Source organism: Streptomyces sp. NPDC050759, assembly GCF_044456945.1.
In the GTDB taxonomy this organism is placed as follows: Bacteria; Actinomycetota; Actinomycetes; order Streptomycetales; family Streptomycetaceae; genus Streptomyces.
Map to the genome: position 1 here is coordinate 791,075 of NZ_JBITGI010000002.1, position 56,394 is coordinate 847,468.

A 56,394-nucleotide genomic window follows, 5' to 3' on the forward strand; every position below is an offset into this window, starting at 1 on the left:
GCGCTCTCGACGCCCAGTCCCGGTGGAAGAACTCCTCCACGTAGTGGGGGTCGGTGAGGACGATCACCTCGTCCGCGCCGATCTCGTCGACCAGGGACTTCAGCGCGTCCAGGGGGTGGTCCTCGATGAGCCGCCCCTCCGCCTCGCTCCCGGATGCCCTGAGTGCCTGCAGGGAGACCTCCAGGGCCCGCTCCCCCACGCCCTTGGCGGCCTCGCCCTCGGGTGTCTCCCGCTCCCGTACGGCCTCGTCCAGCTCGCCCAGCGCCACGTCGTCGATGGCCCGCAGCAGGCGGTCGGCCTGGTCCCCCCGCGGCTGGAGCAGCACGTGGAACGCGACCGACTCGTCGCCGTGCAAGGTGGTGACGAACTCCACGTCGGCGGACGTCAGGGCCTTCTCGATCATCAAAACGCTTGTGAACACCGGGCGTCCCCTTCTCTTCGCTCTGCGGAAACCATCCTGCCCCGTGGTCGCACGGGTACTGCCGGATTCAGTGTGCCCGCCGGAAGCCAAGCGGAACGACAGATTCCACCGATGTCGACGCCAGCGGTACCGATCGAACCCGCATCCGGGCGGTCATGCCCTGCGGTACCTGCTGTAGAGGAATCCGTCCTCCTCCAGCAGGGAGTCCAGTGCGAACCGTGCCGGCACCGCCACCGACGGCCCCCCGGCGATCCGCTGCGCGTCCCCCGCGGTGAGCATCGGGGACAGGGTCAGACAGAGCTCGTCGAGCACTCCGGCGGCCACCAGCTGACCGAGCAGCCGGGGGCCGCCCTCGGTCAGCAGCCGGGTGTGTCCCAGCTCGGCGAGCGCCCGTACCGCCCGCGCGGGGTCCACGCCGACGCCGTCCCCGGCGATCACCACGCGCGCGCCCGCCTTCTCGGCCGCGGCGATCCGGTCCGGGGCGGCCGCGGCGCCCGTGAGGATCAGCGTGGGCACCAGGGGCGAGGTGTACAGCGGCAGGGAGAAGTCCAGGTCCAGGCTCGCGGTGATCACCGCGATCGCCGGGACCGGGCCCTGCCCGGCCGCCTCGCGCAGCTCCGCGAACTCGTCACGCACGCGTGCCGGCCGGTACCCCTCCTGGCGGACCGTTTCCGCACCGGCGATCACCACGTCCGCCAGTGCCCGCAGCGTCCCGAAGATCCGCATGTCGGTCGCGGTGGAGATGGGCTGCGAACGGCCGTCGTGCTGGGCGGCCCCGTCGATCGTGGAGACCATGTTGGCGCGCAGCCACACCTCCGGGGTCGCGGGGCCGGGCCCGAGTTCGGGATACGCGTAGGCGGCGGCCAGCTCGGCGAGGCCCCACTCGTGGTCGGCCCCCTGAGGGCTCCGGGTCGCTGTCTCGTCGGTCACAGGGAACAGGCGTCGCATGTCGTGCAGTGTGGCACGGCCCTTAGCATGGTGAACCGTGTCTACTTCCCCCGCCGCGTCCGGGTTCGGCTCCATGGCCGACACCGCCCCGCTCTCCCTGTGCGACCGTGAGCCGCACGTCCCCGCGGACCGGCTGGTCGCCGAGATGGTGCCGCCGCCGCGGTTCGACTCGGTGCGTTTCGACACGTACATCCCGGACCCGAACCAGCCCAGCCAGACCGAGGCCGTCCGGGTCCTCGCGGGCTTCGCGGCAGGCCTCTCCGGCGCCCACGCCGTCGGCGGCGGCAAGCGCGGCTTCCTCGGTCTCGGAAAGGCGTTCGGGAAGGCCAAGGAGGCCAGGACCCCGGCGGGCCCGCGCGGCGTCTATCTCGACGGCGGCTACGGCGTCGGCAAGACCCACCTGCTGGCCTCGCTCTGGCACGCCACCCCCGCCGAACCCTCCCTCAAGGCCTTCGGCACCTTCGTCGAGCTGACCAACCTGGTCGGCGCCCTCGGCTTCCAGAAGACGGTCCAGACGCTCTCCGGCCACCGCCTCCTGTGCATCGACGAGTTCGAGCTGGACGACCCCGGCGACACCGTCCTGGTCTCCACCCTGCTCGGCAAACTGGTCGACGCGGGCGTGGCGCTCGCCGCCACCTCCAACACCCTGCCGGGCAAGCTCGGCGAGGGCCGGTTCGCCGCCGCCGACTTCCTGCGCGAGATCCAGGGCCTCGCCGCCCGCTTCCACCCCCTGCGCATCGACGGCGAGGACTACCGCCACCGCGGGCTGCCCGAGGCGCCGGCGCCGTTCGCCGACGAGGAGGTCCGCAAGGCGGCGTACGCCACCGAGGGCGCCTCGCTCGACGACTTCCCGAGCCTGCTGGCGCATCTCGCCAAGGTCCACCCGAGCCGGTACGGCGCCCTGACCGACGGTCTGAAGGCGGTGTGCCTCACGGACGTCCAGCCGGTGCCGGACCAGTCGACGGCGCTTCGGCTCGTGGTGCTCGCGGACCGTCTCTACGACCGCGAGGTGCCGGTGCTGGCCTCCGGGCTGCCGTTCGACCGGCTGTTCAGCGAGGAGATGCTGAACGGCGGCTACCGCAAGAAGTACTTCCGCGCGATATCCCGGCTCACCGCGCTGGCGCGCGACGCGAAGGGCCTGGTCGAGGGCGCCTGAGGCGCTTCTAACGCATCACTTTCACAAGATCAAGAGTCGGTTCGCGCCACGACCCGCCACGCTTCAGCCTCTCTTCAGCCGGAAACGTTAAGTTAACCCTGCAAACAACTTTGCCGGGCTAAGGTGTTTCTTGACCAGTCATTGACCAATGGTTGGTCTGGACTAGAAGCGTGAACTACCGAGAGGGGGGCGCATGTTCCGAGGTGCGACGGTGCGGGCCGTGCTTGCGGTGCTCACCGCTGCCCTTCTCGCGCTCCCCTTCTTCGCATCCCACGAGGAATTCGCAACAGCGCACACGGCCCGTCAGGCCAAGGCCAAAGCTCAGACCGGAACCAAGCTCTCCGGCAAGGCCGCGCGCGCCGAAGCCTCCGGCAAACGCCACTGCAACCACGTCGGGGACCCGACCGGTCCCCTGCGCACCCGCGACCGGCACCGTGCCGTCGACTTCGCCCCCGAGGGGCCCGAGCGCCCGCTGTCGGTTCAGGAACCGGCGGCCGCGCCCGAGCGGGTCGCAGCCGGCGATTTCCCCCTGTCGAGACCCTCGACAGCCCACGCTCCAGCGGCACTTCAAGTGTTCCGCTGCTGACGGCAGAGCAGTTCCCCCCACTTTCCCCCACCTGTCATGTAAGCCGACGCGCCCTTCGGCGCGCCGGCTGAGCCCGACGCGCCCCCATTGCGCGCCAGGAGGAGTCACCACATGCAGCCCCTCATCGACAACGCCCGCACGTTCGGACAGCGCCCTGAGGAGTTCGCCAAGCTGGCCGAAGGCCAGTCCCCCCAGGTCCTGTTCATCACCTGCTCGGATTCCAGGGTCGTCCCGGCCCTGATCACGGGCGCCCGCCCGGGCGAGCTCTTCGAGCTGCGCACCGCGGGCAACATCGTCCCCCCGTACACCTCCGAGCACCCCACCAGCGAGGCGGCCACCATCGAGTACGCCGTGGAGGTGCTGGGCGTCCGCGACATCGTGGTCTGCGGCCACTCGCACTGCGGCGCCGTCGGCGCTCTCGTCCGCGGCGACGACCTGGACGCCGTACCTGCCGTACGCGACTGGCTCACACACGCCACCCCCCGGCCCGCCGGAGCCGCCGAGGACCCGTGCGTGGCCGAGGGCGTGCAGAGCCACGTCCTCGCCCAGATCCTGCGCCTGAGGTCGTACCCCTTCATCGACAAGAAGCTCGCGGAGGACCAACTGACCTTGCACGCCTGGTACTACGAGGTGCACACGGGCGCGGTGCGCGTCCACCGCGCCGAGTCCGACGCGTTCGAGGGCCTGTGATCGCCATGATGACCAAATACCCTCACCTGCGGCAGGACTTCGCCGCCTCCCTGGTCGTCTTCCTGGTCGCGCTCCCGCTCTGCGTGGGCGTGGCCGTCGCCTCCGGTGTGCCGGCCGAACTCGGCCTGATCACCGGCATAGTCGGCGGCATCGTCACCGGTCTGATGCGGGGCAGCAGCCTCCAGGTCTCCGGGCCCGCGGCCGGTCTCACCGTGCTCGTCTTCGAGGCGGTCGACGAGTTCGGACTGCCCGCGCTCGGGGTCATCGTGCTGGCCGCCGGACTGATCCAGCTCGCCATGGGCGCCCTGAAGCTGGGGCGCTGGTTCCGCGCGATATCCGTCTCGGTCGTCGAGGGCATGCTGGCCGGTATCGGCCTCGTGATCATCGCGGGCCAGCTGTACTCGGCGGCCGGTCTGAAGGCCCCCGCCTCCGGACTCGACAAGATCCTGGGACTGCCCGGCGCCGCCGTCGACGCGCTCGGCAGCACCGCGGCGCTCGCCTCGCTCGCCGTCGGCGCGGGCACCATCGCGGTGCTCGTGCTGTGGAAGAAGCTCCCCAGGAAGGCGCAGACCGTGCCGGGCGCGCTCGCCGCGGTCCTGCTGGCCACACTGGCCACGCTCGTCTTCGACGCGCCGGTCGCGACCGTCGAGGTGAACGGTCTGCTGGACTCCGTCCAGCCGCCCGGCATGGACGCCTTCGGCGAACTGGCAAGCCCCGCCATCTTCGGCACGATCATCGCCTTCACCCTGATCGCCTCCGCCGAGAGCCTGTTCAGCGCCGCCGCGGTGGACCGGCTGCACGACGGTCCGCGCACCGAGTACGACAAGGAGCTCATGGCCCAGGGCGCGGGCAACGCGGTCTGCGGCGCGCTCGGTGCCCTGCCCATGACCGCGGTCATCGTGCGCAGTTCGGCCAACGTCCAGGCGGGCGCGAAGACCAAGGCCTCCCGGGTCATGCACGGCGTGTGGCTGCTGCTGTTCGCGGCCCTGCTGCCCTCGACGCTGGCGCTGATCCCGCTGCCCGCGCTCGCCGGCATCCTGGTCCACGCGGGCTTCAAGCTGATCCCCTTCCGGGAGATCGTGTCGCTGTGGCGGGGCCACCGCGGTGAGGCGCTGATCCTGGTGGCCACGGCCGTCTCGATCGTCGCGGTGAACATGTTCGAGGGCGTGCTGATCGGTCTGGCCCTGTCGGTCGTCAAGACCGCCTGGGAGGCCTCGCACCTCAAGCTGGAGATCGTCGACAAGGGCGCGGGCCCCATCCAGGCGCATCTGTCGGGCAACGCGACCTTCCTGCGGCTGCCGAAGATCCTCGACAGCCTGGAGTCGCTGCCCCAGGACCGGCCCGTGGAACTGGACCTCTCCGGTCTGCACCACCTGGACCACGCCTGCCGTACGGCGCTGGAGAACTGGGCCGAGCGGCACAGCGCGGTCGGCACCGAACCGGTCCGGGTCACCGAGCCGGAGCTGGCGAAGGCCACCACTCCGTAGCGCTCCCCCGCCTGGTCCGGGGCCGATCGTGGCCCCGGACCAGGCACCGGGCATATCGTTGCAGGAGCAGACATACGGACCTCTGGACGAGGAGGCCGGAATGCTCCAGGAACTGTTGACGGCGGCCGTGGCGGCCGGTTCCGCCGGGGTCGTCTATCTCGCGGCGGCGGCCCGGGTCGTCAAACAGTACGAGCGCGGGGTGGTCTTCCGCCTCGGGCGGCTCGCGGGTGAGGTGCGCGACCCCGGGTTCACGGTGGTCGTGCCGTTCGTGGACCGGCTGCACAAGGTGAACATGCAGATCGTCACGATGCCGGTGCCGGCCCAGGAGGGCATCACCCGGGACAACGTGACGGTGCGCGTGGACGCGGTCGTCTACTTCCGTGTCGTCGACGCGGCGAGCGCCCTGGTCAAGGTCGAGGACTACAAGTTCGCCGTCTCCCAGATGGCCCAGACCTCGCTGCGTTCGATCATCGGCAAGAGCGAGCTGGACGATCTGCTGTCCAACCGCGAGAAACTCAACGAGGGCCTGGAGCTGATGATCGACAGCCCGGCCGTCGGCTGGGGCGTGCAGGTGGACCGTGTCGAGATCAAGGACGTGTCGCTGCCGGACACGATGAAGCGGTCGATGGCCCGCCAGGCCGAGGCCGACCGTGAGCGGCGGGCCCGGGTCATCAACGCCGACGCCGAACTCCAGGCCTCCAAGAAGCTCGCGGAGGCGGCCAAGGAGATGTCCGAGCAGCCCGCCGCGCTCCAGCTCAGGCTGCTGCAGACGGTCGTGGCGGTGGCCGCCGAGAAGAACTCGACGCTCGTCCTGCCCTTCCCGGTGGAGCTGTTGCGCTTCCTGGAGCGGGCGCAGGAGCACCCGACCGGGAAGTGAGGGGGACGGGACACGCTACGCGCGTGGTTCCCGCGGGGCGACCCAGGTGATAGACACAGCGACGTCACAGTCCTGTCCGCCAGCAGGAAGGTTGCTCCGCCATGTCCGCAACACGACGTCAGGTCCTGGCCCGCTCCGGCGCCTTGGGCGTGGGCATCGCCTTCACGGGCGCCCTCTCCGAACTCTTCGCCGGCACCGCCGCCGCCCAGTCCCTCGGCCACACGGGCTACGGCCCCCTCGTCCCGGACCCGAAGGGGCTGCTGGACCTGCCGAAGGGGTTCCGCTACAAGGTCCTGTCCCGCGAGGGCGACCCGCTCCGCTCCGGCGAGGGCAAGGTCCCCTCCAACCACGACGGCATGACGGCCCTGCCGGGCAGACACGGTCGCGTCCACCTGGTCCGCAACCACGAGAACCGCCCCACCGCGGCCATCGCCGTCCCCACCGTCGAGGGCCTCACCTACGACCCGGCGGGCAAGGGCGGCTGTACGGCCCTCACGCTGGACTCCCGCGACAACGTGCTGTCGGAGCGGGTCGCCATCGCCGGCACCGCCGTCAACTGCGCGGGCGGGCCCACCCCTTGGGGCACCTGGCTGACCTGCGAGGAGACCGAGGACAAGGCCGGCACCAACGGCTACACCAAGGACCACGGCTTCATCTTCGAGGTCGACCCGGTCGACCCGCACCGCTCCGGGGCCGTACCGCTGACCGCGATGGGGCGCTTCCAGCACGAGGCCATCGCGATCGACCCGAAACGCGGCATCGTCTACGAGACCGAGGACGCCTTCCTCAAGCCCTTCGGCCTCTTCTACCGCTTCCTGCCCAACAGGCCCGAGGGCGGCCTCGGTTCACTGCGCGCGGGCGGCCGGCTCCAGGCGATGCGGGTGCCCGGAGTGCCGGACCTGTCCGTGGTGCAGGAGACGGGCGCCTGCTTCGAGGGCGTCGAGTGGGTCGACGTACCGGACCCGCTGGCCACCGAAACCCCCGTCCGGCTCCAGGACTTCGGCCCGAAGGGCATCACCCATGCCCAGAAGCTGGAGGGCTGCTACTGGGGCGGGAAGAGCGTCTACTTCGTCTCGTCGTTCGCGCACAGCGCGGAGGGTTCGGCCGCCGACCACTTCGGGCAGATCTGGCGCTACGACCCCTCTGCGCGCCGGCTGACCCTGGTGATCGTCTTCGGTCCGGACACCGACGTGCAGCTGCCCGGCGAGTCCCCGGACAACATCTGCCTCGCGCCCAGCGGCGGTCTGATGGTGTGCGAGGACGGCAGCGGCGCCCAGCACGTCTTCGGCGTGACCCGGCACGGCGAGGTGTACGCGATGGCCCGCGGCCGGCAGAACATCGGTACGCCCGAGGCGCCGGAGTGGGGCGAGTTCGCGGGCGTCACCTTCTCCCCCGACGGGCAGACGATGTACGTCAACTGCTACACGCCCGGGACGACCTTCGCGGTGACGGGCCCCTGGCGCCGGTAGCCGCCCCGCACGACGGCTGGCGCGCCCCGGTCCCTCGGCGCAGGATCGAGGGGCCGGACCCGGACCGGAAGGGGTGCCGCATGCCGAAGAAGGACTCCAAGGGCCGCGGGACGAAGAAGGGCTTCATGGCCAGCGACGACCTCGCCCTGCGAGAGCTGCTGCGGGTACCCGGCGGCAAGCCGATGGACCTTGCCGCCTACGACACCCGGGTGACCCCGGCCGGCCCCCGTGACAAACAGGCGGGCCGGGCCGCGATGACCGATATGGCCAACCCGCTCGCCGACTTGCAGGACCGCCTGTGGGCGGCGAGCACGGCGGGCGACCGGCGCCGGGGCCTGCTGGTGCTGCAGGGCATGGACACCAGCGGAAAGGGCGGCACGGTCAAGCACGTCATCGGCCTGTTCAACCCGTCCGGCTGCCGCATCCACGCCTTCAAGGCACCCACGCCCAAGGAACTGGCGCACCCCTTCCTCTGGCGCGTCAAAAAGGCCCTCCCGCAAGCCGGTGAGCTGGGCATCTTCGACCGCTCGCACTACGAGGACGTCCTCATCGCCCGCGTCCGCGCCCTCGCCCCGGCCGCCGAGATCGAGCGCCGCTACGACGAGATCAACCGCTTCGAGAAGTCCCTCGCCGGCAACGGCGTCACCGTGATCAAGTGCTTCCTGCACATCTCGTACGACGAACAGCGCGACCGCCTGCTCAAGCGCCTCGACCGCCCGGACAAGCACTGGAAGTTCAACGTCTCGGACATCGACGAGCGCGCCCTGTGGCCCGCCTATCAGCAGGCGTACGAGTTGGCCCTGGAGCGCTGCTCGACAGCGCACGCCCCGTGGTACCTGGTCCCCGCCGACCGCAAGTGGTACCGCAACTGGGCGGTCAGCCGACTCCTCCTCGAACACCTGTCGGAGCTGAACCCGCGCTACCCGAAGGCGGACTTCGACGTGAAGGAAGCCCGCAGGCGGCTGCTCGAACAGTGAATCCCGGGGTACTCGGGGCGCATGACCGAGAACCGGCACGTCAAGGGCTCGTACTGGCTGGAGACGGCACCCGGCGGACCCCGGCCGCCACTGACCGAGGACCTCGACGTCGACGTGGCCGTGATCGGCGCCGGCATCGCCGGGCTGAGCACGGCGTGGGAACTGACGCGGGCCGGGCACCGGGTGGCGGTCCTGGAGGCCGGGCAGGTGGCCGCGGGGGTCACCGGGCACACCACCGCCAAGCTGACCGCCCTGCACACACTGATCTACGACAAGCTGCGCCGCACCCGCGGCCCCGAGGGCGCCCGGCTGTACGCCCGCTCGCAGAGCGAGGCGATCGAGCGGGCCGCCGGGATCGCGGAGGAGCTGGGCATCGACTGCGACTGGGAGCAGCGCAGCGCCTACACCTACGTCCGTGACGCGGGCCGCGTCGACGAGCTGCGGGCCGAGGCGGCGGCCGCCCGGGAGGCGGGGCTGCCGGCCGCGTTCGTGACGGAGACCGGGCTGCCGTTCCCCGTGGCGGGCGCGGTGCGGGTGACCGGGCAGGCGCAGTTCCATCCGCGCAAGTACCTGCTGGCCCTGGCCGAGGACCTCGTCGCCTCCGGCGCGGCCGTCCACGAGCACACGGCCGTCCTGGGCCTCGAAGAGGGCGAGCCGTGCCGTCTGACGACCGACACGCGGGCGACGGTGACGGCCCGGGACGTGGTGGTCGCCACCCACTACCCGATCTTCGACCGCGCCCTCCTCTTCACCCGGCTCTCCCCGCGCCGCGAGCTGGTCGTCGCCGGGACGATCGACCGGGAACGGGATCCGGACGGTATGTACATCACGCCGGACGAGGGCACCCGCTCGGTCCGTACGGCTCCCTGGGACGCCGACCGGCGGCTGCTCATCGTCACCGGGGAGCACTTCACGCCCGGCACGGGAGACACCCGGAGCCGTTTCGACCACCTGGGCGCCTGGGCTTCCCGGCACTTCCCCGACGTGGACCTCAGCCACGCCTGGGCCACCCAGGACAACGACCCCACCGACACGGTGCCGCTCGTCGGCCCCCTGCACCCGGGCGCCAGGCACGCCTACGTCGCCACCGGCTTCGGCGGCTGGGGCATCAGCGGCGGAATCATGGCGGGCCGTCTGCTCACGGCCCAGATCACCGGCGAGAAGTGCGCGTGGAGCGACCTGTACGACCCGCGCCGCCTGCGCTCGACGGTCCGCGAGGCCCCGTCCTTCCTCAAGACCCAGGCACAGGTGGCCCGCCACTTCGTCGGCGACCGGCTGCGCCCCGCACCTCCGCTGGAGTCCCTCCCGCCCGGCGAGGGCGCCGTCGTCCGGGTGAACGGCGACCGTCTCGCCGTGTACCGGGACGACGAGGGCGCCCTGCACGCCGTCTACCCGCGCTGCACCCACCTCGGCTGCCTGGTCTCCTTCAACGGCGCCGAGGACGCCTGGGAATGCCCCTGCCACGGCTCCCGCTTCGACACCAACGGCAAGGTGATCCAGGGGCCGGCGACGAAGCCGCTGGAGAGGCGGGACATCTGAGCGGGTGACGTTGCGGCCGAGGTGAGAGGCAAATAGGAGGATTCGCCCTACTTTCGTACGGTGATCACTTTTGTACGACGAGTCACCGCCGCCTGTGTCCTCGGCGCCGCCCTCACCGCCTGTGCCGCCACGCCGCAGCCCGTCCGCCCCGAACCCTCCGCGACCCCTACGGCTCCTACCGCACCCCCGACTCTCGCCCCCGGCCCCGGCGGCCTGACCCCCGTCTTCAGGAACGGGTCCCGTACCCACGGCAGGACCGTCGCGCTCACCTTCGACGCCGACATGACGGCGGACCAGGGGGCGCGGGCGGCGGCCGGCGAGCACTTCGACAATCCTGGGCTGATCGCGGCCCTGCGGGAACTGAGGGTGCCGGCCACCGTGTTCATGACCGGGCGGTGGGCCGAGCAGTATCCGGAGCAGGCCCGTTCCCTCGGGCGGGACCCGCTCTTCGAGGTCGCCAACCACTCCTACAGCCACTACGCCTTCACCGACGACTGTTACGGGCTGCCGACGGTCTCCGGTGACCGGATGCGGGCGGATGTGGAGCGGGCGTACGCGGCGTTCCGGAGGGCGGGGGTGCCGGACGCGAGGCCGTACTTCCGTTTTCCCGGCGGGTGCTACGACCGGCGGGCACTGAAGGCGCTGACCCCGGTCGGCGTGACCGCCGTCCAGTGGGACGTGGTGAGCGGGGACGCGTTCGCGACGGACGCGGAGGCGGTGACCCGCCAGGTGCTCGAGGGGGTGCGGCCGGGGTCGGTCGTGGTCATGCACTGCACGCGCAGTGCCGCGCCGACGACGGAGCGGGTGGTGCGGGCGGTGGTGCCTCAGCTGCGTGAGCGGGGGTTCCGGTTCGTGAGGGTGTCCGAGCTGATCGGGTCCTAGGCTGGAGGTATGAGCGAGGACTACTGCACGATCGGCGACGTGCCGAAGCCTCCGGTCGCCGACGGGCCGCCGTACGCGGAGTGCGTGCTGTGCCGGAAGCCGACGGAGTATCCGGAGTCGTACAAGGGGATCACCCTGTGCCCGGTCTGCGAGTGGCAGGAGGCTCAGCGCACGGCCTGCTCCGGGTGACCTTAGGGTTGTCCGGGTGAGCCACGACGTGACGCCCTCGACCGACAGCCCCTTCCGCTCCGAACCGACCGCACGCGACCAGGCACCCCAGTTCGTGCTGCCCCTGGTCGTCCGTATCGAGAAGACGGCTCCGCCTGCTCGCACCGACGCTCTCGAGACCGCCGCCCGCGCCGTTCTCGTCCTGCTCGGCGACGAGCGTTCCGTCGGTGACGGGGAGTGGGCCGAGGTGGTGCGGGACTGGCAGGACGCCCGGATCCGGAAGGTCGTACGGCGGGCGCGGGGCGCCGAGTGGCGGCGGGCCGAGGGGTTGCCCGGGATCACCGTGACGGGTAAGTCGGCGGAGGTACGGGTGTTCCCGCCGGTGCCGCTCGACGGCTGGCCGAAGGATCTGGCCAGGCTCCAGGTCTCCGGAACCGACCTCGACGACCCCGAACCGCCGGTGGAGGCGGACCCGGCGGCTCCCGTCCTGTGGCTCAATCCGGACCTCGACATGTCGGCCGGCAAGGCGATGGCCCAGGCCGGTCACGGCGCCCAACTGGCCTGGTGGGAGCTGTCCGACGAGGAGCGGGCCGCCTGGCGGGACGCCGGGTTCCCGCTCGCCGTACGGGCCGCGGATCCCGCGCGGTGGGCTGAACTCACCGCCAGCGGGCTGCCGTTGGTCCGTGACGCCGGTTTCACCGAGATCGCGCCGGGCTCCTGCACGGTCGTCGCGGACCATCCGGCGCTGCGATGACCCGGGTCGATGGACGCGTCGAGCGGGGCAACCGCACCCGGCGGGCAGTGCTGCGGCGGGCCGTCGACATCGCCTCGGTCGAGGGGCTGGAAGCCTTGTCCGTGGGGCGGCTGGCCGGGGAGCTGGAGCTGAGCAAGAGCGGGGTGTTCGCTCTGTTCGGATCCAAGCAGGAGCTGCAGCTGGCGACCGTGCGGGAGGCCTCGCGGATCTTCGTCGTCGAGGTGCTGGAGCCGGTCTCCGAGGCGGCCGAGGGGGTCGAACGGCTGCGGGGGCTGTGCGAGGGCTGGCTCCGGTATTCGGAGCAGCGGGTCTTCCCGGGGGGTTGTTTCTTCTACGGCGTGATGGCCGAGTTCGACGCCCGCGAGGGGCCGGTCCACGACGCGCTCGTCGAGTCCCAGCGGGCCTGGCTCGGCGAGTTGGAGCGGTGCGCCGAGCGGGCGCGGGCCGCGGGTGAGCTGAGCGCGGACACCGATCCGGCGCAACTCGCCTTCGAGGTCGTCGCGTTGATGGAGACGGCGAACGCGATGTCGCTGCTGCACGGCGAGGCCACGCCCTATGTCAGGGCCCGGCGGGGCATCGCGTCACGGCTGGGACTCTGACGTCTGAAGCACTCTGGGATCTCCGGGATTCAAGCACGGAAACTAGTAGCACGATCGTTCGTTTAGTTTTAGGGTCGGGGCATGGGTACTCCTCGACGACGCGTCCTTCGCTCCCGCTGGAAGTCCGGTCCCGCCATCCCGCTCGACGACTACGTGCTCGTCGGTGTCACCGACTTCACCGCCCACGGGTACGGGCAGTCCGTCGCCGTCGCGCTGGCCGGGATGCGGTTGCGCCGCACCTGGCCTTCGACACCCGGCGCGGTCGGGATGTGGCTGTTCGCGGATCCTCTCCGACGGCGCTCCGGGTCTGTGTCCGTGTGGGCCGACGAGCGGGGACTGAAGGAGTTCACCGGGCGCCCCGACCACGTGCGGATCGTGCGTGCGCATCGTGGGCGCGGTGAACTGCGGTCCTTCCGGCGGGAGTTCGAGGAGTTCGACCCCGATGCCGTGTGGGCGTACGCCCTGGACCTGATCACCGAGGAGCGCTGATGGATGTCGTCGAGCTGGACCGGATCGCCGTACAGGAGGCTTCGCGGCTCGTGGAGTCGGCCCGGGACGGCGACGACGGGGACTGGGAGCGGGGCACCCCCTGCGCGGGGTGGGACCTGCGGCGGCTGGTGGCGCACATGACCGCCCAGCACCACGGGTTCGCGGCCGCCGCTCGAGGCGTGGGCGGCGATCCGGGGTACTGGCGGGAGCAGGAGGGGACGGGCGAGCCGGCCCGTGCGCATCGGGCGGCTGCGGACGCGGTGCTCGCGGCGTTCGCCCAACCGGGCGTTCTGGAGCGGGAATTCGAGCTGCCGGAGCTGGGCGGAGGGTTTCCCGGCCGCACGGCGATCGCCTTTCACTTCGTCGACTACGTGGTGCACGCGTGGGACGTGGCGGCCACGCTCGGCGTACGACTCCACCTGACGGACGAGGTGCTCACCGCGGCCCTGGCCGTGGCCCGACGCGTCCCGACGGACCCCGCCGGCCGCGGGCCGGGCTTCGCGTTCGCGCCCGCCCTGAAGGTCGCGGAGGGGACGGGGCCGCTGGAGGAGACGCTGCGACTGCTGGGCCGGGACCCGCAGGCTTGGCCCGGACCGGGCGGGTGACGTCGCCGGCCGTGGGCCGGGGTTCGCGCCCGCGCTGAAGCAGCTGGAGGAGGCACTGCGGTTCTGGGCCAGGAGCCGCAGTGGTGGCCGCGAACCAGACGGCTCCCGGCGGGCGTGGGCCGTGACCGGGTCGAAGGTCGGGGAAGAGACGCTGCGAGTGCTGGGGCCGAAGCGGCAGGTGATGTCGTCGGCCGTGTCGGGGTCGAACCTCAAATGTTGCTCTGAAGGTCCCCCGGGCACGGTTCGGGTCCGGGGCCCGGGGCCATACCTCCGTCACGCCGCGCGGACGGCGACCGGAGCGGATGCGGGAGAGGCCGAGGAGGGGACGGACCATGGAGCGACTGGGGACGGGTATCGGATGGCGGCCGGAGATCGCGGACGCGGTGGAGCGCATGCCGGGCATCGACTGGGTCGAGGCCGTGGCCGAGAACCTGTGCCCCGGGCACCTCCCCGAGTCGCTGCGGCGGCTGCGGGAGCGCGGGGTGACCGTGGTGCCGCACGGTGTCTCGCTCGGCCTCGGCGGCGCCGACCGGCCCGACGCGGGGCGGCTCCTCGCTCTCGCCGAGCGGGCCGAGGCCCTGGGCGCACCGCTGGTCACCGAGCACATCGCGTTCGTCCGCGCGGGCGGCCCGCTGACCGCCTCCCCGCGCCTGGAGGCCGGGCACCTGCTGCCGGTCCCGCGCACCCGGGACGCCCTGGACGTCCTCTGCGAGAACATCCGCATCGCGCAGGACGCGCTGCCGGTGCCGCTCGCCGTGGAGAACATCGCCGCGCTGATCTCGTGGCCGGGCGAGGAGATGACCGAGGGCCAGTTCCTGTACGACCTCGCGGACCGGACAGGGGTACGGCTGCTGATCGACGTGGCCAACCTGCACACCAACCACGTCAACCGCGGCGAGGACCCGGCCGAGGCACTCGCCGGGCTTCCGCTGGAGGCCATCGCGTACGTCCATGTCGCGGGCGGCTTCGAGCGGGACGGGGTGTGGCACGACAGCCACGCCCACCCGGTGCCGCGGCCCGTTCTCGACATCCTCACCGACCTCGCCTCCCGCGTCTCGCCGCCGGGGGTGCTGCTGGAGCGGGACGAGAACTTCCCCGAACCGGGCGAACTGGAGCGGGAGTTGGGAGCCATCCGGGAAGCGGTGGAGAAGGGCGGCGGGGCACGCACCGACGGCGCGTGGCGCGCTGCCGCCTCCGTGGAGCCGTCGAGCGTCTCCACCGACCCCGCCCGCCAGCGGCTCGCCCTCGCCCAGACCGCGCTGCTGTCCGCGCTCGTGGCGGGGACTCCGGTGCCGGAGGGGTTCGACCGGGTGCGGCTTGGGGTGCAGGCGCGGGCACTCGCGGGGAAGCGTGCGGACGTGGTGGCGAAGGTCGCGCCCGAACTGCCGGTGATCCTCGGGGCGGGTTATCGGCCGGCGTTCCTGGCGTATGCGCAGCGGGCGCCGATGACGGACGGGTACCGGCGGGACGCGCTGAGCTTCGCCGAACAGCTGCTGCTGGGAGGCCAGTTGGCGGACGCGAGGGTGCGACGGGAGCTGCGGGAGTGGTGGCTGGAGCGGTCGGGGCCCACCCCGAGGTCCCGGAGGCCGGCGGTGCGGCTGGCTCGGGCCACGCGGAGGGTGTTGCTGCGGCACTGAGGGTGCGGGTGCCCGGGGTGGATGCCCGGGTGGGTGTCGCTCGTCCGCGACGGTGGGATGCCGCTGGGCGGCCAGGGCGGCGTCCCGAAGCCATACGCCGGATCGAGACCCGAGGCGGGGCCGAACAGCCCCGCGCCGGCAGGATGCCGCTGCGGGTCGCGGTCTGCGGGTCGCGCAGGCACGGCGGCCCACAGCGACTGCAACCCACCCAGGGGCGCCGGGCGCGGCGACCAGCCCCCACCGGCCCGCAGCCGACGAACGACCTCCACGGACCCGGCAGTAATATGTCAATCCCGCACCTGAATCCCACTAGCGTGCGGTGCCGCAACAGGAGGCACCATGCGACCGCGACCGCCCGTCAAGGGGCGAGGCATCTTCTCCGGCAACGGGGTCATCATCGCCGGGCTGACGGCCACCCTGGTGGCCCTGCTCATCCCGATCTGGTCGTATGCCGACCGCTCCGGCACGGGACTGAGCGTGCTCAACGCCGGGACCGTGACGACGCCGTACGGGCCGCTCTCCGCGCTGGACCGGGAGTTCGTCACGAAGGTGCGGCTGGCGGGGCTGTGGGAGCTGCCCGCGGGTCAGCAGGCGGAGCAGAAGGGCACGACGCAGGCCGTACGGACGGCGGGGCAGCACCTGGTCGAGGGGCACACGTTCCTCGACGCACGCGTGCGTGACGTGGCGTCGAAGCTCGGACTCGCCCTGCCCAACGAGCCCAGCGATCAGCAGAAGCAGTGGCTCGACACCCTGAACCAGGCCCAGGGCGTCGACTACGACCGCCAGTTCGCCAACATCCTGCGTCTCGCGCACGGCAGGGTGTTCTCGGTCGTCGCGCAGGTTCGCGCGAGCACCCAGAACTCCCTGGTCCGCGCCCTGGCCGACGACGCCAACACCACCGTGCTGGACCACATCAAGATCCTGGAGGCCACCGGGTACGTCGACTTCGGCGCCCTGGCCCGGGACATGGCCACCGGCAGCACGCCCCCGATCACCAACTCCCCGGCTCCGCCCGGCCCGACGACCGACCCGGGCGCGGTCGTTCCGGTCACCCCGTCGCCGTACACCGCGCAGTTCACTCTGCCCCCGGCCGCCTCCAGCCCGCCGCCGGACCCCGTCCCGTCATAGTCCGCTTCCGGACAAACGGAACGTCACACACCGACAACACTCCGTCCGGATCGTGAACAGCCCATGGCGCCGCCGGGAGCCTTTGGCATAGAAACGCGGCATGTTCTGGGTTCTTCTTCTGCTGCTGGCCTGGGCCGCCGCCGGCACCGCGTGTACGCGGCTGTGCCTGGCCGCCGTACACGCGGCGGCCGCCGACGCGGATGCCCGGGGACACGATCTGACCCTGTACGAGGCCGCGTTCCTGTCGGGCGGACCGCGCCGGGTCGCCGATCTGACCCTCGTCTCCATGGCCCGGCAGCGACGGCTGCTGCTGGCCCACACCGGCTGGGCGACCGTCGTCGACCCGCGGGGGCGGGACGAGATGGAGCGCACGGTCATCGGGGCCATCGGCCCTGAGGGGCAGTCCCGGATCGCGCCGGTGCGCGCGGACGCGGCCTCGGCGGACGCGGTACGCGGTATCGCCGACCGGCTCGTGGACGCGGGCCTCGCCGTGCCCGACGGCGCCCGGTCCGGCATCGCGGCGGCGGTCCGCCAGGTGCGGCTGGCCTCGGTGGCCGTCGTCGCGCTGGGCGCGATCGCGCTGCTCGCGCCCGCCCCGTCGGAGATGCCGCGGCACCTGGTCGCCCTCTGGTTCGCGCTGCCGCTCGCGCTGTCCCTCAGCTGCCTGGCCATCGCGCGGATGGAGGTCCACCCGTACTCGCGCTGGGCGTCCCCGGCCGGCCAGCGGCTGCTCGGCGCCCTGACCCGGCGCACCGGCGGCACGGACGAGCGGACGTATCTCACCTCCGTCGCCGTACGCGGCATCAGTGCGGTCGGCGAACCGGATCTGCGCGCGGCCTTCGCCCACCGCGAGCAGCACCGCGGCCGTCCTCGTGAGGAGTGGCGAGGAGAACGGCCCGGCGGACGCGGCGAGGAGCACCGCCGGCCGCACGGACGCGACTGAGCTCGTCCGGGGGCGCACGGAGGCATTGGGGCCGACACCGGCGGGGCGGTGCTTGCCTTCCCCCGCGGTCGAACGAAACATCCCTTTTGTCGCTGCCGCGCACCGAAGGGATACCGATGAGAGCCCCCGCCCTCTACACGGCCGCCGGGTCTTTGCTGCTGACCGCGCTCACCGCCGCACCGGCCGGGGGCGCTCCGGCCGCCCCGGGTGCGGCGGAAGTCCACGGCACCGCGATCGCCGCCGCGCGCGCCGGGACGGCCGGAATCCGCTTCGGCGCCTGCCCCGCGGCGGAGGACCTGCCCGACAGCGTCCAGTGCGGCACGGTGTCCGTCCCGCTCGACTACGCGCGTCCCGACGGACGGCAGATCAAACTGACCGTCAGCCGGGTGCGGGCCACCCACAAGGACCCGCACAACAGCAAGCGCAGGGTGCCCCGGCAGGGCGCCCTGGTCCACAACCCCGGCGGTCCCGGCGGCTCCGGCATGTACTTCCCGCTGGTCGGCGCGCTCCCCGCGTGGAAGGGGCTCGCCGCGGCGTACGACCTCGTCGGCTACGCACCGCGCGGGGTGGGCCGTTCGGCGCCGCTGTCCTGCACGGACCCCAAGCAGTACCTCAAGGCGCCCACGCAGACACCGACGCACCCCTCGCCGTCGTACAAGAAGGAACGCATCGCGCAGGCGAAGGCGTACGCGCGCGGGTGTGCGAAGCGGGCGGGCGCGGCTCTCCGGTACTACACCTCCCTGAACAACGCCCGGGACCTGGACGTGCTGCGGGCCGCGCTGGGCGAGCGGAAGCTGACGTTCGTGGGGGCCTCGTACGGGACCTACTTCGGCGCGCTGTACGCGACGCTGTTCCCCTCGCATGTGCGGCGGATGGTCTTCGACGCGGCCGTGAACCCGGGCCCCGAGCAGGTCTGGTACCGCAACAACCTGGACCAGTCGGCCGCGTTCGAGGAACGCTGGGCGGACTTCCGGGAGTGGATCGCCAGGCACGACGACGTGTACGGGCTCGGAAACACGGCCGAGGAGGTGCTGCGCAGCTACGACAGGGCGGCGGCGCGGCTGGCCGCCGAGCCGGCCGGGGGGAAGGTCGGGCCCGGGGAACTGCGGGGGGCGTTCCTGACGGCCGGGTACTACGACGACTTCTGGCCGCATCGGGCGCAGGCCCTGTCGGCGTATCTCAAGGGGGACCCCAAGCCACTGATCCAGCAGGCCGGGCCGCATCAGGAGGCGGCGAAGGAGGCGGAGAACTCCAACGCCGTCTACACCGCCGTCGAGTGCAACGACGCGCCCTGGCCGACGGACTGGAAGGTGTGGGACCGGGACAACACCCGGCTGGCGCGGGTGGCGCCGTTCGAGACGTGGGACAACGTGTGGATGAACCTGCCCTGCGCGTACTGGCTCGCGCCGCGGCAGCGGGCCCTCGATGTGCGGACCGGGCCCGGTGAGCTGCCGCCGACGCTGATTCTGGCGGCCGAGAGGGACGCGGCGGCTCCGTACGCCGGCGCCCTGGAGCTGCACCGGCGGTTGTCCGGCTCGGTGCTGGTGACCGAGCGGGACGCGGGCACGCACGGCATCGCGGGCGGCCCGAACCCCTGCGTCAACGGATACCTGGACGCCTACCTGCTTGAGGGCCGCCTCCCGGTGCGGCGCGCCGCATGCGCCCCGCACCCCGAGCCCACGCCGAAGCCGAAGACAAAGACGAAGGGCAGCTCTCGGAAGGCGGCCGTCGGACCCGCTCGCTGATCAGGCGAGGCCCGCCACGAGGTCGCCGATGTCCTTGCGGCGGCCGGTGTAGAACGGGACCTCCTCGCGGACGTGCATCCGCGCCTCGGAGGCGCGCAGATGGCGCATGAGGTCGACGATGCGGTAGAGCTCGTCGGCCTCGAACGCCAGGATCCACTCGTAGTCGCCCAGGGAGAAGGAGGCGACCGTGTTGGCGCGGACGTCCGGGTAGCCGCGGGCCATCTTGCCGTGGTCGGCGAGCATGCGGCGGCGGTCCTCGTCGGGGAGGAGGTACCAGTCGTAGGAGCGGACGAAGGGATAGACGCTCACGTAGTCGCGGGCGTGCTCGTCCGCCAGGAACGCCGGGATGTGCGAGCGGTTGAACTCGGCGGGGCGGTGCAGCGCCATGTTCGACCAGACCGGCTCCAGCGCGCGGCCCAGCCTGGTGCGGCGGAAGAGGTTGTACGCCTCCTGGAGCTGGTCGCTGGTCTCCGCGTGCCACCAGATCATGACGTCGGCGTCGGCGCGCAGCCCGGACACGTCGTAGGTGCCGCGGATCGTGACGTCCTTGGCGGCGAGCTGGTCGAACAGCTCCTGGACCTCGTCGGCGTAACCCGTGCGGTCCTCGGGGAGCACGTCCTTCAGCTTGAAGACGGACCAGAGCGTGTAACGGATGACCTCGTTGAGGTCCTTGGCCAGCTTGCCCTTGTTCGGGACCCTGCCGGACTCGGGGGTGGGGGCGTCGTTGCTCATGGGCCCTATTCTCCCGCTCCGCCGTGCAGACTCTGCACCGGGTTGGCGGTGAGCTCCCGTACGGCGGTCAGGTCGCCCTGGATCTGGTCCACCGCCGCGTGGGCGCCGGCGATGCAGGCCGGGATGCCGACGCCGTCGTACTGCGCGCCGCACAGCGCGAGGCCCGGGAGCTTGGCGACGTGCTCGCGGATGCGGGCCACGCGCGCGTGGTGGCCGACGGGGTACTGGGGCAGGCCGTCGGTCCAGCGGGTGACGCGGGTCTCCAGGGGCGTGGCCTCAAGCCCGGTGGCCTCGCGCAGGTCGTGGCGGGAGACGTCCACCAGGGCGGTGTCGTCGCGCTCCAGGATCTTCGTCTCGCCATAGCGGCCGACGGAGGTGCGCAGGACGACGACGTCCGGGTTCTCGTCGGCGATCCAGCCCCACTTCTGGGAGGCGAAGGTGGACGCCTTGATGGTGCGGCCGTCGACCGGCGGTACGAGGAAGCCGCTGCCCGCGGGCAGGGCGGTGTCGGAGCGGCGGTAGGCGAGGGTGACCAGGGCCATGGAGGCGTACTCCACGGTGTCGAGCTCGGTGGCGGCCTCGGGGGCCTCGGCGCGCAGGAGGCGGGCGGCGGCCGGGGCGGGGACGGCGACGATCACGGCGTCGGCGCGCACGACGCGGTCCGCGGCGACGACCCTCCAGCCGCCGGACGGCTCGCGGCGCAGCTCGGTCACCGGGGCGCCGGTGACGATCTCGCCGCCGCGCGCGCGGACCGAGTCGGCGACGGCGAGCGGGAGGGTGCCCACCCCGCCCTCGATCCCCATGAACACCGGCCCGGTCTGCTGGTTGGCGGCCATCCGCGCCTGGATCTCCCGGACGCCTTCGGTGAGCGAGGTGTGGGTCTTGGCCACCTGGAAGAGCTGCGGGACCGCCGAGCGCATCGAGATGCGGTACGCGTCGCCCGCGTAGACCCCGCCGAGGAGGGGTTCGATGAGGCGGTCGACGACCTCGCGGCCCAGGCGCGCCGCCACGTACTCACCGACCGCCACGTCGTCGCCGACCTCCGTGCGGGGCAGCTCCGCGTCCTGCGCGATGCGCGCGAGGCCCTCCTCGGACAGCACTCCGGCGAGGGCCTCGGCGGTGCCGGGGACGCCCATGACGTGGCCCTTGGGCATGGGGCGCAGGGCGCCGCGGGTCCAGATCGAGGCGGTCGCGGTGGCGGGCGGCTGGAGGCGGTCGTCGAGGCCCACCTCACGCGCGAGGGCCACCGCCTCCGGCCTGCGGGCCAGCATCGACTCGGCGCCGAGGTCGACGCGCGCGCCCGCGATCTCGCCGGGCAGCAGCTTGCCGCCCACCCGGTCGGACGCCTCCAGCACGGTGACGTGCGCGCCGCGCTGCGCCAGCCGGTGCGCCGCGGCCAGTCCCGCGATGCCGGCTCCGATGACGACGACCCGTGATCCGCTCATGGCCCCAGCCTCTCAGACCCCACTGACAGTCCGACGGCGGCCCGGTGTCCTTCACGAGTCCCGACCGTGACCGCATCGGAACCACCGCTGTCCAACGTTCGCACCCCCTCCGGCGTCGAAGGAGCGTCAGTTGTTCACGACCCTCGGGGGGACGCCCGCATGCGCACATCACGATCACGACGTTCCGTACGGCCCGCGCGGGCCCTGGCCGGCCTCCTGCTCGCCGCGGGCCTCGCCCTGACCGGGTGCAGCTCAGGCGCCGACAGCAGCAGCGACGGCGGCAGCGCCCTGTCCGACGACAAGGCGGCGCAGAGTCAGGCGGAGGGCGCGGCCGGCGCCGAGGCCGGCGGCAAGCAGGCCACCACCGCCCCCCAGCCCGCGGTGAATCACATCATCCGCACCGCCACGCTGACCGTGCAGGTCAAGAACGTGTCGAAGGCGCTCGCCGCGGCCCGCACCACCACCGAGAACGCGGGCGGTTTCGTCGGCAAGGAGTCCACCTCCCGCGACGAGGAGGGCCGGGAGCAGACGGAGGTGGTGCTGCGGGTGCCCGTCGAGAAGTACGACGAGGTCCTCGGCGACCTGGAAGGCGCGGGCAAACTCCTGGAGCGCACCGCGAACGCGCAGGACGTCACCGACCAGGTCGTCGACGTGCAGAGCCGGATCGCGACGCAGCGCGCGAGTGTGGCGCGGATCCGGGAGCTGATGGACAAGGCGACCAAACTGAGCGACGTGGTGACCCTGGAAGGTGAACTGAGCACCCGTCAGGCCGATCTGGAGTCCCTGCTCGCCCGCCAGGCCTCCCTGAAGGACCGTACGAGCCTGGCCACCATCACCCTGTCCCTGTCCGAGTCGCCCGTCGTCAAGGCCGAGGAGGACGACGACCCAGGTGTCGTCGACGCGCTGGCGGGCGGCTGGGACGCGTTCGTGACCATGCTGCGCTGGGTCGTGGTGGCGGTGGCCGCGGTGCTGCCGTTCCTGGCCGGGATCGCGCTGCTCGTGCTGGTGTGGCTGCGGCTGGTGCGGCCCCGGCTGCCGCGCCGGACCGCGCACGCGGCCGCCTCGACCGCTCTGGGCCCGCTGCCCGTGGCACGCCCCGTCCCGGACCCGGGACGGGAGCAGGAGCGGGGCGAGCAGGACTGAAATGCCGCGCCCTCGTAGCGTGTTCGCATGAACATGAGCCGTACGCGGGACACGAGGGAACGTCTGGTCGTGATCGGCGGCGACGCCGCGGGGATGTCCGCGGCGTCGCAGGCACGCCGGTTGAAGGGCCCCGACGAACTGGAGATCGTGGCGTTCGAGCGGGGCCACTTCACCTCCTACTCGGCCTGCGGCATCCCGTACTGGGTGGGCGGGGACGTCACCGGGCCGGACCAGTTGATCGCCCGTACGCCCGCGGAGCACCGGGCCCGTGACATCGATCTGCGCATGCGCACCGAGGTCATGGAGATCGACGTCGGCCGACAGCGGGTACGCGCGCGTGACCTCGAGTCGGGGGCCGAGTCCTGGACGTCGTACGACAAACTCGTGATCGCGACCGGCGCCCGCCCGATCCGCCCGGACATGCCGGGAGTCGACGCCCCCGGTGTGCACGGGGTGCAGACGCTCGACGACGGCCAGGCGCTCATCGACACGCTGGCACACACGCGTGGCCGCACGGCGGTGGTGGTGGGCGCCGGGTACATCGGTGTGGAGATGGCCGAGGCACTGATCAACCGCGGCTACGAGGTGACAGTGGTCAACCGGGGCAGCGAGCCCATGTCCACGCTCGACCCGGACATGGGCCGCCTGGTGCACGAGGCCATGGAGGGTCTGGGCATCACCATGGTCGACGACGCCGCGGTGACCAAGGTGCTCACGGGCGAGGACGGCCGGGTGCGGGCGGTGGCCACGGAGAACGCCGAGTACCCGGCGGACGTGGTGGTGCTCGGCATCGGGGTACACCCGGAGACGACGCTCGCGAGGGCGGCCGGTCTGCCGCTGGGCAGCCACGGCGGTCTCCTGACGGACCTCGCGATGCGGGTGCGCGGCCACGAGAACATCTGGGCGGGCGGCGACTGCGTGGAGGTCCTCGACCTGGTCTCGGGCCAGGAGCGGCATATCGCGCTGGGCACCCACGCCAACAAGCACGGCCAGGTCATCGGCACGGGCGTCGGTGGCGGCTACGCCACCTTCCCCGGGGTCGTCGGCACGGCCGTCAGCAAGGTGTGCGACCTGGAGATCGCCCGCACCGGGCTGCGCGAGAAGGACGCGCGTCGGGTGGGCCTGCAGTTCGTGTCGGTCACGATCGAGTCCACCAGCCGGGCCGGCTACTACCCGGGCGCCTCCCCCATGACGGTGAAGATGCTCGCCGAGCGCCGCACGGGGCGGCTGCTCGGCGTGCAGATCGTCGGGAGAGAGGGCGCGGGCAAGAGGGTCGACATCGCCGCGGTGGCCCTGACGGCGGGGATGACGGTGGAGCAGATGACGGCCCTGGACCTGGGGTACGCGCCGCCGTTCAGCCCGGTGTGGGACCCGGTGCTGGTGGCGGCCAGGAAGGCCGCCGCGAAGGTGCGGGCCTCCTGACGGCTACGCCGTGCCGTTGATCCGCTCGATGGCCTGGCGGGCCTGGTCGGCCGGCGGCCTGGGCGGCAGCGCCGAGACGGAGGCGCTGGTGTTGGCGGGCATCGCGGTCGGCTGCTCACCCGCCGGCTTGGCGTGCGAGGCGGGCCGCGTGGTCCTGAGCCGGTTGCTCACCGCCTCGTCGAGGGTCACCGGCCGCTGCATCTGCGAGGCCAGCCGCCCGGCCTCCTGGCCGAGCCTGGCCACGTCCTCCCAGGGCAGCCGCAGCACCAGGGAGATCTCGGCCTCGCCGTCGGGAAGAGCGTGCATCGGAGGAGTAATTCGGTCGTTCATCGGTGGTTCCTCACGTAGTCCCCGCGGCCCGCCTTCCCCGTGCCGCGGGCGGTTGAGGAGACATACGCACGCGTGCGCGCGGGTGTTCACCGACGCGCCACCGATTCGCGGGGCCCATCGCGGGCACTACTTCCTTGTGGTCATCCCCGTCCATGACGTGAACCCTGTGCGCCGCACCCCCGTGGTGACGTACGCGCTCATCGCCGCGAACGTCCTCGTGTTCCTGTTCACGCCCGGCCTGGCCGGCTCCGTGGCGGGCGACAGCAGCCTGTCCCAGCTGTGCCATCTCCAGGCGTTCCTGGACCACTACGCGGCGGTCCCACAGGAGTTGATCCACCATCAGATGCCGCGGCTGGTCCCCACGGGCGACGTCGGCACCAGCGCGCAGGGCTCGGCGGGCTGTGTGGTGGCCCCGCCGGACTACGACAAGTCCCCGCCGCTGTCGGTCCTCACGGCGATGTTCCTGCACGGCGGCTGGCTGCACCTGCTGGGCAACATGCTGTTCCTGCTGATCTTCGGCAACAACGTCGAGGACCGTATGGGGCATGTGCGCTTCGCGCTGTTCTACGTCGTCTGCGGCTACGCGGCGTCGTACGGCTTCGCGCTCCTCAACGACGACTCGGGCGACCCGCTGATCGGTGCGTCGGGAGCCATCGCCGGGGTCCTGGGCGCCTATCTGGTGCTGTACCCGAAGGCCAGGGTGTGGGTCCTGGTGCCCTTCCTGGTCTTCCTGCCGCTCAGACTGCCGGCCTGGCTGGTGCTGGGCTTCTGGTTCGTGCTGCAGGCGGTGTACTCCTCCGGCGAGGGCGTCTCCGCCGCCGGCACGGTGGCGTACGCGGCGCACGTCGTGGGCTTCCTCGTCGGGATGCTGCTGGCCTGGCCGCTCAAGCCGGGCACTCCCCCGCCGCCGGAACCGCGCGGACTGCTGTTCGGCAGGAAGGCACGGCCCCGGCACACCTGGTGAGTCAGCGGGTGGTGTGCGTGTGGACGTACTCCACGAGGCGGGTCAGGGCGTCCGGGTCGGTGGACGGCATGACGCCGTGGCCGAGGTTGAAGACGTGGCCCTCCAGGCCCTCGGCGGAGTCCAGGACTTCGCGGGTCTTGGCCTCGACGGCCTCCGTGGAGGCGAACAGGACCGTCGGGTCGAGGTTGCCCTGGAGCGCCTTGCCGGGGCCGACGCGGCGGGCGGCCTCGTCGAGCGGGACCCGCCAGTCGACACCGACGACGTCCGCGCCGGCCTCGCCCATGAGCTTCAGCAGTTCGCCGCAGCCGACGCCGAAGTGGATGCGGGGGACGCCGTACCCCTCGACCGCCTTGAAGACCTTCGCGGAGGCGGGCAGGACCGAGCGGCGGTAGTCGACGGGGGCGAGGGCGCCGGCCCACGAGTCGAAGAGCTGGACCGCGGAGGCGCCGGCCTCGATCTGGACCTTCAGGAAGACGGCGGTGATGTCGGCGAGGCGGTCGAGCAGGTCGGCCCACAGCTCGGGGTCGCCGTACATCATCGCCTTGGCGTTCTCGTACGTGCGGGACGGGCCGCCCTCGACGAGGTAACTCGCGAGGGTGAAAGGTGCGCCCGCGAAACCGATGAGGGGGGTCGGGCCGAGCTCACGGGTCAGCAGGCCGATGGCCTCGGTGACGTAGGAGACGTCCTCGGGGGTGAGGTCACGCAGTTGAGCCAGGTCGGCGCGGGTGCGGATCGGGTTCTCGACGACCGGGCCGACGCCGGGCCTGATGTCGAGGTCGACACCGATGGCCTTCAGCGGGACGACGATGTCGCTGTAGTAGATCGCCGCGTCCACGTTGTGCCGGCGGACCGGCTGGAGGGTGATCTCGGTGACCAGCTCGGGCCGCATGCAGGACTCGAGCATCGGGATGCCCTCGCGGACCTTGCGGTACTCCGGCAGCGAGCGCCCGGCCTGTCGCATGAACCACACGGGGGTATGCGGGACGGGTTCACGGCGACACGCCTTGAGGAAGGCGGAGTCGTAGGCGGCTGACTGCGGCGTCTCAGGTGCACTCACGTCGGAAAGTCTCGCACGGTGCGGTGAGTGCCGAGTGCGCGGTGTCTGTGTGGGCATGGAGCCAAGTCCGGGTGTCTAGGGCGGCACCACGCCGCCCTTCCCTTTAACCTTCCCGCATGGCTGCGGCTCAAGGACGACTGTCGGACGGCGCTGGTGGGATGGACGACGCGAAGGAAGGGGACCGGGATGGCGGCGGTGCGGCTCCGCCGGCTTTCCAGGCCGCGGTTCAGGCCCTGCGCGGCAGTCGGCTGCGGCCGCAGATCGAGGTCGAGGCGACCCGGGCCCCACAGCGGCTCGCCCCGCACGCGTACGCGCTGGAGGCCACCGTCGTCGACGGCGACCAGGACCTCGCCGACGGGCGGCTCGTGCTGCTGCACGACCCGGACGGACACGACGCCTGGCGGGGCACCTTCCGGCTGGTGACGCTCGTGCGCGCGGAGCTGGAGGCGGAGATGGCCGCCGACCCGCTGCTGCCCGAGGTGTGCTGGTCGTGGCTGACGGGCGCGCTCTCCGCGCGCGGGCTGTCGTACGGCGAACCGAGCGGCACCGTCACGCGCGCGAGCTCGCACTACTTCGGCGGTCTGGCCGAGCGCCCCGCGACCTCGCAGATCGAGATCCGGGCCTCCTGGACGCCCCGCGAGGGCCTGGGCGGGGTGCCGGACACGGCGGGGCACCTCGCCTCCTGGTGCGACCTGCTGGCCCAGGTCGCGGGTCTGCCGCCGGCCGGTCCGGGTGACGCGTCGATCGTGACGTTGCCACAGCGGCGGGACCCGCAGGCGCGCTGACCACCCACACGGAGCATCAATTTGTCGATACGGCCACTTTCAGTCAGGAGTGAGCCATCGAACGAACCGATATGTTCACCGAACGATCGACCGTACGTCCGAATTGCACTAATTGTTACTCACTAGATCGTGATCATTCTCTAAAGGACGCCGGGTTCGGTGCCGAAGACGTCTGTGACCTTCCAAGCCGTCCCGCACCCCAGGAGGCCCGGTGTCCGTTCTCCTCGAGCAGCCCGCAAGCCTGGTCGCCTACCGCCCGAACAAGCCCACCGCCATGGTGGTCGTGGCCGACCCGCGCGTCCGATCCACCGTCACCCGTCACCTCTGGGCGCTCGGTGTGCGCGATGTCATCGAAGCCTCGTCCGTGGCGGAGGCCCGTCCCCGAATCGGCAGCCCCAGAGACATCTGCGTCGCCGAAGTCCACCTTCCCGACGGCTCCGGCCTGACCCTGCTGTCCGAGACCCGCGCCGCGGGCTGGCCCAACGGCCTCGCCCTCTCCGCGGCCGACGACATCGGCGCCGTGCGCAACGCCCTCGCGGGCGGCGTCAAGGGCTACGTCGTCACCGGCACCCGCACCAACGTCGGGCTCCCCACCCGGCCCGGCGCCGCCCCCATCGGCTCCGCCGCCGCCCGTATGCACCGCCGCCCCCCGGGTGCCCCGAGTCACCCGGGTGGCTACCGCGAGCTCTCCGGCCGTGAGGTCGAAGTACTGCGGCTGGTGGCCGAAGGGCAGTCGAACAAGGCGATCGGCGTCTCGATGGGCCTGTCCGCACTGACCGTCAAGAGCCACCTCGCCCGGATCGCCCGCAAGCTCGGCACGGGAGACCGCGCCGGCATGGTGGCGGTGGCCCTGCGCACCGGCATCATCCACTGAGGCTCTTTCGAGCCTCGCCGTTCACGGACGTGAACCAGAGCTTTCACCGGGCTGACTGGTTTACGACCCCCAGGCGCCTGCCGACGGAACGTTCCGTCGGCAGGCGCTGTCCATACACAGATACCCTTGACATGTGACCGACGCCCAAGAGACCGCAGCAGACGTTTCACTGCGAACCACCGGAGGCGGCCCTCCGGACGATGGCGGATCTGCTGCAGCGGAGGCGCCGATCCCCCTGCTGGAGCCGCGCGAGGGCATTCCGCCCGTGATCGCCGACGAGGACTCGCTCGCCGAGGTGATCGCCGCGTTCGCCGCGGGCTCCGGCCCCGTCGCCGTCGACGCCGAGCGGGCCTCCGGCTACCGCTACGGACAGCGCGCGTATCTCGTGCAGCTGCGCCGCGCGGGCGCGGGGACCGCACTGATCGACCCCGTGGCCTGCCCCGACCTCTCCGGTCTCGGCGAGGCCCTCTCCGGTGTGGAGTGGGTGCTGCACGCCGCCACGCAGGATCTTCCGTGTCTCCGCGAGATAGGCATGGTGCCCTCGCGCCTGTTCGACACCGAGCTGGCCGGACGGATCGCCGGGTACCCCCGGGTCGGGCTCGGCGCGATGGTCGAAGGGGTGCTGGGCTTCGTACTGGAGAAGGGTCACTCGGCCGTCGACTGGTCGACCCGTCCGCTGCCCGAGCCGTGGCTGCGGTACGCCGCCCTCGACGTGGAACTTCTCGTCGACCTGCGCGACGCGCTGGAGAAGGAGCTCGACCGGCAGGGGAAGCTGGAGTGGGCGCTTCAGGAGTTCGACGCGATCGCCTCGGCCCCGCCGGCCGAGCCGCGCAAGGATCCCTGGCGCCGGACCTCCGGGATGCACAAGGTGCGGCGGCGCCGGCAGCTGGCCGTCGTACGGGAACTGTGGGAGGCGCGGGACCGGATCGCCCAGCGGCGGGACGTGTCGCCGGGCAAGGTGCTCTCCGATGCGGCGATCGTCGAGGCGGCGCTCGCCCTGCCGGTCAACGTGCATGCGCTGGCCGCGTTGAACGGGTTCGGGCATCGGATGGGACGGCGGCAGCTGGAGCAGTGGCAGGCCGCGGTGGATCGGGCCAGGGCCCTTGCCGAGGTACAGCTGCCGCAGCCCGGGCAGCCGCTCACCGGGCCGCCGCCGCCGCGGGCCTGGGCCGACAAGGATCCCGCGGCGGCCGCGCGGTTGTCCGCCGCGCGGGCCGCGGTGTCCGCGTTGGCCGAGTCGCTGAACATCCCTCAGGAGAACCTGATCACCCCGGACACGGTGCGGCGGGTCTGCTGGGAGCCGCCGGGTGTGGTGAGCGCGGAGTCGGTCGCGTCGGCATTGGCCGGCCACGGGGCTCGGGCGTGGCAGGTCGAGCAGGTGACTCCTGTGCTGGTGGCCGCGCTTTCCGCCTAGCCGCGGCGGAACCAGCAGGTCATCTGGTCGCGCCTCGCATGAAACCGTTGTAGATGAACCTTTGCAGGCTCAGGAAGACGATCAGGGTCGGCAGGATCACCAGGACCGCTCCCGCCGAAATGACCTCCCAGTGGGCCGCGTAGGGGCCTCGGAAGCGGAACAGCGACGTCGAGATCACGCCAAGATCTTCCGAGGGCATGTAAAGGAAGGGGATGTAGAAGTCGTTGTAGACGGTGATGCCCTTCACGATCACCACCGTCGCGGTCGCCGGCTTCAGCAGCGGGAAGATGATCTTTCGGTAGATCGTGAAGGCGTTGGCGCCGTCCAGGCGGGCCGATTCGTCCAGGGAGACCGGGATCGAGCGGACGAACTGCAGGAAGATGTAGATCGAGACGATGTCCGTGCCCATGTAGAGGGCGATCGGGGCCCAGAGGCTGTCGAACATGCCGAAGCTGTTGACGATCTGGAACGTGGCCACCTGGGTGGTGACGCCGGGGACCAGGGCGGCCGTCAGGAAGAGCGCCACCACCAGTTTCTTGAAGCGGAAGGTGAAGCGGTCGATGGCGTAGGCCGTCATCGAGCCGATGAGGACCGTGCCGCCGATCGAGATGAGCAGGATGATCGCCGTGTTGGTGAAGGCGGAGAGCATCTCGCCGTCCTGGAACGCCGTCACGTAGTTGTGGAAGTTCAGCAGGTCGTGCGGGAGCTCGAGGGCACCGCTCGTGTTCGCCATCTCCTTCTCGGACTTGAGGGAGGTCAGGAGGACGACCGCGAGCGGAAGCAGGACGACCAGGGTCGCGGCGATCAGCGAGAAATGGACGAGGGCGCGGGCGATCGTACGGCGTGTCATACGAGGTCCACCTTGTCGTCGGGGACCAGGCGCCGCTGCACCCAGGTCACCAGCAGGATGATCAGCAGGAGGACGACGGCGGCCGCCGAGGCCAGGCCCGTCTTGTTGAAGCGGAAGGCCAGGTTGACCGTCTGGATCACGAAGGTCTCGGTGCCCGTCGCGCCGCCGGTCATGATGTACGGGATCTCGAAGACCGACAGCGAGCCGGAGATCGAGAGGATCACCGTCAGCGTCAGGACCGGTTTGATGCCCGGCGCGATGATGTGGCGGAACTGGTGCCAGCGGCCCGCCCCGTCCAGCTCCGCGGCCTCGTACAACTCCCCCGGGATGGACTGGATCGCGCCCAGGAAGAGCACGAAGTTCAGGCCGAGATAGCGCCAGATCGAAACGCCGGCCAGCGAGGTGTTCGCGGAGACCGGGGTGCCGAGCCAGGCGTGGTCGGTGTGCACTCCGAACAGGCTCAGCACCGAGTCGAGGGTGCCGCCGTCCTGGAAGAAGTAGAGGAACACGAAGCCGATCGCGACGCCGTTGATCAGGTACGGGAAGAAGAGCACGCCCTTGAAGAAGTTCCGGAAACGGACGTTGAAGCTCAGGATCGTCGCGAAGTAGAGCGCGAGGACGATCTGGACCACGGAGGCGGCGAGGTAGTAGCCGCTGACCCAGAAGACCTCGAAGAGATCCGGGCGGGTGAACACCTCCCGGTAGTTCTCGACGCCCGTGGAGTGCAGTTCGGGGCTGACGCCGTCCCAGTCGGTGAAGCTGTACGCGATCATGTTGGCGATCGGCGCGTAGGTGAAGGTGATCAGCAGGGCGAGCGGCGCGATCAGGAACAGCCAGGGGGTCACGCCCCGCCAAACGCGGGTCCGGCGCGTGGGCGGTGCCGGGACGGGGGCGGCCGGGATCACCTCCACGGCCGCCTTCTGTGTCGTGTCCGTCATCAGGACCCCAGGTTCTTCTGGGTGTCCGTCCAGCGCTTGCTGAGGTCGGCGAGGAAGTCGTCGAGGCTGCCCTTGCGGGCGCCGCGGGCGAGGTCGACGAGCTTCTGGCGGTACTCGGGGGCGTAGAGGCCGACCTCTGACTCGTTGTCGATCTGCTTGACCTTCGCGCCCTGGGCGTCGTCCAGTTCGATGAACTTCACGCCCTGGTCCTCGTACGGTTTCAGGACCGACGGCAGCGGCGCGTCCTTGAGCGGGGAGAGGGCGAGGTTGTCCTCGACATAGCCGGACTTGTCGGTGAACCAGTCGATCCAGGCCCGGGCCGCCTCCTTGTGCGGGGAGTGGACGTTGACCGCCTGGTTGTAGTCGGGGGCGATGGTCGCGCAGAACTTCCCGTCCGTCTGGGCGGGGAAGGGCATGAAGCCGATGTCGTCGGGGTTCACGCCGGCCTTCTTCGCCGCGTCCTGGAACTGCACGATCGCCCAGGTGCCGAGCCACTGCGTGGCGATCTCACCCTTGGCGGTGCGGGGCTTGGACTCCTCCCAGTTGCTGGTGGTCGGGTCCTTCTCGATCAGCCCCTCGTGGACGATGTCGTACAGGAGCTGGTCGCCGACGCGCAGGTCCGCTCCCTTCGCCCAGGGGTCGCCCTCGGCGAGCTTGTCGGTCGCCTTCGGGTCACAGGTCACCGCGCCGTCAACGGACGTCCACGAGGACAGCGGCCAGCCGGCCGAGAAGTTGGTGTAGTACGGGATCGCGTCGGTCTTGGCCTTGATGGCCTTGAGGTCGGCGACGAACTCGGCCGGGGTGGTGGGCCATTCGGTGACCCCGGCCTCCTTCCAGATCCGCTTGTTGTAGACGAACCCGGGGCTCACGGCGACGGGGCTCTGCCCGTACACCTTGCCGTCGACGGCGGTGAAGTCGGTGAAGCGGTACTTCTTGGCGCGCTCCTCCTGGGTGCCCAGCGAGGCGAAGAACCTCGGGTAGTCGCTCTTCTTGATGACGGCCGGGATCAGCAGGACATCGCCGTAGTTCTCGGTGTTCATCCGGATCTTGACCTCGGCCTCGTAGTCCGTGATGCCCTCGAACTCGACCTTCACCTTCGGATAGGTCTTGCTGAACTCGGCGGCGTACTTCTTCAGCGTGCCGTCCTGCACGAGGTCGGTGCGGACGGTGAGGACCTTGATGGTGCCGGTGACCTTCGACGGGTCGTCAGGCGCCTTGGCGTCGGCGCCCTTCGACGACCCACCGGTGCCGGTGCACCCGGGGATCAGCAGGGCGGCTCCCACGACCATGGCCAGGGCTGTACGGCGGTTCATGTGCATCAGCTCCGTTCAGGGGACGGACGAGCACGAGCGGGTTGGCTGGTTCGGTACTCTGACAACGTTTTCTTAACCGGTAAAGTCCCTATCTCGCCAACGATGCCAGCCATGCCAAAAGGTGTCCGCAGCACAGGACTTGATCGGTTTAGGGAGTGTGTACATGCTTCAGGCCACACCGCTCACCGAGGGATGGATCCTGCGACACTCCGACGGCACGGTGGACGAACTCCCCGCTGTCGTACCGGGATGCGTGCACACCGATCTGCTGGCGGCGGGAGTCATCCCGGATCCCTTTCTCGGGCGCAACGAGACCGAGGTCGCGTGGGTGGGGCGGCGGGACTGGACCTACGAGACCGACCTCGTGCCCGTGAACGGGCATGAGCAGACCGACCTCGTCTTCGACGGTCTGGACACCGTGGCCGAGATTCATCTGGACGGCCGGCTCCTGGGCCGGACGAGGAACATGCACCGCTCGTATCGGTTCGACGTGACCGGCATGTCCGGACGGCTCGCCGTGCGGTTCGTGTCCGCCTACGCCGAGGCCGAGGCGGTGCGCGGGAAGCTGGGTGAGCGGCCCGCCGCGTATGCCGAGCCGTATCAGTACCTCCGCAAGATGGCCTGCTCGTTCGGCTGGGACTGGGGGCCCACACTGGTGACGGCCGGGATCTGGCGGCCGGTGCGCCTCGAGCGGTGGTCGACGGCCAGGATCGCCCGGGTGCGGCCGCTCGTGACCGTCGGCGAACAGGGCCTGGGCGTCGTGGAGTTGGCTGTCGAGGTCGAGCGGGCCCGGGTCGAGGCGCCGCTGAGGGTCGAGGCTTCCGTGGGCGGGGTGCGGGCGAGCGCTTCCGTTGACGGCACCGAGGGGGTCGTACGCCTCGAAGTGCCCGACGTGGGGCTGTGGTGGCCGCGTGGGTACGGTGAACAGCCTCTGTACGACGTCGAGTTGACGCTTGTGCACGAGGGCCGCCCGCTGGACGTGTGGCGGCACCGGGTCGGCTTCCGTACCGTCGAGCTGGACCGCGCGGCCGACGCACACGGCACCGGGTTCACCCTCGTCGTCAACGGCGAGCGGCTCTTCGCGCGCGGCGTGAACTGGATCCCGGACGACGTGTTCCCCTCCCGGATCACCCGTGAGCGGTACCGGGAGCGCCTGGGACAGGCGGCCGAGGCCGGGGTGGACCTGGTGCGGGTCTGGGGCGGCGGGATCTACGAGAGCGAGGACTTCTACGACGCCTGTGACGAGCTCGGGCTGCTGGTCTGGCAGGACTTCCCGTTCGCGTGCGCCGCCTACCCGGAGGAGCAGCCGCTGCGGGGCGAGGTGGAGGCGGAGGCCCGGGAGAACGTCGTACGGCTGATGCCGCATCCCTCGCTCGTGCTGTGGAACGGCAACAACGAGAACCTGTGGGGGTTCCGGGACTGGGGATGGGAGGAGCGACTCGTCGGGGACTCCTGGGGCGAGGGGTACTACCTGGGCGTACTGCCGCGGGTGGTGGCCGAGTTGGACCCCACGCGGCCGTACACGGCGGGGAGTCCCTGGTCCGGGTCGTGGGAGCACCACCCGAACGATCCGGCGCACGGGACGCACCACTCCTGGGAGGTGTGGAACCGGGAGGACTACGCCGAGTACCGCGCTGAAGTGCCGCGATTCGTGGCGGAGTTCGGCTGGCAGGCACCGCCCGCGTACGCCACGCTGGCGCGTGCGCTGCCCGGGGAGGTACTCGCGGCGGACTCCCCCGGCATGCTGCACCACCAGAAGGCCGACGACGGCAACGGCAAGCTGCGCCGCGGACTGGAACGCCATTTCGCGTTTCCCGAGGGGGACTTCGACCGCTGGCACTACCTCATGCAGGTCAACCAGGCGCGGGCCGTGGCCGCCGGGATCGAGCACTGGCGGTCGCACTGGCCGGTGTGCGCGGGGACAGTGGTGTGGCAGCTCAACGACTGCTGGCCGGTGACGAGTTGGGCCGCGATCGACGGGGACGGGCGGGAGAAGCCGCTGTATCACGAGCTGCGGCGCCTGTACGCGGACCGGTTGCTGACGCTGCGGGGGCGGGTGTTGGCCATCGTCAATCAGACGGCCGAGGAGTGGGCGGGTGCCGTGCGGCTGCGGCGGATGTCGGTCGAGGGGACGGTGATCGGCGAGGCGGACGTGGAGTTCCGTGCGGGGCGGCGGGCCGTCGCCGAGGTGTCGGTGCCGCGGGAGCTGGACCCGGTGGGGCCGAAGGAGTTCCTGGTGGCGGACGCGGGCGGGCTGCGGGCCGTGCACTTCCCTGCGCCGGACCGTGAAATCCCGTACCCGCAGCCCGAGTTCGACGTGGCCGTGGCGCCGGGGGCCGTGACCGTGACGGCACACACTCTCGTACGGGATCTGCTGCTCCAGGCGGACCGGCTGGATCCGGCGGCGCGGGCCGACCGGGGGCTGGTCACGCTGTTGCCCGGGGAGCGGGTGACCATCGGGGTCAGCGGCTGGGAGACTCCTGATCCGGACGCCGCCCGGTCCGCCCTGTACTGCCTGGAGCCCAGCCGATGACAGCCCAGCCGGCCTCGCGCGTCACGATCAAGGACGTCGCCGCGCGCGCCGGTGTGTCCAAGGGGGCCGTCTCGCTCGCCTTCAACCACAAGCCGGGGCTGTCGGAGGCGACCCGGGACCGGATCTTCCGGGCCGCGCAAGAGCTGGGCTGGGCGCCGAACCTCACGGCACGGACGCTGGCCGGGTCGCGGGTGGACGTGGTGGGTCTCGCGATCTGCCGGCCGGCCCGGCTGCTGGGGCTCGAACCCTTCTACATGGAGTTCGTGTCGGGCGTGGAGAGCGTGCTGATCGAGCGGAACTGCTCGCTGCTGCTGAGACTCGTACGGAACGTGGAGGAGGAGGTCGGGCTGCAGGAGTCGTGGTGGCGGGGACGGCAGGTCGGGGGGTCGATCCTGGTCGACTTCCGGGCGGACGATCCGCGCGTCGCGGCGACCGAGCGGCTGGGCCTGCCGGTGGTGGCGGTGGGGCATCCCGCGTTCACCGGCAGCCTCACGTCCGTGTGGACCGACGACGCCACCGCCGTGACGGAGGCCGTGCGGTATCTGGCGGCGCTGGGGCACCGGCGGATCGCCCGGGTGGGGGGTGCGGCGGCGCTCGGGCACACGGCGATGAGGACGGCCGCGTTCGACGAGGCGGCGCGGAGCCTGGAGCTGGCGGGGGCCTGGCAGGTGACCACCGACTACTCGGGAGAGGCCGGAGGGCGGGCCACCCGGTCCCTGCTGACCGCCCCGCCGTCGGACCGGCCCACGGCGATCGTCTACGACAACGACATCATGGCGGTGGCCGGACTCTCCGTCGCGGCGGAGATGGGCCTGAGCGTTCCGCGCGACGTCTCCCTGCTCGCCTGGGACGACTCCCAGCTCTGCCGGCTCACCCATCCCACGCTCTCCGCGATGAGCCATGACGTGCACGGATTCGGCGCGGAGGCGGCTCGGACCCTGTTCGGGGTGATCACCGGGGAGGGGCCGGGTTCGCACCCCGTGCCCACTCCGGTCCTGACCCCGAGGGGCTCCACCGCGCCTCCCGCGGTGTGACCTTCGCCGCTCCGGCCTCCAGGGGTGGGCAGTCACGTTACTCATAAGTAGCATGGGTCTGAGCGCGCGCTCAGCGCATCGCAGCAGTGCAGATCCCGCATCTGGAGGAGAGCCATCGTGCCTCGTACCGTCAGGGACGTCGTCTTCGTCGACGGCGTCCGCACCCCGTTCGGCAAGGCGGGCCCGAAGGGCATCTACCACGAGACCCGCGCCGACGACCTCGTCGTGAAGGCGATCCGGGAGCTGCTGCGCCGCAACCCGGGTCTCGACCCCAAGAAGATCGACGAGGTCGCCATCGCCGCGACCACGCAGATCGGTGACCAGGGGCTCACCATCGGCCGTACCGCGGGGATCCTCGCCGGTCTGCCGCAGTCCGTCCCGGGCTACTCCATCGACCGCATGTGTGCCGGCGCGCTGACCGCCGTCACCACGGTGGCCGGTTCCGTGGCCTTCGGTGCCTACGACATCGCCATCGCCGGTGGTGTCGAGCACATGGGCCGCCACCCCATGGGCGAGGGCGTGGACCCGAACCCGCGGTTCGTGAGCGAGAAGCTGGTCGACGAGTCCGCTCTGTTCATGGGCATGACCGCCGAGAACCTGCACGACCGCTACCCGCACATCACCAAGCAGCGCGCCGACGAGTACGCCGTGCGCTCCCAGGAGAAGGCCGCCAAGGCGTACGCCAACGGCAAGATCCAGGCCGACCTGGTGCCGATCTCGGTGCGCCGCACCAACCCGGAGGCCGGTGAGACCGGCTGGGGTCTGGTGACGGCCGACGAGCCGATGCGTCCCGGCACCACCCTGGAGAACCTCTCCGGCCTGAAGACGCCGTTCCGTGTGCACGGCCGGGTCACCGCGGGTAACGCGGCCGGTCTGAACGACGGCGCCACCGCCTCCCTGATCGCGTCCGAGGACTTCGCCCGCGAGAACGACCTGCCGGTGAAGATGCGCCTCGTCTCGTACTCCTTCGTGGGTGTCGAGCCGGAGGTCATGGGCTACGGCCCGATCCCGGCCACCGAGAAGGCGCTCGCCCAGGCGGGCCTGTCCATCTCCGACATCGGCCTGTTCGAGATCAACGAGGCCTTCGCCGTCCAGGTCCTGGCCTTCCTCGACCACTACGGCATCGCGGACGACGACGAGCGCGTCAACCAGTACGGCGGCGCGATCGCCTTCGGTCACCCGCTGGCCTCCTCGGGTGTGCGTCTGATGACGCAGCTGGCCCGTCAGTTCGAGGAGCAGCCCGAGGTCCGCTACGGCCTGACCACCATGTGCGTCGGCTTCGGCATGGGCGCGACGGTCATCTGGGAGAACCCGAACCACAAGGACGCCGGAGGCAGCAAGTGAGCACCACTGAGCTCTTGAAGGGTGCGGCCGAGCTGTTCCCGGACGAGGTCGTCACCCAGGCCCACGTACGTCACCTGGACCTGCCGTTCAACGCGGGCCGCTTCGCACTCATCACGCTGGACAACGGCCTCGACCACACCAAGCCGACCACCTTCGGCCCGGCCTCGCTGGCGAACCTCAACACCGCCATCGACCAGGTCGAGAAGGAGGCCTCGGCCGGCGAGATCGTCGGTGTCGGCATCACCGGCAAGCCGTTCATCTTCGCCGTCGGCGCCGACCTCAAAGGCGTCGAGCTGCTCAAGGAGCACAAGGACGCGCTGGCCATCGGCAAGGGCGGCCACGAGGTCTTCAAGCGCCTCGCGGGTATCGCGGTGCCGACCTTCGCGTACTACAACGGTGCCGCGATGGGCGGTGGCGTCGAGGTCGGTCTGCACTGCACCTACCGCACGGTCTCCGCGGCCCTGCCCGCCTTCTCGCTCCCCGAGGTCTTCCTCGGTCTGGTCCCCGGCTGGGGCGGCTGCACCCTGCTGCCGAACCTGATCGGCGCCGACAAGGCCGTCTCGGTGATCATCGAGAACTCCTTCAACCAGAACAAGCAGCTCAAGGGCGCGCAGGTCTACGAACTGGGCATCGCCGACGCCCTGTTCGAGGGCGCGGACTTCCTGGAGCAGTCCCTGCTGTGGACGGCGTCCGTCCTCAAGGGCGAGATCGTCGTCGACCGCCCGGTGATCGACCGCGGCGAGGCCTGGGACCAGGCCGTCGCCAAGGGCCGTTTCATCGCGGACTCCAAGGTGCACGGGGCCGCTCCGGCCGCCTACCGCGCCCTCGACATCATCGCCAACGCCAAGAACGGCGACCTCCAGCAGGGCTACGACGCCGAGGACAAGGCCCTCGCCGACCTGATCATGGGTGGCGAACTGCGTTCCGGCATCTACGCGTTCAACCTGGTGCAGAAGCGCGGCAAGCGTCCCGCGGGCGCCCCGGACAAGAACCTGGCCCGACCGGTCACCAAGGTCGGCGTCGTCGGCGCCGGTCTGATGGCCTCCCAGCTCGCGCTGCTCTTCCTGCGCCGCCTCGAGGTGCCGGTGGTGCTGACCGACATCGACCAGGAGCGCGTCGACAAGGGTGTGGGCTACGTCCACGCCGAGATCGAGAAGCTGCTCGGCAAGGGCCGTATCAACCAGGACAAGGCCAACCGCCTGAAGGCGCTGGTCACCGGTGTGCTGGACAAGGCCGAGGGCTTCGCGGACGCGGACTTCGTCATCGAGGCCGTGTTCGAGGAGATCGGCGTCAAGCAGCAGGTGTTCGCGGAGGTCGAGGCGGTCGCCCCGGCGCACGCGATCCTCGCCACCAACACCTCCTCGCTGTCGGTCTCCGAGATGGCGTCGAAGCTGAAGAACCCCGAGCGGGTCGTGGGCTTCCACTTCTTCAACCCGGTCGCGATCCTCCCGCTCCTGGAGATCGTCCGCGGCGAGCAGACCGACGACGCGTCGCTGGCCACCGCCTTCGCCGTCGCCAAGAAGCTGAAGAAGACCGCGGTGCTGGTCAAGGACGCCCCGGCGTTCGTCGTGAACCGCATCCTCACCCGCTTCATGGGCGAGATCCAGAACGTCATCGACGAGGGCACCCCGGTCGAGGTCGCGGAGAAGGCGGTGGAGCCCCTGGGCCTGCCGATGTCTCCTCTCGTCCTCCTGGAGCTGGTCGGTCCCGCGATCGGTCTGCACGTCTCGGAGACCCTCAACCGGGCCTTCCCGGACCGCTTCACGGTCTCCCCGAACCTCGCGGCCGTCGTCAAGGCGGGCAAGCGCGGCTTCTACGTCTACGACAGCGGCAAGCCCGAGCTCGACCCCGAGGTCGCGGCGCTGCTCAAGCAGGGCGATGTCGTCCTGACCGAGGAGCAGGTCCGCGACCGCGTCCTCGACGCCGTCGCCCAGGAGATCGGGCTCATGCTCGACGAAGGTGTCGTCGCCGAGGCCCAGGACATCGACCTCTGCCTGATCACGGGCGCCGGCTGGCCCTTCCACCTGGGCGGCATCACGCCGTACCTGGACCGCGAGGGTGTCTCCGAGCGCGTGAACGGCAAGAAGTTCCTGGCTCCGGGCGTGGCGTCGGTTCCGGCGTAGCGACCGGTCGTACGACGGTGAAGAGGGCCTCCGCGGCGGCGGAGGCCCTCTTTTCACTCACCGGACGCGTCGGCCGCCGTCAGTCGCGCCCTCAACTCGGCGTTCTCCGTCTCCAGATGCGCGATCCGCTTGCGGGCGAAGTACAGCTCCATGACGGCGTCCTGGAACTCGGCGACGAGCTGTTCGGGGGTCAGTTCCATGGTGCCCCCTACGCCGGTGCCAGCTGCGTGACCTTGCCGCTGCCGCCCTTCCAGTACAGCGCGCCGCCCTGGGCGTAGAGGGAGCCACCGCCCAGCGCGGCGGGCGCGTTGCTCGGCGTGGCCGTGACGTCCGCGAGCCGTACGGCGCCCTCGGCGAGGATGGCGGACGCGGCGTCCTGGGCCACCTGGACGACATGGAGCTGGGACTGCGGGGTGTCGCCCCGGCTGACGCCGATGCCCACGCGGCCGCTGCCCTTGACGACCAGGTCGTCCAGTCCCTTGTTGTTGCGCAGGACCAGCAGGGCGCCCTTGGTCGCGCCGCTGGTGGCGGTGACGAAGATGCCCTGGGCGGCGGTGCCGCCGCTCTGGTCCGTGACGCCGTGCGTCAGGAGGTCGATGGACAGGGCGGAGCCGTCGGCGTCCGACCCGTCGGCGTAACCGTCGTGGGTGATCTTCACCGTGCCGCGGGCGTTCTCCACGCCGGTGACGTTCAGGGCCGAGGTCTGCGGGTTCTTCGAGGCCACGTTGAGTGCGGCGCCGGACCCGGAGGTGGCCGCCATGACGGCGGTGACCGCGTGGGCGGTCGTCGACTGGGTCCAGAACTGGGCGGGTGCCGTGTAGTCGGTGTAGTCACCCACCGCGACCGCCTCCGTGCCGTTGGCGGCGACGGTCACCGCCCCCGCCGTGAACGCGCCGAGGAACAGTCTTCGTCCCACTGCCATGGGAATCCCCCTTGTCCGTACCGGATTGGATCACCATTCCATCACGAACCCCGCACACACGTGCGACGCTTGGCTGTTCGAGTCCGGGGTCGCTCAGACTGCCCGCCAGGCCGCCAGCGCCAGTCCCGGCTCGTCCTTCTGCCGGGCGATCCGGAGCTCCCCGTCGGGGGTCACCGTGGCGGCGACGACACGGCCGTCCGCGTCCTCGGCGAGGGCCACGGCCGTGCCCACCGGCAACTGCGGCCCGGACTCCGTCCACCACAGGCCCGCCGACTCCTGCTCGGTCGGACACGCGGCGAAGGCGACCCGGCCGGAGGCCGAACGCTGGGCGAGCAGCGTGCAGTCGTGGCCGTCCAGAGTGCAGCGGAGCAGGGCCGCCGGGCCGGGACCGGCCGCCGCGAGCAGGGGGGTCGGCTCGGTGTCCGGGCGCCAGGCGTAGAGCATGCCCCCGGGGTCCGCGAAGAACAGCGTGGTGTGTTCCTTGGAGGTGGGCAGCGCGCTGAGGGTGCCCGGCTCGACCCGGACGGGCAGCGGGTCGGCCGGTACGGGAGGCGCGCCCGCCTCCTCCTGGAGCCAGCGCAGGATGCCGTCCGGGTTGGTGCCGTACAGCTCGACCCGGCCCGACTCCCCTGTCACGGCGGCCAGTTCCCCGTGCACGTCAGAGCCCTTGAGGTCGCACCAGGCGTTCCAGCCGCCGCGTTCCTTCTGGATGCGGACGTGCACGCCGGTGCCGCGGTTACCGACGAAGACATGCGCACGGCCCTCCGCGTCGACGGCCACGGCGGGGACGCCGGTGCGGGCACCCGCCCTGTCGGGGTGGCCGACCGGGCTCCAGTCGAGGGCGGCGAGGTGGACGCGGAAGTGGGTGGAGTGCACGAGGCCCGCTTCTTCGGCCTTGGTGGGGCGCCAGGAGACGAGGTGTGCGTAGCCGTCGGCGCCGTGTCCCACGGCGAGCCCGGGGTGCAGGCGCTGGTCGCCGCCGACCTTGCGCCAGGGCAGCCAGGTGTCGCCGCCCGGGCGGCGCTCCGCCCTGCACCACACGGCTTCGTCGCGGGTGGCGTAGACGCCGAGTCGGCCGTCGCGGGCGCGGATGAGCCAGTCGCCGTTCACTGTACGGACCATTGACACGGGCCCACTCTAATCGGGCGGCCGGTGCCGTCTTCGGGTGGGCCGGTCGTGGGACGCTGGGCGCATGAGTGACGTGCTGCTGGTCGTCGTGGATGCCGCGAATGTCGTCGGGTCGGTGCCGGACGGGTGGTGGCGGGACCGGCGGGGGGCGGCGGAGCGGTTGCGGGACCGGCTGGCGGTGGACGGGGTGCCGGGGCGGGACGGTGCGATGGAGATCGTGCTGGTGGTGGAGGGGGCCGCTCGGGGGGTGGAGTCCGTGCCGGGGGTTCGGGTGGAGTCGGCGGCGGGGAGCGGCGACGACCGGATGGTGGAGCTGGTGGCGGAGGCGGGTGAGCGTCCGGTGCTGGTGGTCACGGCGGACCGTGAACTTCGGCGGAGGGTCGGGGAGTTGGGGGCGGAGGTGGCGGGGCCGCGGACGGTTCGGCCATGAGGTGCGGGTACTGCGAGTGAGCGGCTGCGGGTCCGTCGTAGCTGGTCGCGCAGTTCCCCCGCGCCCCTGAGGTACGTGCACTGGACCCACCTTTAGGGGCGCGGGGCTGTATCGATATGCGGCTCCGCCGCGTGGGCGCGACCAGCCCCCACCGGCCCGCAGCCGACAACGCACCCCTACCGCCGTTTCACGTACAGCACCGCCCCCTCCACCGTCCCCACCTCCTCGTACCCCGCCGCCAACAACCGCCGGAGGCCCCGCACTCGTTCCGGCGCGTACGGCTTGCCGCGGGAGTCGTCCACCACCAGGGCCGCCGAGACCGCCTCGCGCCGGAACACCGGCCACGTACCCCGCACGGCATACCTCTCCCCCACCCGCCCGCCGTCCCGGCCCCCGCTGTAGTTCGTGAGGAGACCCGCCGTCAGATAGCGGGTGGCCGGGGCGCGGTCCGCCAGCCAGTACGTCTCCGGGTGCATCCCCCAGATCAGGACCGGATCTCCGGGCGGCGTACGGGACGACACCGCCTGCGCGACACGGCGTGCGTGGTCGAGGTCGGTGCGAGGGGCCAGCACACCCCACGTCAGGAACAGCGCGCACGCGCAGGCCGAGGTGAGCACCGCCGTGATCGTGCGGTCGTACGGCACCGCGCGAAGCGCCCCCGTGGCCAGGAGCGCGACCGGCGGGAGGAGTTGGAGGTAGTAGTGGCCGAAGAAGTGGAGGCCGAGCAGCACCGCTCCCGCCGACGCGAGCAGCCACAGCCACAGATCGGCGGTCGGCGCGCGCCGGGCCCGTACGACAGGCGCGATCAGTCCCGCGCAGGCCACCAGAACGATCCCGGTGTTGACCAATGCCCTTGTCAGTACGTGGAGTTCGGAGCCGGCCGGCGTCGCGTACGCGCCCGAACCCGTCACCGTCCAGAACAGGAAGCCGGCCGGGTCCGTCACCAGCGCCGCGCACAGCACCGGCGTCAACGCCCCCGCCACGAGCCGCTGCGCATCCCGGCGCCCCGCGCCCGAGGCGGCGTACAGCCAGAGCACGGGCAGCAGCACCGCCCCGCCCGTCTGCTTCGTGAGGAACGCGCACGCGACCGCCGTTCCCGCCGCGCCCCAGCGCCGCCGGTCCGCGCACCACATCGCGGCGGCCGTGCAGGGCAGGAGGAACACCTCGAAGGTCGCGGCCTGCGCGTCCTCGGGGTTCAGGCCGACGGAGATCAGCAGGTACAGCACTCCGGCGGTACGGCCGGAGGTGTCGCCCCAGCGGCGGCGGGCCAGGGAGGCCAGCAGGGCGGCGGTGAGGAGTTGGGCCAGGACCGCCAGGACCCGCACCCCGGCCAGCGTGCCGGAGCCCGTCACCGCGAACGCGGCCTCGTAGAGCCACGGCACGAGGGGCGGTTTGCGGTCGACGACCGTCTCGTAGAGCTGTCCGCCCTGCGCCAACAGCCGTGCCTGTACGGCGAGGTAGCCCTCGTCCGGGTTCCAGAGGGGACGCGTGAAGGACGGGATGCGCGTCACGCAGGCCAGGGCCGCGAGCGGGGGCAGCAGTCGGCTCCAGTACGCCGTACGGGAATCGGATACGGAAGGTGACGGGAGCAGGAGCTCTGCGGGCATGAGCGGCACGCTATCCGGCCCCGCACATCCTGACCGAACAGGACATACGGGGCCGGTGGGCGGAACGTATGTGTTACTGCGGGTTGTCGGCCGTCGCCGCCGTGCGCCGTCCGAGAAGGCTGTGGCTACGGCCGTAGAGGAAGTAGACGGCGAAGCCGATGACCATCCAGATCGCGAACCGCAGCCAGGTCTCGGTCGGCAGGTTGAGCATCAGCCAGAGGGAGGCCAGGACCGAGAGGATCGGGACGACCGGCACCCAGGGGGTGCGGAAGGCGCGGGGCAGGTCGGGGCGGGACTTGCGGAGGATGACCACGCCGATGGCGACCACCACGAACGCGAACAAGGTGCCGATGTTGACCAGTTCGGCGAGTTCGCTCAGGGGCGTGAAGCCGGCGACGATCGCGATGATCACGCCGAGCAGGATGGTCGGACGGTGCGGGGTCCTGAACTTCGGGTGGACGTGGGAGAAGAACGTCGGCAGCAGTCCGTCGCGGCTCATCGCGAAGAAGACCCGGGTCTGGCCCAGCAGCAGGATCATGCAGACCGTCGTCAGGCCGACCGCGGCGCCGAAGCTGATGAATCCCGCGAACCAGGGATGCCCGGTGGCCTTGAAGGCGTCGGCGAGCGGGGCCGTGATGGAGAGGTCGGTGTACTTCTGCATGCCCGTCACGACGATCGACACGGCGACGTAGAGGGTCGTGCAGATCAGGAGGGAGCCGAGGATGCCGCGGGGCATGTCGCGCTGCGGGTTCCGGGTCTCCTCGGCGGCCGTGGCCACGACGTCGAAGCCGATGAAGGCGAAGAAGACGACGGAGGCGGCGGTGAAGATGCCCATGACGCCGAAGTTGGAGGGCGCCCAGCCGAACATCAGCTGGATCAGCGGTGACTGGAGACTGTCACCGGCCGGCACCGCCTGCGCCTTCGGGATGAACGGGTCGTAGTGGTCGCCCTCGATGAAGAAGGCGCCGGCGATGATCACGGTCAGCACGACCGTCACCTTGATGGCGACGACGATCGAGGTCACGCGCGCGGAGAGCTTGGTGCCGAGCACGAGGATGCCGGTCAGCACCAGGACGAGCGCGGCGGCGAGGATGTCGAAGCCGAAGCCGTCGGCCCCGTCGCGGCTGCCGAGCGCCTCCGGCAGATGCCAGCCCGCGTTGTCCAGCAGCGAGGCGATGTAGCCGGACCAGCCGACGGACACCACCGCCGTGCCCAGCGCGAACTCCAGGACCAGGTCCCAGCCGATGATCCAGGCCGGCAGTTCGCCGAGGGAGGCGTAGGAGAAGGTGTACGCCGATCCCGCCACCGGGACGGTGGAGGCGAACTCGGCGTAGCAGAGCGCGGCGAGCGCGCAGACGACGCCGGCCACGACGAAGGCCAGGGCCACCGCCGGTCCGGCGTTGTTCTTGGCGACGGTGCCGGTCAGGACGAAGATGCCGGTGCCGATGATGACGCCGACACCGAAGACGGTCAGATCCAGCGCGGACAAGGACTTCTTGAGCGCGTGCTCTGGCTCCTCGGTATCGAGGATGGACTGCTCGACCTTCTTCGTCCGGAAGAGGGTGCTGCTCACGGGTACCTCCCACGCTGTGTCGTCCTCGACATGATCGAGAGGGGGCGTAGGTCGTATGCCCCGGCGCGGGCGGATTCACGCGAACGGGCCGGCCGTACCACTGTCACGAGTGGTACGGCCGGCCCATTCGGCCGTGTCAGTCGCGGGCGGGCTCCGCCTCGGCCGCGCTGTCGCTGTACCGGCCGTCCAGCTTGGAGACCAGGCCGGTGACCTGGCGGGCGATGTCGGGGGCGGTCAGGCCGATCTCCGCCATGACCTCGGCGCGGGAGGCGTGGTCGAGGAAGCGCGGCGGGATGCCGAAGTCGCGCAGCGGGACGTCGACGCCCGCGTCCCGCAGGGCCTGTGCGATCGCCGAGCCGACGCCGCCGACCCGGCTGTTGTCCTCGACGGTGACGACCACGCGGTGCCGCTCGGCGAGCGGGGCCATGGCCTCGTCGACGGGCTTGACCCAGCGCGGGTCGACGACGGTGGCGGAGATGCCCTGTTTGTCGAGGAGCGTGGCGATCTCCAGGCACATGGGGGCGAGGGCGCCGACGGAGACGAGGAGCACGTCGGGCGTGTCGGTCCCCGGCTCGCGCAGGACGTCCATGCCTCCGACGGTGCCCACGGCGGGTACGGCAGGTCCCACGACGCCCTTGGAGTAGCGCAGCACGGTCGGCGCGTCGTCGACCTGGACGGCCTCCCGCAGCTGGGCGCGCAGCTGTTCGGCGTCGCGCGGGGCGGCGAGCCGGAGCGTCGGGACGACCTGGAGCATCGACATGTCCCACATGCCGTTGTGCGAAGCGCCGTCGTCGCCGGTGACGCCGGCCCGGTCGAGCACGAAGGTCACCCCGCACTTGTGCAGGGCGACGTCCATGAGGACCTGGTCGAAGGCACGGTTGAGGAAGGTGGCGTAGACGGCGAAGACGGGGTGCAGGCCGCCGGTCGCGAGGCCCGCCGCCGACACGGCCGCGTGCTGCTCGGCGATGCCGACGTCGTAGATGCGCCCCGGGAAGGTGTCCGCGAACTTCTTCAGGCCGACCGGCTGGAGCATGGCCGCGGTGATGGCGACGATGTCCTCGCGCTCCCGGCCCAGCTTGACCATCTCGTCGCCGAAGACGGAGGTCCAGCTGGCGGCGGAGGCCTTGATCGGCAGGCCGGTGTCCGGGTGGATGGGGCCGATGCCGTGGAAGCGGTCGGCCTCGTCCTGCTCGGCGGGCTCGTAGCCGCGGCCCTTCTCGGTGAGGCAGTGCACGATGACCGGGCCGCCGAACCGCTTGGCGCGGGCCAGCGCCGACTCCAGCGCCTCGAGGTCGTGGCCGTCGATGGGGCCGACGTACTTCAGGCCGAGGTCCTCGAACATGCCCTGCGGCGCGATGAAGTCCTTGAGGCCCTTCTTGGCCCCGTGCAGGGTCTCGTAGAGCGGCCTGCCGACGACGGGGGTGCGCTCCAGCAGGTCCTTGCCGCGGGCGAGGAAGCGCTCGTAGCCGTCGGTGGTGCGCAGGGTGGCCAGGTGGTTGGCGAGGCCGCCGATGGTCGGCGCGTAGGACCGCTCGTTGTCGTTGACGACGATGACCAGCGGCCGGTCCTTGGCGTCGGCGATGTTGTTCAGCGCCTCCCAGGCCATACCGCCGGTCAGGGCACCGTCACCGATCACGGCGACGACGTGGTCGTCCCGTTCGAGCACCTGATTGGCCTTCGCGAGCCCGTCGGCCCAGCCGAGGACGGTCGAGGCGTGACTGTTCTCGATGACGTCGTGCTCGGACTCGGCGCGCGAGGGGTAGCCGGACAGCCCACCCTTGGAGCGCAGCCTGGAGAAGTCCTGCCGCCCGGTGAGCAGCTTGTGCACATACGCCTGGTGGCCGGTGTCGAAGAGCACCCGGTCCCTGGGCGAGTCGAACACCCGGTGCAGGGCGATGGTCAGCTCGACCACACCGAGGTTGGGGCCGAGATGGCCGCCGGTCTTGGAGACCGCGCCGACGAGGAAGCTCCTGATCTCCCCCGCCAGCTGGTCCAGCTCCTCAAGGCTGAGCCGGTCCAGATCACGCGGTCCCCTGATGCGGGTCAGCAGCGGCACCCGTGCCTCCTTGCAGTAGAGCTGATCGAGCTTTGCCGGGCGGGTCGAGTCTAATGTTCTACGAGAACAATCCTGCCCGGCACCTTGTGGGTGCCGGGCAGGAGGATCGACCTGGAGGGGCTGCCCCCTGCGGTGTTATCCGCGACCCGAGGCCTTCTGAGACCTTCGCGACACCGAGTCGATGACGACCGCGCCCAGCAGAACACCGCCGGTGATCATGTACTGGATCGAGGCGTTCATGTTCAGCAGGTCCAGACCGGTCGTGATGGACTGGATGACCAGCATGCCCAGGAGGGCGGACCACACCGAACCGCGGCCGCCGAACAGCGACGTACCGCCGATGACGGCCGCCGCGATGGCGAGCATCAGGGTGTTGCCGCCACCGGCGGACAGCGTCGCGCTCGCGGTCTGACCGGCGAAGAACATACCGCCGATCGCCGCGAACCCGCCGGAGATGGCGAAGACGGTGATCCGGACCATCGGCACGTTGATACCGGCACGACGGGCCGCCTCGATGCCGCCGCCGACCGCGAAGACCTTGCGGCCGTACGTGGTACGCCGCAGCACGAAGTCGACGATCACCAGCGCCGCCAGGAAGATCACCAGCGAGTTGGAGACACCGTTGGCGTTGTTGAGCACGGCGGCGGCCACGAAGGACGCCACCGCGAGGGCGCCGACGCGCACCAGGATCTCGCCGGTCGGCCGGAAGGGCACGCCCGCGGCCTTGCGGCGCCGCTGCTCGCCGAAGTTGCCGACGAGGGTCAGCACGACGGCGAGGCCGGCCAGCAGGTACCCGCCGATGATGGCCTGGTCCATGAAGAAGGAGTTCTGGCCGAGCAGGTGGACCGGACCGGAGTCGGACGGGATGTTGATGGTGCCGCTGGAGCCCAGCAGCCACAGCATCAGGCCGTTCCAGCCGAGGAGGCCGGCCAGGGTGACGACGAATGCCGGCACCCCGATCTTGGCGAAGAACCAGCCGTGCAGCGCACCGATGGCGAGACCTACGAGAATCGCCAGGAGCAGCGCCAGCCAGGCGTTCATGCCGTGCTGCACCACCCACACGGCGAACAGGGTGGAGGCCAGGCCGCTGACCGAGCCGACCGACAGGTCGATCTCGCCGAGCAGCAGCACGAACACCAGGCCGATGGCGATCATGCCGGTGGCCGACATGTAGTAGCTGATGTTGGAGAGGTTGTCGGCGCTCAGGAAGCGGTCGTTCTTGAACTGGAAGATCGCCCAGATGACGATCAGGCCGATCACGACCGGCAGCGAGCCCAGCTCACCGCCCTTGACCTTGCGCGTGAACTCGGTCCAGTAGCCCTTGAGGCCCTCTTCGCGGACCAGCAACCGGGGGTCGACCGTCGCGACCGGCGCGGCGGTGGGATCGTCGGCGGGGGCGACCGTGGTCTGGCCCTCGGCGGCGTCCGCCTTGGAAACCTTGGATGTGTCGCTCACTTCGCGGCCTCCGTGCTGCGACGCCCCGCACGACGGGTCACGGCGTTGTCCGTGGCACCCGTGATGGCGGAGATGATCTCTTCCTGACTGGTGTCCTTCACCGAGAAGGACCCGTTGTTCCTGCCCAGTCGCAGCACGGCGACGGTGTCGGCGACGGCCTTCACGTCGGCCATGTTGTGGCTGATGAGGATGACGGCGAGGTTGCGCTCGCGCAGCCGCTCGACCAGGTCGAGGACCTGTGCGGTCTGCTCGACACCGAGGGCGGCGGTGGGCTCGTCCAGGATCACGACCTTGGGGTCGCCGATCAGGGCGCGTGCGATGGCGACGACCTGACGCTGACCGCCGGAGAGGCTCGCGATCGGGATGCGCACACTCGGGATGCGGATGGAGAGCGTGCTCAGCAGTTCGCGGGCCTTCTGCTCCATCGAGACCTCGTCGATGATGCCGCGGCGCAGCAGCTCGCGTCCGAGGTAGAGGTTGCCCACCACGTCGAGGTTGTCGCACAGGGCGAGGTCCTGGTAGACCGTCGCGACGCCGAGTCCCTGGGCGTCGTGCGGCTTGTTGATGCTGACCGGGCTGCCGTCCCACTCGATGATGCCCTCATCGATGGGATGCACACCGGCGATCGTCTTGACCAGCGTGGACTTTCCGGCGCCGTTGTCGCCGACGAGGGCGACCACTTCACCGGCGTGGACCTCCAGTTCGACATCGGTGAGGGCCTGCACCGCACCGAATCGCTTGGAGACTCCGCGCAACGCCAGCACGGGCGTAGCGGACACGTTAACCATCTCCTTCGCCGCCTGACCGGCGGGGATGCCGCGCTTGGGGTAAGGCGCGGAGGGGTTTGTGCTTTTAGCACTTACTCACGAGTTGTGCTGTCAGCACGGATTTACAATTCGAACATGCGCGCGACCGATGCCTCTTGGCAACGGCTGCGTCCGCCATGCTTCCGTCCGGCGCCCGGCCCGCAGCGGGGTATGAAGGCGGTACGGGCGCCGGACAGGCTCTGTGCCTGCCTGTCGGGGCGGGTCCGTCGAAGGACTCGCCCCGGGGCTCGGCGGCTCTTACTGGAGGCCGGCCTTCTTGCAGGCGGCCGCGTAGTCCGCCGTGCAGATCTGCGCGACGGTGTAGAGACCGTCCTTGACGACGGTGTCCTTGATGTTCTTCACGGTCACCGAGACCGGCGTCAGCAGCTTGGCCTGCACCTTGTCGCCGGAGCCGCTGGTCACCGTGGTGTCGGCCAGGGACTTGATGTCCTTGCCCTGGAGCAGGTTGACCGCGAGCTCGGCGGCGTTGTCGGCCTCCGGCTTGTAGGCCTTGTAGACCGTGGCGGACTGGGTGCCGGCGACGATCCGCTGGATGGCCGCGAGCTCGGCGTCCTGACCGGTCAGCGGGATGGTGCTGATGCCCGCGCCCTTGAGGGTGTTGGCGATACCACCGGCCATGCCGTCGTTGGCGGCGTAGACGCCCGCGATGTTCTTGGCACCCAGCTGGGTGATGGCCGCGGACACCTTCTGCGCGGCGACGGTGTCCTTCCACAGGCCGGACTGCTCGTAGGCGATCTTGACCTTGCCGTCGAGGACCTTGTGCGCGCCTTCCTTGAACTGCGCGGCGTTCGGGTCGGCGTCGTCACCGTTGATCATGACGACGTTCGCCTTGGGCGTCGCCTTGGAGCCGAGAGCGTCGAGCAGGGCCTGACCCTGGAGCTCGCCGACCTTGACGTTGTCGAAGGAGACGTACGCGGAGACCGGGCCCTGGGCCAGACGGTCGTAGGCGACGACCTTGACGCCCTTGCTCACCGCGGAGGCGATGGAGGACTTGATGGCGGCCGAGTCCTGCGCCGAGACCACGATCACCTTGACGCCCTTGGTGACCATGCTGCTCATCTGCTGGGCCTGCTTGGCCGGGTCGGCCGCGGCGTTGGCGTAGGAGACGGTGCAGTCGCTGCACAGCTCCTTGACCTTGGCCACGAAGTACGGCTTGTCGAACTTCTCGTACCGCGCCGTGACGTTGTCGGGCAGGAGCAGGCCGATCGACTTGCCGCCCGAGCCCGAGCTGCTGCTGTCACTGCCGTTGTCGTCGTCGCCGGCCTTGCCGCAAGCGGCGGCCGAGACGGCGAGCGCCGAGATCGCTACGGATACGGCCACACGACGCATGAGCGTGTTCACTTTTGAAACCTCCCTGACGAGGCCGCGTCGTTGCGGCCGAGGTGGCTGGAAGTCAACTCGGCCGCACGTGCGACGTCAAGAAGTAAATACTTAACGAGATGGCAACGGCGTCCTGCGTTCTCTAAGTGAAGGCAGGTGCCGCTGCGTGCAGCGTGCTGTCCAAAAGGGTCGAATCACCCATCTCGCTGAGGGCGAGGGCGAGTGCTCCGAGCACCTCCGCGCGACCTCCGAGTGCCCCGGGAAGCACGCTCAGCTGGCGTGCCGCACTGGGGATCGCATAGCGGCCGACGGACTCCCTGATCGGCCCGAGCACCAGCTCACCGGCCTCGGCGAGATCACCACCGAGGACGACTCGGCTCGGGTTCAGCAAGTTGCAGAGATTGGCGACTCCACTGCCGATGTGTCGGCCGACGTCGGCGATCACCCGACGGCAGCCAGGATCTCCGTCCCGTGCGAGTCGAACAACGCCCTCCATGGTGAGATCGGTGCCGTGGCTGGACTGGAGCAGCGGGAGCACATAGCGCGCGGCCGTGAAGGTCTCCAGGCAGCCGCGGTTGCCGCAACGGCAGACGGGGCCGGACTCATCAAGAGTAATATGCCCGATTTCTCCTGCTGTGCCACCCGGGCCCCGGTAGATCTTGCCGCTGATGACCAGTCCGGCACCCACACCGCTCGCGACCTTGATGTACGCCAGGTCCCGCACCCCCCGGCCACTGCCCCAGACCAGCTCACCGAGGGCGCCCAGGTTGGCGTCGTTGTCGACGTGCACGGGCACGCCCAGGCGCCCCTGGAGCTCCTCGGCGGGCTTGGTGCCGATCCAGCCCGGCAGGATGGCGGAGGAGCCCAGGGAGCCGGACTCCAGGTCGATGGGGCCGGGCACGCCGAGGCCCACCCCGGCGATCTTCGAACGGTCCACGCCCGTCGCCTCGATCAGCCGGTTGACCAGCTGTTCCGCCCGGTCGAAGCCCTGGGTCGAGGAGGCGTCCACGTCCAGCGGCTCGGACTCCTCGGCCAGCACCTGATGGGCGAGGTTCCCGATCGCGACGCGCAGATGGGTGTGCCCGAAGTCCACTCCTATGACGATGCCGGCGTCCCCGCTCAGGGAGACCGCGCGGGCCCGCCTGCCACCCGCCGATGTGGGCGTGACCTCGACGGTCCCGCCGTCCTTGAGCTCGCGGACGATATTGGAGACGGTCGCGGCGGACAGTCCCGTGGTGCGTGCGATCTCCGCCTGAGTGAGCGACCCGGCCAGCCGGACGGCACGTACGACCCGCTCCAGGTTGGCTCGGTGCAGTGACGACTGCGACCCCGGAGTCTCCACGACGACCTCCTGCGCGCGGGACCGCAGCGATGAGGCCCCGTCTATGTCCAACTAGTGAACTCTAAGCTGAGCCGTTAGGGTCGCCTCCCGTCAAGAGGTTGAACAGTATCCGCGTTCCTGCCCATGCCGAGGGGGCGCCGCCCGTTCAAGATCCGGATCTTGAAGGGGTGACGCCCGTGCGGGCGGCCGGGGTCTACTTCAGGGCGCCCGCCGTCAGCCCGGCCACCACCTGTCGCTGGAAGACGATGTAGGCCACGAGGACCGGGATCATCGCCATCACCAGACCGGCGAACAGGCCCGACCAGTCGCCCTTGTAGCCCTGGCTGGCCGCGAGTTGGACCAGCCCCTGGGTCAGCACCCGTTTGTCCGGGTCGGTGTTGAGCACCGTCGGCAGCATGTACTGGTTCCACTGGCCCAGGAAGTTGAAGATGCCCACGCTGATCAGGCCCGGCTTGGCCATCGGCAGCATGATCTGGAAGAAGGTCCTGGAGTGCGAGGCCCCGTCCACGAAGGCCGCTTCCGCCACCGAGGTCGGCAACGTGCGGAAGAACGCGGTCAGGAAGAAGACCGTGAACGGCAGTGAGTAGGCGATGTAGACCAGGATCAGCCCGTGGATCGTGTTCAGCAGGCCCATGTTGTTCACGACGTAGAACAGCGGGACCAGCGCCAGCATGATCGGGAAGCTCATGCCGCCGATGAACAGGAAGTAGATGAAACGGTTGCCCGGGAAATCGAACCGGGCCAGCACATAGGCCGCCATCGAGCCGAGCACCAGGGTGCCGATGAGCGAACCCGCCACCACCAGAACGGTGTTGAGGAAGTAGTCGCTCATGTTGGCGTCGGTCCAGGCCCGCGACCAGTTGTCGAAGTGCAGCTTGTCCGGCAGCGCCCAGGGCGAGTTGAAGATGGAGCTGTCGTCCTTGAAGGACGTCATCACCGCCCACAGCAGCGGCATCACGACCATGAACGCCCACAGGATGAGCATCCCGTGCGAGAAGACGTTGAGAACGCCGCCCTCCTTCTTCTCCTTTCGGGCCGGGCCGCCTCGGGTGTCGGTCTTGGCGACGGGAGTACCGGACTCGGCCGGTACGGGGGCAGGGGTGTCGGTCGTCTTCATCGGATCAGTACTCCAGCCGCTCGCGCCGGCCCAGCCGCATCACCAGGGCGGCGAACGCCAGCGTGACGACGAGCAGGGCGACGCCGATGGTGGTGGCATAGGCGGCCTGTCCGTCACGGAACGCCTTCTGGTACACGTACAGGACCATGACGGTGGTCGAGTAGTCGGGGCCGCCGGGCCCGGTCGTCATGATCTGTACGACCGCGAACGACTCGGCGCCGAGGGCCAGGATGCCCATGTAGACCCAGCCCGACTGCACGGTGTCCCACAACAGCGGCAGGGTGATCCGGAAGAACGTGCTGGCCCGCCCCGCCCCGTCGAGCAGCGCGGCCTCGTACAGGTCCGCCGGGATGGAGGCCATACCGGCGCTGAACAGGACCACGAAGAAGCCGACCGTGGACCACACGAGGACCGCCATGACGGCCCACAGGGCGAGGTCCGGGTCGCCCAGCCACAACGGCTGGACGCTGCCGAGCCCGATTCCGCGCAGGATCGAGTTGATGGCACCGCTGTCCGGGTTGTACGCGAAGGCGAACAGCAGGGCGACGATCGCGATCGAGAGGACCTGCGGGAAGAAATACACGATCTTGTAGAAGGAGGAGCCCCGGACACCGGTGACGACCGGGCCTCCCCTTCTCTTCCGTCCGCCGACATTGATCATGAAGGAGAAGAACAGCGCCAGGCTGATCGTCACCAGCGGCAGCACGAGCGCGAAGATCAAGCTGTGCTGCAAGGACTTCCAGAAGATCTCGTCGTCCAGCATCCTCCGGTAATTGTCCAGGCCGACCATCTTGAATTCGGGGCTCAGGCCGGTCCAGTCCGTGAACGAGTAGTAGATGGACTGGATGAACGGCCAGACCACGAATAGCGCGTACAGTCCCAGGGGCAGCGCCAGAAACCCCACGATGAACCGGTACTTGCCGTGCTGCATCGCCGCTCCGTTGCCGTTACTGGTGCTTGTAGTGCTTGATCGACGAGTCCTTCGCGGCCGCGTCGGCGAAGCCCTGGATCTTCTTGATGGCCTCCGCCGGAGTGAGCCGCCCGGCCATCATCTCGCCGAGGCCCGCCACACCGATCTGCTCCTTCTGGAGCTGGACGTACCAGTCCTGCAGACGCGGGTTCACCACGTTGTCGCCGGCCTTCTCCAGCGCGGCCACACCGGACTTGAGGCCCGGGGTGAGGCTGATGCCCTCGGTGCCGCCGTTGTAGGCGGTCAGCGACTTGACCTTGGACGTGAAGTTCTTCGAGGACGCCTCGCTGAGCATGATGCGCAGCTGCTCCATGCCGCCCGCGGTGTTCTTCGCCTTGGCCGGGACGATGAAGGGCTCACCGCCGGAGGCCCAGATGGTGCCGAAGGGCATCTTGTCGGAGGAGTCGATACCGGTCGGCGCGGAGACCGCGAGGTCGAAGTCCTTGGGGATGACGTTGGCCGACTCGTTCTCCACCCAGGAGCCGTTCGGGATGAACAGCGCCTTGCCCTGGGCCCAGGCGGTCTGCGACTGGATGTGGTCGAGGCCCGGGGTGCCCTTGAGGATGTAACCCTTCTTGTAGAGCTCGTAGTAGGCGTCGAAACACGCCTTGACCGCCGGGTTCTTCCAGGCGTTCGGCTCCAGGTTGTCGATGGCGTCGAGGACCTCGACACCGCCGACCTTGGCGATCATCGGGTAGAGCGAGAAGGGGATGTAGTACGGGTACTTGCCCGCGTACGTCCACCCCGCGATGCCCTGCTTCTTGGCTTTCGCGCACACCGCGAGCATCTGGTCCCAGGTCTCCGGGTACTGCTCGTCGAGCGAGTCGAGGGCCTTCTGGGAGTACCAGACGCCGTAGACCGTGTAGGCGTAGTACATGATCCACACCGGGTCGCCGTCGAACTGGCCCATCTCGACGATGCCGGGGCGCAGCGTGTCGCGGACCTTCTTGCTCGGGTCGTCGTAGGACGGGGCGTCCAGGAGCGGGGTGAGGTCGGCGAGCTGGTTCTTGCCGACCAGGACGCCCATGTCCATCTGCTCCGCGCCGGAGTTGTCGATGAGGTCCGGCGGGGTGCCCTGGTTGAAGCGGGGCTGGAGCGTGGACTGGATCTTCTGGGTGGCGGAGAACTTCACCGTGGCCTTGGGGAAGTTCTTCTCGTAGATCTTCACGGCGTCCTCGGCGTACTCCTTGCCGAAGCCGCCGTCGAACAGGACGAACTCCATCTGGGCGGTGTCGTTGACGGCCAGGGGGTTCTTCGCGGTCTTCTTGCCCGCCTTGGCCTTGTCGCCGCTGTCGTCGCCGCCGCTGCTGGCGCACGCGGACAGAAAACTCATCGTCGGGACGGAGATCAGACCGAGTGCGGCCGACCGCTTGATCAGATCGCGGCGGCCTACACCCGCGCTGCCGTTGTTGCTGTTCTCGGCGGAAGTGGATCCCATGCTCAAGTCCTCGCCTTCTCCAGGACTCAGGCGGTGAACCGGATCCTCCCCGGCACCGCGGTCAGGTCAAGCAGGTTCGTACAAGAGGGGTGAATCGCCGACAGGTATAGTCCACTTCCGGTCGGCGGAGCAAGATCGAACGCAATGTTGGTCTTGGGTGTTCTCTAGTTGAGACCTCGCGGAAATATGAGCGCACTGTGCGAAGCTTGCCGGAAAAATCCGCGACATACGCCCCGAATGCCACAGCCAACCCCCTTGACATCCCTGTTCACTTGGACCACTACTGATCCTTGCACGGATTGTGTGACAACGTTGTCCGTCCTTGTGCAGGGAGGGTACTCGCCGATGGCTCGGTACAGAACTCGGCTCAGACGTAGTACGGCGGTCGTGATCACGGCCGCCTTTTGCGTGACCGTGGGCTCGCAGGGCGCGGCGGTCGCCCTGCCCGAGGCCCCGGCCCCGGCGGACCGGGGGTTCACCTCCTCTTTCGAGGCCGGCGAACCGGCACCCGACTGGACCAGCAGCGTCGACGGCGGCAGGGCTTCCGGCGTCGACGGCGGCTACAGCACCGGCATCCCGGGCAATGTCACCGACCAGGTCACGGCCGTCCGGGCGAGCGCCGAGAACACCGGCGGCGGCGAGGTGAAGGAGAACCTCGTCGACGGCGAGCCCGGCACCAAGTGGCTGGCCTTCGAGTCCACCGGCTGGGCCGAGTTCGACCTGGCCAAGCCGCTCAAGGTGGTCACCTACGCGCTGACCTCGGCCAACGACTTCGCCGAGCGGGATCCCCGGGACTGGACGCTGAAGG

52 protein-coding genes (2 of these 52 only partly in view) are annotated in these 56,394 nt (G+C 70.5%); 30 read left to right on the forward strand and 22 right to left on the reverse strand.

Annotated features, from left to right (window positions below):
• Together ACIBJB_RS09300 and ACIBJB_RS09305 are read right to left on the reverse strand one after the other, a co-directional pair.
• A protein-coding gene (locus tag ACIBJB_RS09300) for an indole-3-glycerol phosphate synthase (protein WP_176742660.1) crosses the window boundary here: on the reverse strand, positions 1–421 show its 5' portion. 53 nt of this gene lie to the left of the window's left edge; only the first 421 of its 474 coding nucleotides appear in the window; it begins with the start codon at positions 419–421; its stop codon lies beyond the left edge, outside the window.
• 153 nt (positions 422–574) lie between these two features.
• Entirely contained in the window at positions 575–1,369 is a 795-nt protein-coding gene (locus ACIBJB_RS09305; protein ID WP_398928159.1) for a pyrimidine reductase family protein, read from the reverse strand.
• 73 nt (positions 1,370–1,442) lie between these two features.
• On the opposite strand from ACIBJB_RS09305, the gene zapE reads away from it, so the two are divergent.
• The 18 genes from zapE (at position 1,443) to ACIBJB_RS09395 (ending at position 19,100) form a co-directional block, all read left to right on the forward strand.
• Positions 1,443–2,525 (forward strand): cell division protein ZapE, encoded by a 1,083-nt coding sequence (gene zapE / locus ACIBJB_RS09310; protein ID WP_398928435.1) that lies wholly within the window; start codon positions 1,443–1,445, stop codon positions 2,523–2,525.
• 193 nt (positions 2,526–2,718) lie between these two features.
• Positions 2,719–3,111, forward strand: a complete 393-nt coding sequence (locus ACIBJB_RS09315) for a hypothetical protein (protein WP_398928161.1) — start codon at positions 2,719–2,721, stop codon at positions 3,109–3,111.
• Between the two features lie 111 nt (positions 3,112–3,222).
• Positions 3,223–3,801, forward strand: coding sequence for a carbonic anhydrase (locus ACIBJB_RS09320; protein WP_398928163.1), 579 nt, complete (start codon positions 3,223–3,225; stop codon positions 3,799–3,801).
• A 5-nt stretch (positions 3,802–3,806) separates the two neighbouring features.
• Positions 3,807–5,288, forward strand: coding sequence for a SulP family inorganic anion transporter (locus ACIBJB_RS09325; protein WP_398928165.1), 1,482 nt, complete (start codon positions 3,807–3,809; stop codon positions 5,286–5,288).
• Between the two features lie 100 nt (positions 5,289–5,388).
• A complete protein-coding gene (locus ACIBJB_RS09330) occupies positions 5,389–6,165 on the forward strand; it encodes a slipin family protein (protein ID WP_398928167.1) in 777 nt (258 codons plus the stop codon).
• Positions 6,166–6,266: 101 nt separating this feature from the next.
• Positions 6,267–7,634, forward strand: coding sequence for a PhoX family protein (locus ACIBJB_RS09335; protein WP_398928169.1), 1,368 nt, complete (start codon positions 6,267–6,269; stop codon positions 7,632–7,634).
• Between the two features lie 80 nt (positions 7,635–7,714).
• Complete coding sequence (locus ACIBJB_RS09340) at positions 7,715–8,611, forward strand: polyphosphate kinase 2 family protein (protein WP_398928171.1); 897 nt, start codon at positions 7,715–7,717, stop codon at positions 8,609–8,611.
• A 21-nt stretch (positions 8,612–8,632) separates the two neighbouring features.
• Entirely contained in the window at positions 8,633–10,150 is a 1,518-nt protein-coding gene (locus ACIBJB_RS09345) for an FAD-dependent oxidoreductase (protein ID WP_398928173.1), read from the forward strand.
• Positions 10,151–10,210: 60 nt separating this feature from the next.
• The gene (locus ACIBJB_RS09350; RefSeq protein WP_398928175.1) at positions 10,211–11,032 is read left to right on the forward strand and encodes a polysaccharide deacetylase family protein; all 822 of its coding nucleotides are present in this window, start codon (positions 10,211–10,213) and stop codon (positions 11,030–11,032) included.
• Positions 11,033–11,041: 9 nt separating this feature from the next.
• The gene (locus ACIBJB_RS09355; RefSeq protein ID WP_266391175.1) at positions 11,042–11,221 is read left to right on the forward strand and encodes a hypothetical protein; all 180 of its coding nucleotides are present in this window, start codon (positions 11,042–11,044) and stop codon (positions 11,219–11,221) included.
• A gap of 16 nt (positions 11,222–11,237) precedes the next feature.
• Positions 11,238–11,954, forward strand: a complete 717-nt coding sequence (locus tag ACIBJB_RS09360; RefSeq protein WP_398928178.1) for a peptidyl-tRNA hydrolase — start codon at positions 11,238–11,240, stop codon at positions 11,952–11,954.
• Positions 11,951–12,553, forward strand: a complete 603-nt coding sequence (locus ACIBJB_RS09365; protein ID WP_398928180.1) for a TetR/AcrR family transcriptional regulator — start codon at positions 11,951–11,953, stop codon at positions 12,551–12,553. The genes ACIBJB_RS09360 and ACIBJB_RS09365 overlap by 4 nt, the downstream gene beginning before the upstream one ends.
• A gap of 81 nt (positions 12,554–12,634) precedes the next feature.
• Complete coding sequence (locus ACIBJB_RS09370; protein WP_398928182.1) at positions 12,635–13,042, forward strand: hypothetical protein; 408 nt, start codon at positions 12,635–12,637, stop codon at positions 13,040–13,042.
• Positions 13,042–13,647: a TIGR03086 family metal-binding protein gene (locus ACIBJB_RS09375; protein WP_398928184.1), complete on the forward strand. Its 606-nt coding sequence runs from the start codon at positions 13,042–13,044 to the stop codon at positions 13,645–13,647. The genes ACIBJB_RS09370 and ACIBJB_RS09375 overlap by 1 nt, the downstream gene beginning before the upstream one ends.
• Before the next feature lie 332 nt (positions 13,648–13,979).
• On the forward strand, positions 13,980–15,284 hold the full coding sequence (locus ACIBJB_RS09380; RefSeq protein WP_398928186.1) for a DUF692 domain-containing protein: 1,305 nt from the start codon (positions 13,980–13,982) through the stop codon (positions 15,282–15,284).
• 339 nt (positions 15,285–15,623) lie between these two features.
• Positions 15,624–16,412: a DUF4142 domain-containing protein gene (locus tag ACIBJB_RS09385; RefSeq protein WP_398928188.1), complete on the forward strand. Its 789-nt coding sequence runs from the start codon at positions 15,624–15,626 to the stop codon at positions 16,410–16,412.
• A 100-nt stretch (positions 16,413–16,512) separates the two neighbouring features.
• Entirely contained in the window at positions 16,513–17,355 is an 843-nt protein-coding gene (locus ACIBJB_RS09390) for a TIGR04222 domain-containing membrane protein (RefSeq protein ID WP_398928190.1), read from the forward strand.
• 116 nt (positions 17,356–17,471) lie between these two features.
• A complete protein-coding gene (locus tag ACIBJB_RS09395) occupies positions 17,472–19,100 on the forward strand; it encodes an alpha/beta hydrolase (protein WP_398928192.1) in 1,629 nt (542 codons plus the stop codon).
• Here ACIBJB_RS09395 and hemQ read toward each other — a convergent pair whose 3' ends face one another.
• Together hemQ and hemG are read right to left on the reverse strand one after the other, a co-directional pair.
• Positions 19,101–19,832, reverse strand: coding sequence for a hydrogen peroxide-dependent heme synthase (gene hemQ, locus ACIBJB_RS09400; RefSeq protein WP_398928194.1), 732 nt, complete (start codon positions 19,830–19,832; stop codon positions 19,101–19,103). It lies immediately after the preceding gene.
• A 5-nt stretch (positions 19,833–19,837) separates the two neighbouring features.
• Entirely contained in the window at positions 19,838–21,277 is a 1,440-nt protein-coding gene (hemG, locus tag ACIBJB_RS09405; RefSeq protein ID WP_398928196.1) for a protoporphyrinogen oxidase, read from the reverse strand.
• A gap of 159 nt (positions 21,278–21,436) precedes the next feature.
• Between hemG and ACIBJB_RS09410 the strand changes: the two genes are divergently transcribed.
• Both ACIBJB_RS09410 and ACIBJB_RS09415 read left to right on the forward strand, forming a co-directional pair.
• Complete coding sequence (locus tag ACIBJB_RS09410) at positions 21,437–22,420, forward strand: DUF4349 domain-containing protein (RefSeq protein WP_398928198.1); 984 nt, start codon at positions 21,437–21,439, stop codon at positions 22,418–22,420.
• 27 nt (positions 22,421–22,447) lie between these two features.
• Positions 22,448–23,842, forward strand: a complete 1,395-nt coding sequence (locus tag ACIBJB_RS09415) for an FAD-dependent oxidoreductase (RefSeq protein ID WP_398928200.1) — start codon at positions 22,448–22,450, stop codon at positions 23,840–23,842.
• 3 nt (positions 23,843–23,845) lie between these two features.
• Here ACIBJB_RS09415 and ACIBJB_RS09420 read toward each other — a convergent pair whose 3' ends face one another.
• Entirely contained in the window at positions 23,846–24,172 is a 327-nt protein-coding gene (locus ACIBJB_RS09420; RefSeq protein ID WP_398928202.1) for a hypothetical protein, read from the reverse strand.
• 136 nt (positions 24,173–24,308) lie between these two features.
• On the opposite strand from ACIBJB_RS09420, the gene ACIBJB_RS09425 reads away from it, so the two are divergent.
• Positions 24,309–25,136 carry a rhomboid family intramembrane serine protease gene (locus ACIBJB_RS09425; RefSeq protein ID WP_398928204.1) on the forward strand — a complete coding sequence of 276 codons (828 nt, stop codon included), beginning with the start codon at positions 24,309–24,311 and terminating at the stop codon, positions 25,134–25,136.
• A 1-nt stretch (position 25,137) separates the two neighbouring features.
• On the opposite strand, the gene hemE is transcribed toward ACIBJB_RS09425, so the two are convergent.
• Positions 25,138–26,193: a uroporphyrinogen decarboxylase gene (gene hemE / locus ACIBJB_RS09430; protein WP_398928206.1), complete on the reverse strand. Its 1,056-nt coding sequence runs from the start codon at positions 26,191–26,193 to the stop codon at positions 25,138–25,140.
• A 116-nt stretch (positions 26,194–26,309) separates the two neighbouring features.
• Here hemE and ACIBJB_RS09435 point away from each other — a divergent pair, with 116 nt between their 5' ends.
• The 3 genes from ACIBJB_RS09435 (at position 26,310) to ACIBJB_RS09445 (ending at position 29,266) form a co-directional block, all read left to right on the forward strand.
• Entirely contained in the window at positions 26,310–26,978 is a 669-nt protein-coding gene (locus tag ACIBJB_RS09435; RefSeq protein ID WP_398928208.1) for a DUF3000 domain-containing protein, read from the forward strand.
• 211 nt (positions 26,979–27,189) lie between these two features.
• On the forward strand, positions 27,190–27,852 hold the full coding sequence (locus tag ACIBJB_RS09440) for a response regulator transcription factor (protein WP_057611178.1): 663 nt from the start codon (positions 27,190–27,192) through the stop codon (positions 27,850–27,852).
• 133 nt (positions 27,853–27,985) lie between these two features.
• Positions 27,986–29,266: an HRDC domain-containing protein gene (locus tag ACIBJB_RS09445; RefSeq protein ID WP_398928211.1), complete on the forward strand. Its 1,281-nt coding sequence runs from the start codon at positions 27,986–27,988 to the stop codon at positions 29,264–29,266.
• Positions 29,267–29,285: 19 nt separating this feature from the next.
• On the opposite strand, the gene ACIBJB_RS09450 is transcribed toward ACIBJB_RS09445, so the two are convergent.
• Genes ACIBJB_RS09450 through ACIBJB_RS09460 form a run of 3 tightly spaced genes read right to left on the reverse strand, consistent with a single transcriptional unit; the run spans position 29,286 to position 32,367 of the window.
• Entirely contained in the window at positions 29,286–30,116 is an 831-nt protein-coding gene (locus tag ACIBJB_RS09450) for a carbohydrate ABC transporter permease (protein WP_398928213.1), read from the reverse strand.
• Positions 30,113–31,054, reverse strand: a complete 942-nt coding sequence (locus ACIBJB_RS09455) for a carbohydrate ABC transporter permease (RefSeq protein WP_398928215.1) — start codon at positions 31,052–31,054, stop codon at positions 30,113–30,115. The genes ACIBJB_RS09450 and ACIBJB_RS09455 overlap by 4 nt, the downstream gene beginning before the upstream one ends.
• Positions 31,054–32,367 carry an extracellular solute-binding protein gene (locus ACIBJB_RS09460; RefSeq protein ID WP_398928217.1) on the reverse strand — a complete coding sequence of 438 codons (1,314 nt, stop codon included), beginning with the start codon at positions 32,365–32,367 and terminating at the stop codon, positions 31,054–31,056. The genes ACIBJB_RS09455 and ACIBJB_RS09460 overlap by 1 nt, the downstream gene beginning before the upstream one ends.
• A 163-nt stretch (positions 32,368–32,530) precedes the next feature.
• Between ACIBJB_RS09460 and ACIBJB_RS09465 the strand changes: the two genes are divergently transcribed.
• The 4 genes from ACIBJB_RS09465 to ACIBJB_RS09480 all read left to right on the forward strand — a co-directional run bounded on the left by ACIBJB_RS09465 (position 32,531) and on the right by ACIBJB_RS09480 (position 39,401).
• Positions 32,531–34,900, forward strand: a complete 2,370-nt coding sequence (locus ACIBJB_RS09465) for a glycoside hydrolase family 2 protein (protein WP_398928219.1) — start codon at positions 32,531–32,533, stop codon at positions 34,898–34,900.
• Positions 34,897–35,934 (forward strand): LacI family DNA-binding transcriptional regulator, encoded by a 1,038-nt coding sequence (locus ACIBJB_RS09470; protein ID WP_398928221.1) that lies wholly within the window; start codon positions 34,897–34,899, stop codon positions 35,932–35,934. The genes ACIBJB_RS09465 and ACIBJB_RS09470 overlap by 4 nt, the downstream gene beginning before the upstream one ends.
• 117 nt (positions 35,935–36,051) lie before the next feature.
• The gene (locus ACIBJB_RS09475; protein WP_062036163.1) at positions 36,052–37,278 is read left to right on the forward strand and encodes an acetyl-CoA C-acyltransferase; all 1,227 of its coding nucleotides are present in this window, start codon (positions 36,052–36,054) and stop codon (positions 37,276–37,278) included.
• Complete coding sequence (locus tag ACIBJB_RS09480) at positions 37,275–39,401, forward strand: 3-hydroxyacyl-CoA dehydrogenase NAD-binding domain-containing protein (protein ID WP_398928223.1); 2,127 nt, start codon at positions 37,275–37,277, stop codon at positions 39,399–39,401. Before ACIBJB_RS09475 ends, ACIBJB_RS09480 begins: the two co-directional genes overlap by 4 nt.
• A 53-nt stretch (positions 39,402–39,454) precedes the next feature.
• On the opposite strand, the gene ACIBJB_RS09485 is transcribed toward ACIBJB_RS09480, so the two are convergent.
• The 3 genes from ACIBJB_RS09485 to ACIBJB_RS09495 form a co-directional block, all read right to left on the reverse strand.
• Positions 39,455–39,601 (reverse strand): hypothetical protein, encoded by a 147-nt coding sequence (locus ACIBJB_RS09485; protein WP_398928225.1) that lies wholly within the window; start codon positions 39,599–39,601, stop codon positions 39,455–39,457.
• 8 nt (positions 39,602–39,609) lie between these two features.
• Positions 39,610–40,323 (reverse strand): hyaluronoglucosaminidase, encoded by a 714-nt coding sequence (locus tag ACIBJB_RS09490; protein ID WP_398928227.1) that lies wholly within the window; start codon positions 40,321–40,323, stop codon positions 39,610–39,612.
• Between the two features lie 93 nt (positions 40,324–40,416).
• Entirely contained in the window at positions 40,417–41,445 is a 1,029-nt protein-coding gene (locus ACIBJB_RS09495; RefSeq protein WP_398928437.1) for a hypothetical protein, read from the reverse strand.
• Between the two features lie 70 nt (positions 41,446–41,515).
• Here ACIBJB_RS09495 and ACIBJB_RS09500 point away from each other — a divergent pair, with 70 nt between their 5' ends.
• Positions 41,516–41,881, forward strand: a complete 366-nt coding sequence (locus ACIBJB_RS09500) for an NTP pyrophosphohydrolase (protein WP_398928229.1) — start codon at positions 41,516–41,518, stop codon at positions 41,879–41,881.
• A gap of 176 nt (positions 41,882–42,057) precedes the next feature.
• Here ACIBJB_RS09500 and ACIBJB_RS09505 read toward each other — a convergent pair whose 3' ends face one another.
• From ACIBJB_RS09505 to ngcE, 10 genes are all read right to left on the reverse strand, one after another.
• Positions 42,058–43,488 carry an ArnT family glycosyltransferase gene (locus tag ACIBJB_RS09505; RefSeq protein WP_398928231.1) on the reverse strand — a complete coding sequence of 477 codons (1,431 nt, stop codon included), beginning with the start codon at positions 43,486–43,488 and terminating at the stop codon, positions 42,058–42,060.
• A gap of 73 nt (positions 43,489–43,561) precedes the next feature.
• On the reverse strand, positions 43,562–45,061 hold the full coding sequence (locus ACIBJB_RS09510) for an amino acid permease (protein ID WP_398928233.1): 1,500 nt from the start codon (positions 45,059–45,061) through the stop codon (positions 43,562–43,564).
• A gap of 136 nt (positions 45,062–45,197) precedes the next feature.
• On the reverse strand, positions 45,198–47,117 hold the full coding sequence (gene dxs, locus ACIBJB_RS09515) for a 1-deoxy-D-xylulose-5-phosphate synthase (protein WP_398928235.1): 1,920 nt from the start codon (positions 47,115–47,117) through the stop codon (positions 45,198–45,200).
• A gap of 135 nt (positions 47,118–47,252) precedes the next feature.
• Positions 47,253–48,572 carry a sugar ABC transporter permease gene (locus ACIBJB_RS09520; protein ID WP_398928237.1) on the reverse strand — a complete coding sequence of 440 codons (1,320 nt, stop codon included), beginning with the start codon at positions 48,570–48,572 and terminating at the stop codon, positions 47,253–47,255.
• Positions 48,569–49,360: an ATP-binding cassette domain-containing protein gene (locus ACIBJB_RS09525; protein WP_063805510.1), complete on the reverse strand. Its 792-nt coding sequence runs from the start codon at positions 49,358–49,360 to the stop codon at positions 48,569–48,571. Before ACIBJB_RS09525 ends, ACIBJB_RS09520 begins: the two co-directional genes overlap by 4 nt.
• A gap of 276 nt (positions 49,361–49,636) precedes the next feature.
• Positions 49,637–50,728: a sugar ABC transporter substrate-binding protein gene (locus ACIBJB_RS09530; RefSeq protein ID WP_398928439.1), complete on the reverse strand. Its 1,092-nt coding sequence runs from the start codon at positions 50,726–50,728 to the stop codon at positions 49,637–49,639.
• 133 nt (positions 50,729–50,861) lie between these two features.
• Entirely contained in the window at positions 50,862–52,061 is a 1,200-nt protein-coding gene (locus ACIBJB_RS09535; protein ID WP_398928239.1) for an ROK family protein, read from the reverse strand.
• A gap of 193 nt (positions 52,062–52,254) precedes the next feature.
• Positions 52,255–53,178, reverse strand: coding sequence for a carbohydrate ABC transporter permease (locus tag ACIBJB_RS09540; RefSeq protein ID WP_398928241.1), 924 nt, complete (start codon positions 53,176–53,178; stop codon positions 52,255–52,257).
• A gap of 4 nt (positions 53,179–53,182) precedes the next feature.
• Positions 53,183–54,109 (reverse strand): carbohydrate ABC transporter permease, encoded by a 927-nt coding sequence (locus tag ACIBJB_RS09545; protein WP_398928243.1) that lies wholly within the window; start codon positions 54,107–54,109, stop codon positions 53,183–53,185.
• 16 nt (positions 54,110–54,125) lie between these two features.
• Positions 54,126–55,586, reverse strand: coding sequence for an N-acetylglucosamine/diacetylchitobiose ABC transporter substrate-binding protein (gene ngcE, locus ACIBJB_RS09550; RefSeq protein ID WP_398928245.1), 1,461 nt, complete (start codon positions 55,584–55,586; stop codon positions 54,126–54,128).
• A 408-nt stretch (positions 55,587–55,994) separates the two neighbouring features.
• Here ngcE and ACIBJB_RS09555 point away from each other — a divergent pair, with 408 nt between their 5' ends.
• On the forward strand, positions 55,995–56,394 hold the 5' portion of the coding sequence (locus tag ACIBJB_RS09555) for a GH92 family glycosyl hydrolase (RefSeq protein WP_398928442.1). Its footprint extends 3,329 nt past the window's final position; only the first 400 of its 3,729 coding nucleotides appear in the window; its start codon is at positions 55,995–55,997; the stop codon falls past the right edge of the window.

Bases quoted from the DNA above. Each gene is read 5' to 3' on its own strand.
- ACIBJB_RS09460 (WP_398928217.1), bottom strand. From the start codon at position 32,367: ATGAACCGCCGTACAGCCCTGGCCATGGTCGTGGGAGCCGCCCTGCTG.
- ACIBJB_RS09505 (WP_398928231.1), bottom strand. From the start codon at position 43,488: ATGCCCGCAGAGCTCCTGCTCCCGTCACCTTCCGTATCCGATTCCCGT.
- ACIBJB_RS09390 (WP_398928190.1), top strand. From the start codon at position 16,513: ATGTTCTGGGTTCTTCTTCTGCTGCTGGCCTGGGCCGCCGCCGGCACC.
- ngcE (WP_398928245.1), bottom strand. From the start codon at position 55,586: ATGGGATCCACTTCCGCCGAGAACAGCAACAACGGCAGCGCGGGTGTA.
- ACIBJB_RS09340 (WP_398928171.1), top strand. From the start codon at position 7,715: ATGCCGAAGAAGGACTCCAAGGGCCGCGGGACGAAGAAGGGCTTCATG.
- ACIBJB_RS09330 (WP_398928167.1), top strand. From the start codon at position 5,389: ATGCTCCAGGAACTGTTGACGGCGGCCGTGGCGGCCGGTTCCGCCGGG.
- ACIBJB_RS09365 (WP_398928180.1), top strand. From the start codon at position 11,951: ATGACCCGGGTCGATGGACGCGTCGAGCGGGGCAACCGCACCCGGCGG.
- ACIBJB_RS09465 (WP_398928219.1), top strand. From the start codon at position 32,531: ATGCTTCAGGCCACACCGCTCACCGAGGGATGGATCCTGCGACACTCC.
- ACIBJB_RS09395 (WP_398928192.1), top strand. From the start codon at position 17,472: ATGAGAGCCCCCGCCCTCTACACGGCCGCCGGGTCTTTGCTGCTGACC.
- ACIBJB_RS09495 (WP_398928437.1), bottom strand. From the start codon at position 41,445: ATGGTCCGTACAGTGAACGGCGACTGGCTCATCCGCGCCCGCGACGGC.
- ACIBJB_RS09320 (WP_398928163.1), top strand. From the start codon at position 3,223: ATGCAGCCCCTCATCGACAACGCCCGCACGTTCGGACAGCGCCCTGAG.
- zapE (WP_398928435.1), top strand. From the start codon at position 1,443: ATGGCCGACACCGCCCCGCTCTCCCTGTGCGACCGTGAGCCGCACGTC.
- ACIBJB_RS09410 (WP_398928198.1), top strand. From the start codon at position 21,437: ATGCGCACATCACGATCACGACGTTCCGTACGGCCCGCGCGGGCCCTG.
- ACIBJB_RS09450 (WP_398928213.1), bottom strand. From the start codon at position 30,116: ATGACACGCCGTACGATCGCCCGCGCCCTCGTCCATTTCTCGCTGATC.
- ACIBJB_RS09345 (WP_398928173.1), top strand. From the start codon at position 8,633: ATGACCGAGAACCGGCACGTCAAGGGCTCGTACTGGCTGGAGACGGCA.
- ACIBJB_RS09355 (WP_266391175.1), top strand. From the start codon at position 11,042: ATGAGCGAGGACTACTGCACGATCGGCGACGTGCCGAAGCCTCCGGTC.
- ACIBJB_RS09530 (WP_398928439.1), bottom strand. From the start codon at position 50,728: ATGCGTCGTGTGGCCGTATCCGTAGCGATCTCGGCGCTCGCCGTCTCG.
- ACIBJB_RS09470 (WP_398928221.1), top strand. From the start codon at position 34,897: ATGACAGCCCAGCCGGCCTCGCGCGTCACGATCAAGGACGTCGCCGCG.
- ACIBJB_RS09455 (WP_398928215.1), bottom strand. From the start codon at position 31,054: ATGACGGACACGACACAGAAGGCGGCCGTGGAGGTGATCCCGGCCGCC.
- ACIBJB_RS09420 (WP_398928202.1), bottom strand. From the start codon at position 24,172: ATGAACGACCGAATTACTCCTCCGATGCACGCTCTTCCCGACGGCGAG.
- ACIBJB_RS09435 (WP_398928208.1), top strand. From the start codon at position 26,310: ATGGCTGCGGCTCAAGGACGACTGTCGGACGGCGCTGGTGGGATGGAC.
- ACIBJB_RS09335 (WP_398928169.1), top strand. From the start codon at position 6,267: ATGTCCGCAACACGACGTCAGGTCCTGGCCCGCTCCGGCGCCTTGGGC.
- ACIBJB_RS09415 (WP_398928200.1), top strand. From the start codon at position 22,448: ATGAACATGAGCCGTACGCGGGACACGAGGGAACGTCTGGTCGTGATC.
- ACIBJB_RS09545 (WP_398928243.1), bottom strand. From the start codon at position 54,109: ATGCAGCACGGCAAGTACCGGTTCATCGTGGGGTTTCTGGCGCTGCCC.
- ACIBJB_RS09305 (WP_398928159.1), bottom strand. From the start codon at position 1,369: ATGCGACGCCTGTTCCCTGTGACCGACGAGACAGCGACCCGGAGCCCT.
- ACIBJB_RS09490 (WP_398928227.1), bottom strand. From the start codon at position 40,323: ATGGCAGTGGGACGAAGACTGTTCCTCGGCGCGTTCACGGCGGGGGCG.
- ACIBJB_RS09540 (WP_398928241.1), bottom strand. From the start codon at position 53,178: ATGAAGACGACCGACACCCCTGCCCCCGTACCGGCCGAGTCCGGTACT.
- hemG (WP_398928196.1), bottom strand. From the start codon at position 21,277: ATGAGCGGATCACGGGTCGTCGTCATCGGAGCCGGCATCGCGGGACTG.
- ACIBJB_RS09500 (WP_398928229.1), top strand. From the start codon at position 41,516: ATGAGTGACGTGCTGCTGGTCGTCGTGGATGCCGCGAATGTCGTCGGG.
- ACIBJB_RS09375 (WP_398928184.1), top strand. From the start codon at position 13,042: ATGGATGTCGTCGAGCTGGACCGGATCGCCGTACAGGAGGCTTCGCGG.
- ACIBJB_RS09370 (WP_398928182.1), top strand. From the start codon at position 12,635: ATGGGTACTCCTCGACGACGCGTCCTTCGCTCCCGCTGGAAGTCCGGT.
- ACIBJB_RS09325 (WP_398928165.1), top strand. From the start codon at position 3,807: ATGATGACCAAATACCCTCACCTGCGGCAGGACTTCGCCGCCTCCCTG.
- ACIBJB_RS09380 (WP_398928186.1), top strand. From the start codon at position 13,980: ATGGAGCGACTGGGGACGGGTATCGGATGGCGGCCGGAGATCGCGGAC.
- ACIBJB_RS09485 (WP_398928225.1), bottom strand. From the start codon at position 39,601: ATGGAACTGACCCCCGAACAGCTCGTCGCCGAGTTCCAGGACGCCGTC.
- hemQ (WP_398928194.1), bottom strand. From the start codon at position 19,832: ATGAGCAACGACGCCCCCACCCCCGAGTCCGGCAGGGTCCCGAACAAG.
- ACIBJB_RS09315 (WP_398928161.1), top strand. From the start codon at position 2,719: ATGTTCCGAGGTGCGACGGTGCGGGCCGTGCTTGCGGTGCTCACCGCT.
- ACIBJB_RS09525 (WP_063805510.1), bottom strand. From the start codon at position 49,360: ATGGTTAACGTGTCCGCTACGCCCGTGCTGGCGTTGCGCGGAGTCTCC.
- ACIBJB_RS09385 (WP_398928188.1), top strand. From the start codon at position 15,624: ATGCGACCGCGACCGCCCGTCAAGGGGCGAGGCATCTTCTCCGGCAAC.